The organism is uncultured Victivallis sp., assembly GCA_944389935.1.
Taxonomy (GTDB): domain Bacteria; phylum Verrucomicrobiota; class Lentisphaeria; order Victivallales; family Victivallaceae; genus Victivallis.
The window spans coordinates 1-57,671 of the sequence record CALXOE010000017.1; the positions used below are offsets into that span (position 1 = coordinate 1).

Genomic DNA, 57,671 nt, shown 5'->3' on the forward strand with positions numbered 1-57,671 from the left:
GTTTTCCCGCATCAAATGCCAGGTATCCAGATAAGAGCTGGAGTAATTCCGCGGATGCGGAAAATACGACCATAAAAACGGCACCCAGAGAGCAAAGGTTATCCATGTGTAGATTGCCACAAGACTTCTGTTGTATCTTTTCCCCACAAACGCAGAAACGATATAAAACAGAAACAGAAATAAACAGCCTGCGACAGGAGGGATAACACAACATGCAACAGCCAAACTAAACATGCCTTCCTTATAATCGCGGTAATAATATAATTGCAGCAGGTCATTCCAGTTAGAAGATATAGGTCGCCCCTTCCAATCATAACATGGTCTTAATACCCACCCCTTTCCTTCCCGTGCTCCGGTGAGTTGCGGTCCGAAAAATATCGAGAAAGTCGAATCATCCAGAGAAACCCTCCCGAACCGTTCTCTCTGCTTTGAAACAGAGTTTTGCAGCATCAGGTAAGAAAGTCCATTTCTTGAATCTTTTTCAACCCATGGAATATCTTTCAATGGTTGCTGGGAAAAGGCCTCATAAAAATTTCGGATTCCCCAGTTCCGTTCCACTGCATCTTGAACCTGCTCATTGATACATTTTCCAGAAACATCATAATGTGTAATCCGCTCAACCCAGTTGCATCCATGGTTAAAGACAATCAGATAAAGCCACAATAACAACATGATAACTGCAGGCATATTGTGTCCCGAAGATTTCATTTATCTGTCCTGACCGGAAAATTTATTACTGAAACGACAATATATCAAGTAAAAAAACTTATTGCACTGCGTTCTCTTCCTCTGCCGGAATCAGCTTCAACTTCCGGCGCTTCAGCCACCCGCGGATGTCGGACCACAGGAACCAGATGGAAATTCCGCACATGACGGCCCAGAGAATGGACGAAATCAGATAGGCCAGCAGCAAATAGGATACAGCCTTGATATCATCGGCGTACTGCCCCAGCCAGATGCCGTCCCCGAGAGAGCGGTAAGTCAATTGGGGGTTGATTTCGACAAGATTCTCTTCCGTCAGTCCCGGTGCATAAAAGAGATAGTTGAACAGGTCGACGTTGACCCGGATGTAATCATACGGGAAAAACGGCTTCTTGCTCACAAACCCGATCCCATTGTGGATGTTCCGCTCCTGCGCCTCTCCTGGAAAGAAAGTCTTGGTCAGCAGATCATCTCCGTTTTCCATCGGCAGCGCTTTCAGGAACGGCAGTTCCACAAGTGCAATGTCCGGCTGCTCATTCAAGACACGCCGCAGAACCGGCTCGTTTTCCCGCATCAAATGCCAGGTATCCTGATAAGTGCTGGAGTAATTCCGCGGATGCGGAAAATACGACCATAAGAACGGCACCCAGAGCAGAAACGTTATCAACGTACAACCTGCAACAAGAGTTCTTTTGTATCTTTCTCCCCCAAATACAGAAGCGATATAAGATAGAAACAGAAATAAACAGCCCGCAACAGGAGGGATAACACAATATCTAATTGCAAAACCAAAAAACATGTCTTCTTCATAATCGCGGTAATAATATAATTGCAACAGGTCATTCCAGTCAGAAGATACAGGTCGTCCTTTCCGATCATAAAACGGGCTTAACATCTGTGCCGTCCCTTCCCGTATTCCCGTGAGCTCCGGCCCGAAAAACACTGAAAAAGTTGAATTCTCCAGAGATACCATCCCGAACCGTTCTTTTTGCTTTGAAACGGGGTTTTGTACCATCAGGTAAAAGAGTCCATCTCCTGAATCTCTTTCAACCCACGGAATATCTTTCAATGGTTGCCGGGAAAAGGTCTCATAAAAATTCCGAATTCCCCAGTTTTGTTCCACTGCATCTTGAACCAGCTCATTGATACATTTTCCAGAAACATCATAATCGGTAATCCGATCAACCCAGCTGCATCCATGGATAAAGAAAATCAGATAAATCCACAACGACAACATGATAAGAATAGCAGCAGGCATATTTTGTCCCGAAGATTTCATTTATCAGTCTTGATCGGAAAATTTATTACTGTAACGACAATATATCAAGTAAAAAAACTTATTGCACCGCGTTCTCTTCCTCTACCGGAGTCTGCTTCAACTTCCGGCGCTTCAGCCATCCGCGGATGTCGAACCACAGAAACCAGATGGAAATTCCGCACATGACGGCCCAGAGGATATAGGAAATAAAATATGACAGCTCCAAACGGAATACAGCCTTGATATAATCGGAGTACTGCCCCAGCCAGATGCCGTTCCCGAGAGAGCGGTAAGTCAATTTCGGGTTGATTTCGACAAGATTCTCTTCCGTCAACTCCGGTGCATAAAAGAGATAGTTGAACAGATCGACGTTGACCCGGATGTAATCGTACGGGAAAAACGGCTTCTTGCTCACAAACCCGATCCCATTGTGGATGTTCCGCTCCTGCGCCTCTCCTGGAAAGAAAGTCTTGTTCAGCAGATCGCCTCCGTTTTCCATCGGCAGCGATTTCAAAAACGGCAGTTCCACAAGTGCGATGTCCGGTTGCTCATTCAGGACACGCCGCAGAACCGATTCGTTTTCCCGCATCAAATGCCAGGTATCCAGATAAGAGCTGGAGTAATTCCGCGGATGCGGAAAATGCAACCATAAAAACACCCCCCAGAGCGCGAAGGTAAACAAAGTATAGACTGCCACAACACTATTGCTCTGTGGTCCCTTGCACAAAGGCAGCAGTCCAAACATAAATATAAGAAAATAGAATACAACCGGCCCCAGAATATAAAATATTATCGAGATTCGAAACGTTGCTGCTTTTAGATCAGAAAAATTAAATAGTTTCCATTGAGCTCTGACTGGACGATTCAATCCATCATAGCGTTGTTCTAAAGTATCCGGCGGCGATTCGATCTGAAACGTGACATTATTGATGCGAGATGCGGGAGCCAATAATGCCGCAGAAACCGTCAGACCATGTATCCATACACGGGCAAATGGAATTTTCCGTTTGGATGATGCATCAATAATCGTCAAATCAACGCGGTGGTCTTCTTCACCCAGACAGGATTCATAAAAATTCCGGATTCCCCAGTTTTTTTCCACTGTATCCTGTACAATCTCGTTGATACACCATCCATATACCTTATCCAGATAAGTAACACCGATAAAAGCTCCAAACAAAATACAAAGCCACGGAAGTACCAGCAAAATACAACCGCTCCAGGGAAAAGAATCTTTATTATTCATGATCCAGTTTCACCTCATCTAACAGGAGATCGGACGGGATTGCCGAGACACTGTTTGAGTTCCGCTTCCGGTGCGTTCTCTCCGACTGTCGCTGCAGACGTAATATAGCATCTGGAACAGGAATTGCAAATCCTCCCGCCCCGGCCTGAGATGAAGAGGCAGTACTCCATTGCCGTATCCGGGCTCTTTCCTGCACAAAAACTTTGGAAAAAGACAAATTTGAGCTTGACTTTATCGTATCTCGGAGTATATTAATGAAACGTAATCCAATGGTGGTTGTAGCTCAGTTGGTTAGAGCGCCTGGTTGTGGCCCAGGAGGTCGCCGGTTCGAGTCCGGTCTACCACCCCATTCGTTGCGGGGTAGAGCAGTGGCAGCTCGTCAGGCTCATAACCTGAAGGTCGTTGGTTCGATTCCATCCCCCGCTACCATTTGACTTCTCACCGGTCGTATGACCGGTATTTTTTTGTCTCTTCGATGGCTCTCTCCTGGTTACAGCTCTGGTCCGTCGGCGAAGTTGGGAAAGAGCAACGCTTCCAGGCGGTGTCAGGAACGGGAAAATTCGGGGATGAGGAAGTTTTCCGGGAGTGTCCAGTTCCCGCGCACGAAAAGATGCTCCGATTCCGGCGCTCTCTCCCAGTGGAATTCAATCCCGAGCCGGTCGGGGCAGAACCCGAACTCCACGCGGCCGATTCCGGAGAACGGCAGCAGTCGCGCAAGCGTTTCCCAGCAGACTGGGCGGTCGGCGAAAAGCTCATGAAGTTTCAGCGTCCTCCCGCACGCCTCCGCCGCAACCGCAATCCCCGGCGCAAGAAGATAGAGTTGATCGGCAAAATCCCCGTACAGATGAAAACTGCGGAGTTCGGAATCGTTGTTGACGGCGAAGATCGAGGAGGGCTGCCGCCGGATCGAGGCGAGTTTCCGCAGCTTGTCCGGCCCGGTTTTGACCGGCTGCAATCCGGGATTGTCGACGACGGTTTCCGCCACCGGAAGAGCCATCGAGCGGGGAGTGAAACCGAATTTCAGATAGAAGTCGAGCACTCTTTTGTTCGCAAAGAGGAAAATCGGCGTGCCGGAGTAGCGACGCAGAACCCCGTTGAGCAGTCGACCCGCGTATCCTCTCCCGCGTTCAGATGGCGTGCAGGCCACCCCGTTGAGTTGGGCCGCGCGAATCTCCTTCCCCGCGATACGCAGATTCAGACGGGAGAGCCCCACGTGCGCGACCATGCGGGGGCCGTCGAAAAGCGCATAACTCTCGTATTTTTCATTCCACATCCCGAGCCGATACCAGAATTCGAGATCGAAACCGAACACCTCGCGCAACAGGGCGCTCTGCGCGGCAGCATACTCGGGATCGAAATGGTTCCGCATCCGGATGGAGAGCCGTTTCCGTTCCGCCCGCGCTTCACGGAAAAATTTCGCGAGCAGCGCCGCCGCCTCTCCGGCACAGACTCCGCCGGTCACTTCCGGGTGGAACAGCGCCCCCGGATGCGCAGGAATTCCGAATACGGAACAGCCGCCGAACCGGGGATCTGCAACCCCGTAGACGATCCGGCGAACACGCGCGTTCACGAGCGCCCCCGCGCACATCGGGCACGGCTCCTTGGTCACGTAGACCGTCACGTCTTCCATGCGCCAGTCGCCCCGGCGGTTTTCGAGTTCATGCAGCAGTTCGAGTTCGGCATGGGCTGAAGAGCTCTGTTTTTCCTCGACCCGGTTGCGGGCCGAACCGACAGCTTCGCCGCCGATGACGGCTACCGCGCCGATCGGGGTTTCCCCCGCGGCGGCGGCTTCGTGCGCAAGCGTCAGCGCCATGCGCATGAATTCGGAATCGGAATCGGTCATCGGCTTACTTTTCAATCACATCCGCGCGCAGCACGACGGTCATGTAAAGCGCAAAGACCAGACGGACGTAATGGTCGCCGTATTGATAGTTGAACGTGATGGTGCGATCGGGCCGGTCGGTCGCATCCGGTACCCCGTCACCGTAGTAGAGCAGGTCATTGATGGTTTTCGCCTCGCGCGTAAAAGTGAAGTCGACTTTCCGGATGAGGCTTTTGATCGCATCGTACTTTTCCTTGCTGTTCGGCGAAAGATCCGGGTTCTTGAGGATGGCGATCTCCTCCGGGAAGAGTTTCGGCACTTCAAGATCTTCAGAGGGGAGGCGTTTGGTCGCACATCCGGCGAGAAGCGCACAGGCGGCTCCGGCGAGAAGAAAGCGTGAGAAAATTTTCATACTAGTCCCTTTTTCGATTTGCATTTCCGTAAAAAGCGGTTATATTCTATCACATACTTCGGATTGCGGGTGTAGCAAAACGGTCATGCTCCAGCTTCCCAAGCTGGCGACGCCGGTTCGACTCCGGTCACCCGCTCCATTTTTTTTGTCTTCGTCATGCCTTTAGTATACACGTCTGAACGGCGGATTGCAAGAGAAACTCTCGTTTTTTGGGATTCTTCAGCGTTTCCCGTCACATGTTGCAGATTTTGCGCATTGGAATCCGCGCGTTCGATGAGTTTCTCCCGCTCCGTCGGCTCGCCGTGAACATCCGGCGGCTCTGTATCATGTTCCCCGGAGTCGACTCCATATTACGCTGATCGGTCGATGTCGCGGGGAAAATTGCGCCTTTTTATTGCGGATCATCGAAGAACTCAAAAAAAAACGGTTCGGCACGATTGCATTTTCTTCGGAATGGTGTATTGTAAAAGCACAATATATGGAAAATATTGATTGTTTTAACACAATATATAGTGACGAGAATGAAGATTATCAAAAGAAGCGGTGCGGAGGAGGATTTCTCCGTTGAGAAAATTCTGGTTGCTGTGACGAAAGCCAACCAGACAGTGGAATTCAAGAATGCGTTGACTGCACAGCAGATAGAAGCGATCGGAGAGTATGTCTCCGGCATCTGCAAGGCGCTCGACCGGGCGCTCTCCGTCGAGGAGATTCAGGATATCGTCGAGACCCGGATCATGCAGGCGGGCGCTTTTGAAGTCGCCAAAAAATATATCACCTACCGGTATATGCGCAATCTGGTCCGGCAGGCCAACACCACCGACAACCAGATTCTGAGCCTGCTCGAGTGCAACAACGAGGAGGTCAAGCAGGAGAATTCCAACAAGAATCCTACCATCAACAGCGTTCAGCGCGATTACATGGCCGGTGAAGTGTCCAAGGACATCTCCCGGCGGCTGCTGCTGCCGCCCGAGATCGTCGAAGCGCATGAGCAGGGATTGATCCATTTCCACGACATGGATTATTTTGCGCAGCATATGCACAACTGCGATCTGGTCAACCTGGAGGATATGCTGCAGAATGGTACCGTGATCTCCGGTACGCTGATTGAGAAACCGCACAGTTTTTCCACCGCCTGCAACATCGCAACGCAGATTATCGCGCAGGTCGCCAGCAATCAGTATGGCGGACAGAGCATCACGCTGACCCATCTTGCGCCGTTTGTCCAGGTGTCCCGCAGCCGCATTCGCGCCGAAGTTCTGGAGGAGTTTGAAATCGCCGGAGCGATGATCAGTGCCGAGCAGCTCAATGCGATCGTCGAAAAGCGTGTGCGTGACGAGATCGCCCGCGGGGTGCAGACCATCCAGTATCAGGTCGTCACCCTGATGACGACCAACGGGCAGGCGCCGTTTGTGACCGTTTTCATGTATTTGAACGAGGCGAAGAGCGAGCAGGAGAAGAAAGATCTTGCGATTATTATCGAAGAGGTTCTCAAGCAGCGTTATCAGGGGGTCAAGAACGATGCCGGCATCTACATCACCCCCGCGTTCCCGAAGTTGATCTATGTGCTCGAGGAGGACAACGTCGACGAAAACGGCGAATACTATTACCTGACCCGTCTGGCGGCGAAATGCACTGCGAAACGGCTGGTTCCCGACTACATCAGCGAAAAGAAGATGAAAGAGCTCAAAGAGGGCAACTGCTTCCCGGTGATGGGGTGCCGTTCCGCACTGACTCCGTGGCGCGACGCGAACGGGAACTACAAGTTCTACGGCCGCTTCAATCAGGGGGTGGTCACGCTGAATCTGGTGGACATCGCGCTGTCGAGCGAACGGGACATGGACCGTTTCTGGAAGATCTTCGACGAGCGGCTCGAACTCTGCTACAAGGCTCTGATGTGCCGCCACAACCGGCTCAAAGGGACGCTTTCGGACGCGGCGCCGATTTTGTGGCAGCACGGTGCGATCGCCCGGCTCAAAAAAGGCGAGGTGATCGATCCGTTGCTGTACAACGGGTACTCCACGATCTCGCTGGGATACGCCGGGCTTTGCGAATGCGTCCGCTACCTGACCGGGAAAAGCCACACCGATCCGGAAGCCACTCCGCTGGCGATCCGGATCATGGAATATATGAATGCCGCCTGCAACCGCTGGAAGAAGGAGACCACGATCGGTTTTGGAATTTACGGGACTCCTCTGGAGTCGACGACATACAAATTCGCCCGCTGTCTGCAGAAGCGGTTCGGTATCATTCCCGGCGTCACCGACCGGAACTACATTACGAACAGCTATCACGTTCATGTGTCGGAGAAGATCGATGCGTTTGAGAAACTCGCATTTGAAGCGAAATTCCAGTCGCTTTCCACCGGTGGTGCGATCAGCTACGTCGAGGTGCCGAATATGCAGAACAACATCGAGGCGGTGCTGCAGGTGATCCGCTTCATCTACGACAACATCATGTATGCGGAGCTGAATACCAAGAGCGACTACTGCCAGGAGTGCGGTTTCGACGGCGAAATCGAGATCGTCAAGGATGAATCCGGCAAGCTGATCTGGCGCTGCCCGAAGTGCGGCAACACCGATCAGAGCCGGATGAACGTCGCCCGCCGCACCTGCGGCTACATCGGTACGCAATTCTGGAATCAGGGGCGCACTCAGGAGATTCGCGACCGCGTGCTCCATCTGTGACGCCTGCAGACCGGGCAGCCTGTCACTGATGTGACCAGACTCCCCGGAAAACGGAACGGGAGGAATGACGATGAATTACGGTACGATCAAATCGGTCGATATCGCCAATGGCGACGGCGTGCGGGTTTCGCTGTTCGTGTCAGGCTGTACGCACCACTGCCCCGGCTGTTTCAATCCGGAAACGTGGGACTTCAGTTACGGCGTCCCCTTTGACTGCGAAGCGGAGGCGCGCATTCTGCAGCTGCTGAATCGCTCTTTCATCAACGGTCTGTCGCTGCTGGGCGGCGAACCTTTCGAGCCGGAAAATCAGCGTGCATTGCTGCCGCTGGTCCGTCGTGTCCGTTCCGAGCTGCCGGAAAAGGATATCTGGGCTTATACCGGTTACGTTTACGAGCGCGATCTGCTGCCCGGCGGCCGTGCGCACTGCGAAGTGACGGACGAACTGCTCGATTCCCTGGCGGTGCTGGTCGACGGCCCATTCATTGAGAGCCGCAAGGATATTTCGCTGAAATTCCGCGGTTCCGGCAACCAGCGGCTGATCGACCTGGCAGCGACCCGTTGTTGCGGGGAAGTCACTTTGTTGGAGTGAGTTCCCTGCCGTTGCGCCCCCGCGGTAGCGGCGGGCGCGGCCGGCCTGAGCGTTGCCATTTCCCACGATGCGGGATGCAGAAAGAAGCTGAAAAGACACCGCCCGGATCGCCTTTCGACGACCCGGGCGGGCTTCATAATTACCTCCTCAGGCAACTCCGATATGCTCCTCTTCGACAACTGGTCCTCTCCGTTTGAAGAGGAGGCATACCGGAAAACTCCGGAATGAGAACCTCTTCCCCGGAACGGTCTGCAATTTTCCGATCGATTCCGGAAAAAACCATATTCTTTGGTGAATTGCTCAGAACCGTTGCTTTGATAAAATTATACCTCAGTTTTTGGATAAAGTCAAGTGATTACTGATAATTTTTTTTGTTTTTTTCAAAAACGGGCGGGGGATGAGCCGGGTGATGTGGTGACTCGGCTCCATTTCGGGGGAGGCTTTCGCGGAATGTTCGCGCGATGAAGCTGCCGCAGTGCGGGGATCTGTCCCGATTTCTGATTTCTTTACATGCTTTACGGAAAAACGCCGCGCCGTTCGGAGGAACGGCGCGGCGTCTGAGACGTGGAATGGGTGGAATTTACAGCATTGCGTCCGGAACCCATTGCAGCGTGTCGCCGTAAGCGACGCCGACCACCCAGTTCGGGCGCGTGCCCGGGGCGACGCGCTGAATCGTGGCGCGGAGCGTGTGCTCCCCGGCGGCGAAATCCATCGTCACTTCCTGATTCCAGGGGGCGCGGTGAAAGGACGGCGCCATGTCGCCCGGCGCGCGCCGGAATGCGAGAGCCCCGTCGATCTCGACGATCACCTGCGACTTCGTGTTGAACATCACGACGTAACGGCCCGGCTGATCGATTTTGAATCGGAAATCCAGCACGAGCTCATGCTTTTCCGGCAGCTCTTCCGGCCATTCGGCGAACGTCCCGTCAAACACGACTTCCCGTTCCGGCTCGGCTTTGCTGCGCGGCGGACGCACCACCGCACGGGCGTGCACCCGGCGCGGCTCGAAGCTCGTTGCCAGGCACGGCTCAAGCACAATGTGCTTGCTCATATCGCAGATCAGGTCCGAAAACGCATCGATGGTCGGCGGCGGCGTGATCCCCTTGATCCCCGGGCTCAGAACCATGCTCCGACCGATCGGGGCGAGCCACTTCTCCGGAATCCCGTCCGGATTCATGATTCCGAGGATCGCTCCGACCGTCGCACCCGTGCAGTCGGTGTCCTCGCCGAAGTTCACCGCATCGCAGATCGACTTGCTGAAATCGCCTTTTCCGAGCAGCAGCCCCGCGACCATGATCGGGAAATTCACTTTCACATCCGTGAAATTGTCGCTCTTGTATTTCTCCATGATCATCCGGAAGAGGTAGTCGAATTCCGGTTTTTCGTCGAACCAGCGGATCGCATCTTCAATGCCGATCCGGAGTTTTGATTCCGCCAGAATCTGCGCCTTGCCGATTTCGATGATTTTGCGAACGTCGTTTTCAACGAACGCCGCTGACTCCATCGCCGCCAGAAACACCTCCGCCCACATACCGTCCCCGGCATGGTCGACGCAGGCGTCCTCGTACGCGAATTTCGCCGCGCGTTCCGGATCTCCCGGGGCGAGGCACGCCCAGATCTCGGACCGGATCGCGCACCCCATCCCGTCGACGAACCAGTTGTCGTAGCTGCCCGAAAACGGCGGATAAATCCCGTTCTTCAAGTTGCGGATCGCCACCGCGTACTCATCCCACGGAAAGCCGACGTTCTTCAGCCACGCTTCCGCGAGCACCCGGCTGTTGACCACGGGGCGCGGATTTCCGGCGATCGTCATCGCCCAGACCACCTGCAGGTCGAGATCGTCGTTCGGCACCATCGTCTCCGGAACCGGATCGTAGAACTCCAGATGATGCGGCCCGTCCCAGCCCTCAACCGGCGCTCCGAGCGTGCCGCCGACCGCCTTGCCGAGCCAGCAGCCCAGCACTTTCTTCCTGTAAAGTTGTTCGTCCATCTTCTTCTTCCTGTCATTTGAGTGCGAGAATAACATGTTTACCTTACAACGGAATGGACTTTTTGCAACCCCGTAACGGCAAAAAAACGCAAATTTCCGACGGGGAACGCCCCGGGGTCAGCTCTTCACCTCCCGGATTTTTGCGCCGAGTCCGGAGAGTTTTTCGACGAGATTCTCGTAGCCGCGATAGATCACTTCCGCGGAATTGATCGTGCTTTCGCCGCGCGCACACAACGCGGCGATGACCATCGCCATGCCGGCGCGGATATCGGGGCTCGACATCGTCACGCCGTGCAGCTGCGCGCGCCCCGTGACGACCACGCGGTGCGGGTCGCAGACAATCGCGTTCGCTCCCATGCTGATGAGCCGGTCGGCGAAGTAGATGCGGCTCTCGAACATCTTCTCGAAGAACATTGCGCTGCCGCGGCACTGCGTCGCCGCGACGATCGTGCAGCTCATCATATCGGAGGGGTACTGCGGCCACGGCCCGTCGGAGATCTGCGGGATGTGCCCGCCGAAATCGCATTCGATCTGCGGATCCTGTTCTCCCGGCAGGAAGATGTGGCCGGGGTGAAGTTCCATGCGCAGCCCGAGCCGCTCGAACACGCGCCGCAGCATCCAGTAGTGACGCACCTGAGTCCCCTCGACGGTGATCTCACCGCCGGTCGCCGCGCCGAGCGCGAGGAAACTGCCCGCCTCGATGTGGTCGCCGACGATCGTGTGGGTGCAGCCGTGAAGTTTTTCGACGCCGTCGATCTCGATGGTGTTGCTGCCGGCGCCGTTGATTTTCGCGCCCATCGCGTTGAGCATTTCGGCGAGGTCGCGCACGTGCGGTTCCCCCGCGGCGTTGTAGAGTGTGGTGCGTCCGCGCGCGGTGGCGGCCGCGATGAGGATCTGTTCCGTCGCGGTTACGCTCGCTTCATCGAGGAAGAGTTCGCGTCCGGAGAGTCCCTCCGGCGCGTCGAAACGGTAGGTCAGATCCCCCGTCATCGCCGCACCGAGTTTGCACAGTCCGTAGAAGTGGCCGTCAAGACGGCGGCGGCCGATCACATCCCCGCCCGGCGGGTGGAGCTCCGCCTGGCCGCAGCGGGCGAGCAGCGGTGCCGCAAAGAGGATGCTCGTGCGGTTTCTCGAGCAGAGCTCACGCGAGATTTTCGTCGTGCGGACTTTCGGGCAGCGGAACACGAGCGTGTGATTTTCAAACGTGAATTCCGCACCGAGTTCGCCGGCGATGTCGAGCATCGTGCGCACGTCGAGGATGTCCGGCACATTGTGCAGCGTCGTCTCTTCGTCCGTGAGCAGAAGTGCCGCGATCATCGGCAGTGCCGCATTTTTGTTGCCGCTTATTTTCACCCGCCCGCCAATCGGGGCGGAACCCTCCACGATCAAACTCTGCATAGTTTTTCATTCTCCCTGAAGTTCATGAGGGAAGTATAGCGCCATAAACGGCGATTTCAAGCCGGATTGCACGTTTTTTTGCTCCGGAAACTTGAAAACAATCAGGATGGTTGTATGTTAAGGAGTGCCGAAAATTTTAACCATGGTAATCAAAATGAAAACTGAAGATGCAACCGCGCTCTGGCAGCAGATGTTTTCTGTCTCCGACCGCATGCGCGACATCGGATCGAGCGACTACAAGCAGCTGTTTGTGAACATGACGTTCAACCAGCTTCGGATGATCAAGATCGTCTACGTGCTCAACCGCGAATACCCCGAGGGAGTGACACTCAAAGTTCTGGCCGAATCTCTCTCGATCACGCCGGCGGCAGCCTCCGAAATGGTCGATGCGCTGGTCCGGAAAGGAATGCTTTCGCGCGAACACAACCCGCAGGATCGCCGCGCCGTCGCGATCAGTCTGGCCCCGTTCAGCCGGAAGAAATTTCAGGAGTGCGAACAGACGTTCGACCGGCTGACCACCGGTTTTCTCGAGACCCTCGACGAGGGGGAGCGTTCCGCTTTCATGGTCACGATGGCAAAATTCCACGATTTCATTTTCGGCCTCAACTGCGAACAGGAGTGACGCCCGGGGTTCGCCATGACGCGAAAGGCTCTGCAATTCGGTCGTTACGATTATGCGGCCTTTACCGGTTCCATCTGCTTTGCGCTCTGTTCTCTGTCGATTCCACTCATGATCGTCGAGATCGGCGATGCTCTTGCGTTTCCTCTCGACCGGGGTGGAATGGCTGCGGGCGGGCTTCTGCATCTCTTCCGCAGTGTGGCGATGGTCGCCGCGCTGCTGCTTTGCGGCAACATCGCCGGCAGGATCGGCAAGCGACGTTCGATGGGCGGATCTCTTCTCTGCATGGGCGCGGGGACGCTGCTGTGCGCATTCGCTCCGCAGTACTGGATGCTGATCCCGTGGTTGCTCATCGCCGGATTCGGAGAGGGGATCTGTGAGGGGATCGCCACCCCGTTCGTGCAGGATCTGCATCCGGACGCCCCTGAGCGATATGTGAACATCGCCCACTCATTCTGGTCGATCGGGATCGCCGTTGTGGTGGTCGTCGTCGGCGGACTCTGGACGCTCGGGGCGGGATGGCGCGCGATTCTCGCCGGAATCGGCATTGTGACGCTGCTGGCTTCCGCGCTCTTTCTCTGGCGGGAAAATCCCCGACGGAAGTATCCGGAGGCGGCCGGCGGCGCCGGATTCCGCGAGATTGCGCACCATGCTCTGGAGATTGCGCGGGTTCCGCGCTTCTGGCTCTGCAGTCTGGCGATGTTCTTCGGCGCGGGAGCGGAGTTCGGACTGACGTTCTGGTCGGCGGCTTACGTTCAGCTCAATTTCCAGACCGGCGCGTGGGTCGCGGGACTCGGCACCGGGGCTGTGGCATTCGGGATGTTTCTCGGGCGGAGCGGATTCGGCTTTTTCGCCCGGCCGGATTACATTCGGTATGTCCTGCTCGGCAGCGCCCTCTGCACGATCCCGGTGACGCTGCTGCTGGCGTTGCTGAAGCCGGGAATCCTGCCGCCGGCACTGGGGTTTCCGACTCTTTTTCTGCTGCTGATTCTCGCCGGAACCGGGGTCGCGACATTCTGGCCGTCGGTGCAGGTTTACGGTGTGACGACCATGCCGGAGCTCGATTCGACGATGCTTTACATCTGCTTTTCGGCGCTGGGAATTCCCGGATGCGGGATCTTTACTCTGCTGATGGGGGTGATCGGCGACCGGTACGGTCTGCGTGGCGGAATTCTGGTCATCCCTGTCTGCCTCGCGCTGTTCGCCGCTGTGATTTTTCTCGAATGCTGGGTGTTCGCGAAACGACGAAAAAACTCCGGAACTGCCTGAACAGCACATGTTCCGGAGTTCGGATCACCGCTTGAGTGCGCGGCGCATATCGAGATCGTCCTGCCGTTTGCGCAGCGTTTCGCGCTTGTCGCTGTGGGTCTTCCCCTGGCAGTAGGCGATTTCGATTTTCACGAGTCCCTGCTTCAGGTAGACTTTCAGCGGTATGAGCGTCCCCCCTTTCGTGCCGAGCCACTGAGCGAGTTTGAGGATCTCGTTTTTGTGCAGCAGCAGCCGGCGGGTCTGCTTGGCCACATGGTTGAAGCGGTTGCCGAACCCGTAGGGGGCGATGTGCATATTTTCGAGCCACGCCTGATTGTTCCGGATCGTGACATAGGAGTCGGTCATTGTGATCGACTTCGCCCGGCAGCTCTTGACCTCCGTTCCGACCAGCTGCACACCGGCCTCGAACCGTTCGATGATGTTATAGTCATGAAAGGCTTTTTTGTTGGTCGCAAGGACCGGTTCGTCCTGATTCCGTCTCGGCATGGCTCTTCTCCATTATGCTTCGGTTTCGCGCAGGAAATTCCGCGCGCGCTCTTCAAACGCCTTGCGCCGGGGCAGGTTTTTCGGCGTGAGTGAGGCGTTGAACTTCCGGAGCAGTTCGAGCTGTTCCGGCGTGAGGCCGACGGGACTCTCAACCATCACCCGCACATGCAGATCCCCGCGCGCACCGCCACGGAGCGACGGGACGCCTTTTCCCTTGAGCCGCAGCACGGTTCCGGACTGCGTCCCCGGCGGAACACGCATTTTGGTCTTTCCGGTCAAGCTCGGAACTTCGACCGTCCCGCCGGCGACAGCGGCTTCATAGGAAATCGGAACCTCGCATTTGAGATCATTTTCGTTGCGCTGGAAGACCGCGCTCGGCCGGACGTGAATCACGACATAGAGGTCGCCCGGAGCGCCGCCGCGCAGTCCGTCCTCTCCCTTGCCTGCTACCCGCATCTGCGAACCGGTGTCGACTCCGGGTTGAATGCGCAGCGAGAACGACTTCTCCTGACGGATTCTCCCCTGGCCGTGACATTTGTGGCACGGTTTCTCGATGATCTGACCGGTCCCCTGGCATTTCGGGCACGGTTGCTGAATGCTGAAAAATCCCTGCGAAACATTGAGCCGGCCGCGCCCGCCGCACTGGGGGCACGTCTTGCGGCCGGTCCCGGGTTCGCATCCGCTGCCGGAGCAGTCGGGACACTCGACCAGCCGGGGGACCGTGAGTCGTTTTTCAGCACCGTAAACCGCGTCCTCAAAGTCGATTTCAAGGTCGTAACGCAGGTCGTTGCCGCGCATGGGGCCATTCGGGTCGCGCCGCCGCCGACCGCCGCCACCTCCTCCGAAGAGATCCTCGAACGAGAAACCGCCGCCGCCGCCACCGCCGCCGAAGAACTGGCTGAAGATGTCCTGGGCGTTGAAATCCGGACCGGCGCCGCCGTTCTGGCTGCTGGTGTAGGCATCGTGGCCGAACTGGTCGTACTTGCGCCGTTTTTCAGGATCGCTCAGCGTCTCGTAAGCGAGCGAAACCTCCTTGAATTTCTCTTCGGCCTCCTTGTTGCCCGGATTCTTGTCGGGATGGTATTTGATCGCAAGTTTGCGATACGCCTTTTTAAGGTCGTCGGCCGTGGCGTTGCGGTCGACTCCAAGAGTTTGATAAAAATCTTGAGCCATAATCTCTTATGCCTCCTTTGCGTCGGGTGCTTCCGCCGGCGCTGCCGTCTGCGGTCCGGAAGAGACGACCACTTTCGCCGGACGCAGCAGCCGCTCGCCGAAGCGGTAGCCGCCGCTCCACTCCTTGAGGATGGTCCCCTCCGGGACTTCGTCGGATGCTTCCCGCGCGACCGCTTCGTGGATGGTCGGATCGAACGGCTTGCCTACGGTTTCGATGCGGGTTACGCCGGACTCTTCAAACGCTTTCAGGTACTGATCGATGATCATCGCGAGTCCCTGCCGGATCTGTTCGATCTTGTCGGACTTCTCCGCCGCCTGACGCGCCATCATAAGATAGTCGTAGACCGTGATGAACGGTTCGAGCGCATTGGCTGCGCCGTAGATGCGGGCGTCATTGATGTCCTTGGCGCTCCGTTTACGGAAATTCTGATAATCCGCCTGAAGATAGATCAGTTTTTCCTGTACGGACGCAAGTTCGGTTTTCAGGGCATCGATCTCTTTTTTCACCGGATCCTCCTGCTGCCCGGAGGCAGACTGCGCATTGGTGTTCTGCTGTGTAACGGCTGGTTCCTCCGCGGCTTCGTTCGAGGCGGGGGCTTCCCCTTGATTCTGTTCCTGATGTTTGTGACTCATATCTGTAAAAACTCCTTTAACTGACTGGATGAATTTATAATATAAGGGAAAAGCGTCGGAAATCAATAGGAGTGATTAACAATTTTCACGATTTCACGAACTCTGACGCGGTTTTCGGGAGGAAGTTTTTCCGGTTTTTTTCAAAATGAGGCTTGTTATTTCCGCGAAATCTTTTACTTTAATACAGCCAACGTTGCGCAGTTATAAAAATTGGAGGTGTTGCAGTGGTGATACTTGGAGTGATCATTCTTGCGGTGGTCGTCGTCGCGGTGCTGATTGTGGTCGGCATGTACAATAAGCTGGTTCGCCTGAAGAAACAGGTGAGCAACGCCTGGTCGCAGATCGATGTTCAACTCAAGCGCCGGTGCGACCTGATCCCGAATCTCGTCGAGACGGTCAAGGGATATGCCGGTCACGAGAGTTCCGTCTTTGAGAAGGTCACGCAGGCCCGTTCCAACGCGCTTGCGGCGACCGGAACCGGCGAAAAGATCGCCGCTGAAACCGAGCTGACCGGTGTTCTGCGCGGGTTGATGGTCCAGGTCGAAGCCTATCCGCAACTCAAGGCGAATGAGAATTTCCTGCATCTGCAGGAGGAACTCACTTCGACTGAGAACAAAATCTCGTTTGCGCGTCAGCACTACAACGACACCGCGACGAACTACAATACCGCAATCGCGCTCTTCCCGACGAACATCATCGCCGGGATGTTCCGGTTTTCCGAAGCCGATCTCTGGCAGATCGTCGATTCGGCCGATCGCGAAGTTCCGCAGGTGAAGTTCTGACATGAGCTCCAGAAAGACCTTTCAGCAGCTGATCGCATCGAACAAGCGCAACAGCTGGTTTCTGATTGCGGGGATGTTTCTGCTGCTCGTTACGCTCGGGGTGGTGTTCGGCGGAGCTTACGGAAGCTGGCCGGTCGGGCTTCTGATCGCGGCGGGGACGGCGCTTGTCGTCTTTCTCTTCTCCTGGTTCGCGGGGAGCGGGACGCTGCTCGCGATCAGCGGCGCGCATGAGATCGCGAAAGAGGATGATCCGCAGCTCTTCAACGTGGTCGAGGAGATGTCGATCGCGGCCGGAATCCCGATGCCGCGGGTTTTCGTCATCAACACGAGTGCGATGAACGCTTTCGCCACCGGCGTCGATCCCGCTCATGCGGCGGTCGCGGTGACGGACGGACTGCGGCGCAAACTCAACCGCGACGAGCTGCAGGGGGTCATTGCGCATGAGATCGGCCATATTCGGAACTTCGATATCCGCTATACGATGCTGATGGCGGTGATGGCCGGTGCGATCGTGCTTCTGGCGGATCTCTTTCTGCGTTCGACTTTCTTTGCGGGCGGCCGCCGGCGCGGCAGCCGGAACGACGGCGGAGCCCAGGCGATCCTGCTGCTGATCGGGATCGTTCTCGCGATTCTGACCCCGGTTGTTACGACGCTCATTCAAATGGCGATGAGTCGCCAGCGGGAGTATCTTGCGGATGCCTCTGCCGTGGAGTTCACGCGCAATCCGGACGGGTTGGCCAGTGCGCTTGCGAAACTCGCGGGGGACGATGTCCGGTACGAGGCGAACCGCGCGGTCGCTCCGCTCTACATTGTGAATCCGGAATTGAAACTGCGCGGGGGCGCGGACAACTGGTTCTCAACCCATCCGCCGATCGTCGAGCGGATCAAGCGCCTGCGGGCGCTCGTCGGCTGAAAAGAACCGGATCAATCGCATCAAAAAAGGCTGCCGCATACCCGTGAGGTTTTGCGGCAGCCTGTTTTGTGATTTGTCGTCAGGCGTTTGCAAGTGCCTGGTCGAAGTCGGCCTTGATGTCTTCGATGTTCTCGATTCCGACCGAGAGCCTGATCATGTCCGGTGAGACGCCGGCCGCCTTGAGCTCCTCGTCCGTGAGCTGGCGGTGGGTCATGCTGGCCGGATGCAGCACGCTCGTGCGCACATCCGCGACGTGGACCACAATGGCCGCGAGTTTGAGGGAATTCATCACCCGTTCGCCGGCCTCCTTGCCACCTTTGACGCCGAAGCAGATCACGCCGGAACACCCTTTCGGCAGATACTTCTTCGCAAGCTCATGCTGACTGCTCGAGGGGAGGCCGGGGTAGTTGACCCAGCTGACTTTCGGATGATTTTCAAGGAATTCGGCCATCGCCTGGGCGTTTTCGCAATGGCGCTGCATGCGCACGTGCAGCGTTTCGAGTCCGAGGTTGGCGAGCAGCGCGTTGAACGGCGCCATGGGAACTCCCATGTCGCGGATGAATTGTACGCGCAGTTTCACCGAGTAGGGGGCCTCCTTGAAACTGTCCACATAGACCAGGCCGTGATAGGCCGGATCGGGTTCGGTGAAGTCGGGGAATTTTCCGTTGCTCCAGTTGAAGCCGCCCTTTTCGATGATGATTCCGCCGATCGCCATAGCGTGTCCGTCGGTGTACTTGCTGGTCGAGTGGGTCACGATATCCGCGCCGAACTCGAACGGACGGCAGAGATACGGCGTCGGGAACGTGTTGTCGACAATGAGCGGAATGCCCGCCTCATGCGCGATTGCGGCGAACCGTTCGATGTCGAGCACGATGAGTGCCGGATTGGCGAGCGTCTCTGAGAAAATCGCCTTGGTATTGGGCCGGATCGCCGCGCGGACCGTGTCCGAATCGGCATCGGGCTGCACGAACGTGACGTCGATCCCGAGTTTCTGGAACGTGTTGGTGAACAGCGAAACCGTTCCGCCGTAGAGACTCGCGACTGCGACGAAGTGGTCGCCCGCCTGGGCGAGATTGAGGATCGAGAGCATCGAGGCGGTCTGCCCGGCGCTGACCGCGACGGCGGCGACACCGCCCTCGAGTGCGGCCATTTTGCGTTCAAAGGCGTCGACGGTCGGATTCGCGAGCCGGGTGTAGAAGAATCCCTCGCGTTTGAGGTCGAAGAGATCGGCTACGCTCTGGGCGTCGTCGTACTTGTAAGTGGTGCTCTGATAGAGCGGCAGTACGCGCGGGTCGCCGTTGCCGGGCTGATAACCGGCCTGGACCGCGCGGGTCTCAAGTTTCCAGTTCTGATTCATGATGGAGTATTCCTTGTGTTGACTTTTTCTGTGATCGCCGGTTCGGTTTCCGGTACGGCGCGCATCGTTTGAGGCTTGCGCGATGAATATAATCGTTGAAAACCGAATTTACAAGCGCCAACCGGTTGCTTTTTGGCGGAAAACGGTGTACATTAATCGACCGTGAACGTAATGAGGAACAGAAACGGGCTGATTGCGGAATTTCCCGGGCGGGATGGGTTCTGCGATCCGTTCAGAACACGACAGGGGCTGTTGGCACAGAGATGAGTGCGGAAGAAGTTTTCGAGCGGGAAATCACCGTGGGCAACACCATGGGGCTGCATGCGCGCCCTGCCGCCCAGCTGGTTCGGATCGCTTCGTCGTTCGATGCGTCCATGAGTGTCGAGAAAGTCGGCGACGGGGAGGACGGCGAGGCGGATTGCCGCAGTGTGCTCTCGCTTCTGATGCTTGCGGCCGGGAAAGGCACCCGGCTGATTCTCCGTACATCGGGGCCGCAGGCCGAGGCCGCGTTCAAGGCCGCGGTGAAATTTTTCGAGTCGAATTTCGGCGAAGACGAGTAGGCAGAGGAGCTGGCGGAGAAAGATGGCACTCCCGACACAGACGATTCAGGCGATCGCGGTTTCTCCGGGGATCGCAATCGGACGCACGGCGCGGATCACCGGTCCGACCGGCAGTCTGGAACCGGAACCGCATAAGATCACCGAGGATGAGATCCCCGCGGAACTCTCCCGCTACAACGCCGCACTGGCGCTGACGCGGAAGCAGCTTGTGGAACTCCGGCAGGAGGTCCGCAACAAACTTCGTTCTCAGGATGCCGAGATTTTCGACGCGCACATCATGCTTGTCGATGACCGCACGTTCAGCGCCGAAGTGGAGAAAGGAATCCGCGAAAAACTTTTCGCGGCAGAATACGCGCTCTACCTTGCAAGCGAACATTTTGCAAACGTGTTTGCCGAGATGCCGGATGAATATCTGCGCGAGCGTGCCGCCGATATCCGCGACGTCTCCTCCCGGATTCTCTCCAATCTGACGAACATCCACGTTCACGGGCATGAGATCGACATGGATGACCGGAGGATCATTGTCGCTCATACGCTCTCTCCCTCGGAGACTGCGGGGCTTGAAACGGGAAAGGTGCTCGGTTTCGCGGTCGCGACCGGCAGCGCCACGAGTCATACGGCGATTCTCGCGCGATCGATGGGACTTCCGGCGATCGTCGGGATTCCGCCGGAACTGCCGGAACAGCTTTCCGCGGAAGACAAGCTCATCATCGACGGTTTCAGCGGAAAACTGGTCATCAATCCCGATGCCCGCACCGAAGAGGCCTACCGGCTCAAAAAAGCCGAAGCCGGTCAGATCAGAAGCCGGCTCGAAAGCGAAAACGAACTGCGGCCGGAGACGACCGACGGTTTCATCGTGCAGCTCGCGGCGAACCTCGACTCTCCGGAGAAAGTCGAAGAGGTCAGGCGCTGCGGTGCGAGCGGCATCGGGCTTTTCCGGACGGAATACCTCTTTATGAACCGGCCGGGGCTGCCGGGGGAGGAGGAGCAGTTCGAGGTCTATAAGAAACTTCTTGTCGAGTGCGACAATGCGCCGCTCATTGTGCGGACGCTCGATGTCGGCGGGGACAAGTTCAACACGAACATCTACCGGGCGAGCGAGCAGAATCCGTTTCTCGGTCTGCGCGGAATCCGGCTCTGCCTGCACGAACGGCGGGATATTCTTGAGACACAGCTGCGCGCGCTGCTGCGGGCGGGTGTGTTCGGAAATCTGAAAGTGATGCTGCCGATGGTCAGCAGCGTCCGCGAAGTGATCGAGGTGCGTTCCATCCTGGAGCAGCTGCAGCAGCAGCTCGACGCCGAGGGGAAAGAGCATGTGTCAAATCTTTCGCTCGGAGTCATGATCGAGACGCCGGCCGCGGCGCTGATGGCGGACAGATTCGCTCCGATGGTCGATTTCTTCAGCATCGGCACGAACGATCTTGTGCAGTACACGATGGCGATCGACCGCGGGAACGAGCGGGTGGCTTATCTGTACCGTCCGTCGCACCCGGCGATTCTGGAGCTGATCCGTCTCTGCGTGGAGGCGGCCCAGCGGCACAACATCTGGGTCAGCGTCTGCGGCCAGGTTGCGGCGGATGTGTATATGGTGCCGCTGCTGGTCGGACTCGGGGTGCACGAGCTGAGCATGTCTCCCGCCTCGGTGGCGGTGGTGCGGCGCGTGATTCGCAGCATGTCGATGTATGAGATGGAGCAGGCCGCGCAGGCTGCGCTCAACTGCTCGAATGCGACGGATGCGCTGGCGGTTTCGGAGGCGCTGATCAATCTGCGCGCCCCCGAGGTGGTGAATATCTGAGAAACGATTGGTATGATGGACAATAACGGGAAAGAACTGTTCAAGACGATTTATCTCTCCGGCCCGATCATGGATGAACATGAGGGAGTCGCGCGTGAATGGCGGGAGTCTGCGAAACGGCTTTTCGCAGGAAAGTACCGGCTGCTCGATCCGATGCGTCGGAAATTTGTCGATCGCGAGGTCGACAGCGCGAACGAGATTGTGGAGTTTGACCTGCTGGACGTGCGCAATGCGGACATCATTCTGGTGAATTACAGCCGTCCGAGCATCGGGACGAGCATGGAAGTGTTCTATGCGTCCCATGTGCTGGGGAAATTTGTGGTGGCGTTTTCCCCGTACGAATATCGGGAGTGCAGTCCGTGGATGGTGCGCTACTGTACGAAGATTCTGGGATCGCTCGAGGAAGCGGTGGAGTATATCAGCACCCATTTTTCCCGGGATATGGAATAGAGGAGTCGATTCATGTGTGGAATCATCGGATATACGGGGCATTCCGCTGCCGCCCCGATTTTGCTCGACGGGTTGCGGCGTCTGGAGTACCGCGGCTACGACTCTGCGGGACTGGCACTGGTCGGCGCCGGAACTCTTACTGAGATCAAGGAGGTCGGCAAAGTCGCGCGCCTGGAGGAGGCCTGTGCCGGCTTTCCGGAACTTGAAAACGACGTTTGCTGCGGCATTGCGCATACGAGATGGGCGACACACGGTGTCCCCTCGGCGGTCAATGCTCATCCGCACTGCGATGAGAAGTATGAGTTCGCGATTGTGCACAACGGCATCGTCGAGAACCATCACGAACTGCGGGCGCATCTGGAGAAGAAAGGGTATCATTTCCGTTCCAGCACGGATTCCGAGGTGATCGTGCATCTGATAGCGGAGGCTTATGAGGGGGATCTGTTGTCGGCGACGGCGGCGGCGGTCCGCCAGCTTTCGGGAACTTACGGGATCGCGGTTGTTTCGAGCCGGCATCCCGGGTTGATCGTGGCGGCACGAAAAGGCAGTCCGCTGGTGATCGGTCTGGGCGAGGGGGAGAATCTGATCGCCAGCGATATTTCCGCGCTGCTGCCCCGCACGCGCAAGGTCATTTATCTCAACGACGGCGACATCGCCGCGATCCGGCCGGACGGCATCGATCTGCGGGATGTCTCGAATGTTCCGGTCGAGCGCGAGGTCGCGAAGATCGACTGGGACGCTGCGGCGGCGGAGAAGGGGAATTTCCCGCACTTCATGCTCAAGGAGATCTTCGAGCAGCCGGAGACCGTTGAAAACGCGATCCGCGGGCGGCTCAATCTCGAGATGGGTAACGCGGTTCTGAACGGGCTGGAGCTCTCCCCGCGCGATCTCGCGCAGATTTCGCGGATCGTGATCGCCGGATGCGGCAGCAGCATGCACGCGGGGATGGTGGGGGAGTATTATTTCGAGGACATCGCCGGAATCTCGACCTCGGTTGAGCAGGCGGCGGAGTTCCGCTACCGCAATCCGATCATCGAACCGAATACGCTGGTGATTCCGATCAGCCAGTCCGGCGAGACGGCCGACACGATCGCTGCGGTCCGGGAGGCGGTCGGCAAGGGGGCGCTGGTCACGGCGCTCTGCAACGTGGTCGGTTCGACGATCGCGCGGGAGGCGGGGAGGGGGGTCTACCTCCACGCCGGGCCCGAAATCAGTGTGGCGTCGACGAAAGCGTTTTCGAGTCAGGTGGCGGTGCTGCTGCTGATGGCGCTGCTGCTCGGGCGGAACCGGCGGCTGAGCCGCAGCGAAGGCAGTGAGCTTGCGCGGGAGATCGAACAGGCGCCGGAGCTGATCCGGCAGGTGCTCGCACAGGCGGAGACGATCCGCGCGATTGCGAAGCGGTACGCGGCATTCGACGATTTCTTCTACATCGGGCGCGGCTGCCTCTATCCGACGGCGCTCGAGGGGGCGCTGAAGCTCAAGGAGATCAGTTACGTCCATGCCGAGGGGTATCATGCTGCCGAGCTGAAGCACGGCCCGATCGCGCTGCTCGATGAACGGCATCCGGTGCTGGCTCTGGCGAACGACATCCCGGGGCGGGAGAAGATTCTCGGGAACATCCAGGAGTGCCGGGCGCGGCGCGCGCCGGTTGTGGCGGTTGCGACCGTCGGAGACCGGGAGGTGGAGCAGTTGACCGATGATGTGATTTTCGTTCCGGCGTGTTCGCGCTTCATTGCGCCGCTGCCGACGGCGGTGGCGCTTCAGTTGTTCGCCTACTTTATCGCGGTGGAACGGGGTTGTGAGATCGACCAGCCGCGCAATCTTGCAAAGAGTGTAACGGTGGAATAATCATGTTTCGTTTTTTCTACAATCTGTTCATGCCGATCGGCTTTCTGTTTTACGTGCCGGGATTGTATCTGAAATACCGGAACCGTCCGGGCTGGAAAGACACGTTTTCCGAACGGTTCGGCTGCTTTTCTGCGGAGCGGATCCGGGAGCTGGAGGCGTTTCACGGGGCGGTCTGGATTCACGCGGTGAGCGTCGGCGAGGCGGTTGTGGCATTGTCGCTGCTGCGTTCATGGCGGGCGGCGCATCCGGAGCGGAAGTTCATTTTGTCGACGACGACGACGACGGGTCAGGAACTCGTGCGCAATCAGGCGCCGGAAAATACGGCGGTGATCTTCTGCCCGATCGATTTTCTCTGGATGGTTCGGAAGACGCTGAAGATCCTGCAGCCGTCGATGCTGGTGATCTTCGAGACGGAGATCTGGCCGAACCTTGTGGCCGAGACGCGCCGCCGCGGAATCCCGGTCACGCTGGTGAACGGGCGCATGTCGGATCACTCGGTGCGGGGATACCGCAAAATCCGTTTCTTTTTCGGGCCGCTGCTGCGGATGTTCAATCTGATTTCGGTTCAGACCGACGCGGATGCGGAGCGGTTTCGTTCGGTTTCGCCTGGGGCGAACGTGGTCGTCGCGGGGAATCTGAAATTCGATCAGAAAGCGCCCGCCGACCTGCCGGATGCGGGTTACGAGGCGTGTTTCGGTCCGGGAAAACACCTGATTTTGCTGGCTGCCTCCACGCATCCTGGCGAAGAGGAGCTTGTTGCCGAGACTTTTCTGCGGTTGCGCAAAGAGATTCCGGACCTGAAACTCGTGCTGGTTCCGCGCCATGTCGAACGGGCGGACGATATTGCCGCGATGCTTAAAAAGCTCGGATTGAGTTTTGTTCGCCGCAGTGCGGGGGGCGCCGGCGGAGAAACGGTCGATGTCCTGCTGGCGGATACGACCGGAGAGATGCTGAAGCTCATGAACGGCGCCGATCTCGTGATTATGGGCAAGAGCCTTGCGGGGCACGACGAGGGACACAACCTCATCGAACCGGCATTGCTCGGCAAGCCGATCGTGACGGGGCATGTGCTGCGTAATTTCCGCTTTATTCTGAAAGTGCTGCTGCAGGAGAACGCGGTGGCGACCGTGACCGGAGACGGGGAACTTTACGGGCAGCTGCACCGGCTGCTGACCGACGAGACGCTGCGGCGTGAACTCGGTGAGCGGGCCGGTAAGGCGATTCGGCGCCACGCGGGTGCCGCCGACCGCACGATCGAGGCGCTCGAGAAGCTGCTCGCGGAACACGGTGGAAAGTAATGGAATGAAATAAATGGGCGCGGAACCGGATTCCCCCCGAATTGAGTGGACAGAAAAAGGAGTTGCGATGAATACGATGACTCAGCCGGCACAGGCGAAAGCCGGAATCATCACAGAGGCGATGCGGCGCGTGGCGGAACTGGAACAGCTCCCGGCGGAGAAGATCCGCGAGGGAGTCGCTGCGGGGACGATCGTCATTCCCGCGAACATCAACCATAAGAATCTCAATCCGATCGGAATCGGCCGGATGTTGAAGACGAAGATCAATGCGAACATCGGGAACTCCGCCGTCGCGAGCTGTCCGCGGCAGGAGCTTGAGAAGCTCGAATATTCGGTGAAATTCGGAGCCGACACGGTCATGGACCTGAGCACGGGCGGGAACATCAACGAGATCCGGCGCTCGATCATCGGGCACAGTCCGATTCCGGTCGGGACGGTGCCGCTCTACGAGGTGCTTGCGCGGTGCGAAACGGTCGAGAACATGACCGAGGAGCTGATTCTTCAGGTCATGGAGGAGCAGGCGGAGCAGGGGGTCGACTACATGACGATCCACGCTGGGCTGCTGCGGGCGCAGGTTCCGGCCGCGAAGAAGCGGCTGTTGCGGATCGTGAGCCGCGGCGGTTCGATCCTCGCGGCGTGGATGAGCCGGTTTGAGAAAGAGAATCCGTTCTACACGGCGTTCGATCGAATTCTCGAAATCTGCCGCCGTTACGACGTGACGCTCTCTCTCGGCGACGGCATGCGTCCGGGGTGTCTGGCCGACGCGAGCGACGAGGCGCAGTTTGCGGAGCTCGACGTGCTCGGCGAACTTGTGCGCCGCTGCCGTGCCGCCGACGTGCAGGCGATGGTCGAGGGACCGGGGCACATTCCGTTCAACGAAGTGGCGATGAATATGAAGCGCGAACAGGAGCGGTGCGATGATGCGCCGTTTTACGTGCTCGGACCGGTGGTGATCGACTGCGCGCCGGGATATGATCACATCACGAGCGCGATCGGCGCGACGATGGCGGCCTATTCGGGTGCGGCGATGCTCTGCTACGTGACGCCGAAAGAGCATCTCGGTCTGCCGAACGCGCGTGATGTGCGCGACGGGGTGGTCGCCTATAAGATCGCGGCTCACGCGGCGGACGTGGCGCTCGGCAAACCGGGCGCGCGCGACCGGGACGATGCGATCAGCCGCGCGCGGGCGGAGTTCGACTGGGAGAAGCAGTTTGAGTATGCACTCGATCCGGAGAAAGCGCGCGAACTGCGCGCCGAGGCGCTGGCGGAACGAGATCTGCCGCCGGATCACGGTCACGGAGACGAGCGGTTCTGCACGATGTGCGGACCGAATTTCTGTTCGATCCGGATCAGCAAGGGGTTGTGAGACCGGGCCGGGCGGAGGAGCGTGTTCCTCCCGGTTCAGTCCATGTGGAAAATTTCGGTCAGCGGGGTGAATACCGGGGAGTTGTCCGGATGGACCTCCATCAGGTCGCGGTTGAAAGCCCACCACCGCTTGACGATATCGAGTTCGCCCATCCGGTCGGCGGTGTTGTCCGGGGTGAGGCGGCGGAACGCGAAGAGCGTGAGGGTCTCTTCGTCGAAGAAGATGGTGTAGTCCGATATGCCGCAGTCGGAATGGGCCTTGACGAGTTCCGGCCAGATTTCGTCATGGCGTTTGCGGTATTCGTCGATGCAGCCGGGTTTGAGTTTCATTTTGAATGCGTCGCGGATCATGATGGGCGGCCTCCTTTTTTTGGGTGTTAATGTGGCACGAAAAGCGGGAAATGCAAGCGGAGAATAGCGGTTTTTACGGAGAAACGATGTTAACGTTGGCCCGAAACATTCATGCGCTGCTCGATAAGAGCGCGGAGGAGGAACTGCGGACACTTCTGGCGGGAGCGGAACACTCGTTTCCGTTCGATCCGGTGTCCGTTCATAAACTCGGCCGGAGTGCGGTGCTGATCGCGGGCTCCCCCGGGGACCGGCGGCTGCTCGTGGTGGCGGACTGCGGCAAACGGCTGCCGGACGGATTCGAGGGAGAACGCTTTGCGCTCGATGATGGCGGCGTGTTGTTATGCTGCGGATTTTCCGCGGCGAATGCGGCGGCTCTGCGACGCCATTTCCCGTGGTGCACGCCGAAAGTAGTTCCGAAAACGGGTCGGACGGCAGGATTTGCATTCGGAGCCGGGGCGCGCGGACGGCTGGAAGCCGTGCGGGAAGCGGGTTGTTTCCCGGTGATCTCGGGGTGGCCGGATGAGGTGGTGTTTTTTCTGTTCGCCTCGGATTTCCGGGACGGGTACGCGGTGAACGGCGGTTGTGCCTCAACTCCGGCGGAGGCGGAGCGGCTTTTCCGGTCCGGTGCGACGCTGGCGTTGCTGCGGCCCTGCGGGGGAGGCGGCATGGAGGCGGATTATGCGGGAAAGCGGTTTGTCATCGGATCTGGAGTCGAGGTGTTCGACGGTGACACGGCGGCACGCTGTTGTGTCTCCTGCGGCGGTCTCGCGGATTTTGCCGCAAAACTGGGGGGAGGCGAACGGCGATGCTCTCTCGGAATCGCGCTCGACGGGGAGGAGAAGCCAACCCGTCCGGAGGAACATCTGTTTGTCGTGAGAGAGATGCGGAAGCGGAATGTGGACTTCGCGATTTTGTTTCCGCGCTGGCCGGAGGAGTCGGCGGCGTTCGGGGAGTTGCTGCGCCGTCATGCCGCGATAGCGCGCACATTCGGCGGATATCGGATTTCGATTCCGCTGGACCGGATTGCTGACGGCATGCACGGTGCGCTCCGGCAACTGGAGGATGGAATCGTTCATCTGGAGCTCGGAGAGGCCTCCGGGACGGATTTTACGAACCATTTCCACGGTTCGGGCTTGAAAGAAACGTAAATGGATGTAATATTAGAGGATAAACGCATTTTCAACAACAACCTTGTAAGGAGAAAACATGAGTTTGAATTTCATCATGGCTGACGCCGCCGCCCCGAATACCATCACCATCGGACCCGGAGCCCCGCAGGGAGCCGGCAACGCCGCGCAGCAGTCGACGGCGCAGGTCGGGCAGGCTGTCCAGCAGGTTGCCGAGCCGGTGCAGCAGAAGCCTGCCGAACAGCAGAGCATGCCGTTCTGGTCCAACCCGATCATTCTGATGCTCGTGGTGCTCGGCGTGATGTTCTTCTTCACGTTCCGTTCGCAGAAGAAGCAGCAGCAGAAGCGCCAGCAGATGCTCGACACCATCGCGAAAGGGACGCGCGTCATGCTGAACACCGGCATGTTCGGCACGGTCGTCGAGGTTCGCGAAAAGAGCTATATGGTGGAAATCGCCGACAAGGTCGTTGTGGAAGTGATCAAGAACGGCGTGGCCGAGCCGGTCACTGAAACCGCTGCTCCGGCCGAGAAAAAATAACGACGGAAACAGGACGAACGGGAATGAACAAGAGACCGTTGATTTTGCGGACGCTCATCGTGCTGGTGGTCGTGGGGGTGTTCGCCTCCGCGATTCACCCGCTGTTCGAGCGGGATTATTATGAAACGTTCCTCGGGTTGCTGGTCAAGCCGGCGGATCCGGAAGAGGCGAAGAAAGTTCAGGCGGATGCCGAGAAACTCGTGAAAGAGGCGGAGGCGCTGCGCAAAGCCGATCCGAATCTCTTCCAGTCGCAGGCGCTGCTGAAAGCCGCCGATGATTCCGGCGTGGATCTGACCAAAATGGTCAAGGGCAGTGATCTGGAAGACAACCGCGACGTGATGAGCGTGATCCGCAAGCATGCGTCGAGTTCGATCCGTCTGGGACTCGATCTGAACGGCGGTGTGGAGTTTATCCTCCAGCTTGTGCCGGACGAGGATCTCAGCAAGGAGCTTGGCGGAGAGCAGACTGAGGCGGAGAAGCAGAGTGCGGCGGAACGGCAGACCAACTTCGACCGCTATCGTGACATTGCCATTGAGACGCTTCGCAAGCGTCTTGAGGGGCAGAAGATCTTCGAGGCCGAGATCGCTCCGAGCGGTGACTCGTACGTTTCTCTGCGCGCGCCGGTCGTGGCGAAGGATGAGAAGGTCAAGCTCATGAACCTCATCAAGATGAGTGCGAAACTGAACTTCCGCATGGTGCATGAGAACAACGCACAGCTCGTGAGCGGCATCACGCCGGAGAACGAGAAGAACTTTGTTCCGCCGTTCGGTTACGAACTTATGAAAACCAGTGAGTTCCGTCCCGGACAGGCGCCGCTCGTGACCTATTACGTGGTTGAAAAGATGCCGAAGATGACCGGCAAGGACATCGTCAGCGCCCATGCGAACAAGGATCAGTTCGGGCAGCGGATGATCATGCTGGCGTTCAACTCGCGCGGCGCTGCGCAGTTCGCCGAAGTGACCCGGGAGAACATCGGCCGCTCGATGGCGATCGTGCTCGACGGCCAGCTCTACTGCGCGCCGCGGATCAACGATGCGATCACGGGCGGCAGCGCCCAGATCACCGGCCGCTTCTCGGAGGAGGAGTGCAAGAGCATCGCCGATGCGCTGGTTTCCGGCAGCTTCCCGTTCCAGATCAAGATCGACGCGGTGTTCGACACCGACCCGAAACTCGGGGCCGCGAATGTTGCGAACGGCATCTGGGTGGGCGTGATTTCGCTGCTGGCCGTGGCGGCATTCATGTGCATCTACTATCGGCTTTCCGGATTTATCGCGGTGTGCGCGCTCGCGCTCAACATCGTGCTTGTGCTTGGTGCGCTTGCGGCGTTCAACGCGACGCTGACGCTGCCCGGTATTGCGGGTATTGTGTTGACGATCGGTATGGCGGTCGACGCGAACGTGCTGGTGTTCGAGCGAATCCGCGAGGAGCTTGCCGCCGGCAAAAATCTGCGGACGGCGGTCGATCTCGGCTACAGCCGGGCGTTTTCGGCGGTGTTCGATGCGAACATCACGACGCTGATCACCGCGATCATTCTGATGTACGTCGGCACGGGCGCGGTCAAGGGATTTGCCGTGACGCTGTCGATCGGTATTCTTTCGAGCTTGTTCACGGCGCTCTTCGTGACGCGGCTGATCTTCGACTACCTCTTCGCCTACACAAAACTTCAGAAACTCACGATGATGCAGTTCTTCAAGAATGCGCATTACGACTTCCGGGCGATGCGCGGAAAGGTGTTTGCGCTCTCGGGGATTCTGATCGTCGCTTCGTTTGTGCTCTTTGCGGTGCTCGGGCGCGGGATGCTCGGGATCGACTTCACCGGCGGTACGCAGGTGTCGTTCAACTATGTCGAGCAGATTCCGCAGGAGCAGATCGAAAAGGCGCTCGCCGCCGCGGGATATGAGGGGACAGTCACCTACAAATACAATGCGATCGACGGTGCGCAGGAGATGGAGATTCTCGTGCGCGGCGATCAGACCGGGCGGATCGACTCCACGGCCAGCCCGAAAGATCTTCTGTTGAAGCTGCTGAACGAGAAGTTCCCGCAGGCGCAGTTCTCAGGCGGGCTCGAATCGAGCGTCGGCGGTCTGATCGGCCGGGAGTTCACCAAGGCGGCGTTCATCGCGATCGGGCTCTCGATCATCGGCATCGGGATCTATATTTCGCTGCGGTACGAGTTCACCTATGCGCTGTCGAGTATTCTCGCGCTGGCGCATGACGTGATCATCTCGCTGGGGATCTTCCTTGCGACGGGGCGGACGGTGTCGCTGACGGTGGTGGCCGCGCTGCTGACCGTGATCGGCTATTCGATCAACGATACGGTGGTCATCTTCGACCGCATCCGCGAGAACCGGAATCTCGGGACGTGCAAGACGTTCGACGAGAATGTGAATCTCTCGGTCAACCAGACGTTGAACCGGACGATTCTGACGAGCTTGACCACATTCATCGTGGTGTTCGTGCTGTTCCTCGGAGCGGGTGCGGCGATCAACGACTTCGTGCTCATCATGATGCTCGGCATTGTGATCGGCACCTATTCGTCGATCTGCATCTCGCCGCAGCTGGTTTCGCTGTGGCACGCGAAAGAACCCGCCGCGAACAACAACAATGTGAAAGCGGTGAAAAACTCCGAGCCGAAGAAAGCGGCCGGGGAAAGCAAATAATCCGATTGAAATTCGGATGGAGCAGCCGGCTTGTTTCTGAATCAGGCCGGCTTTTTTGACGAAACGGAAGAAAGAAAAAGGTTGAGACAATATGTTCGGTAATCTGGGCGAACTTGCGAAAATGATGTCCAAGGCGAAAGACATCCAGGCGAATCTGAAGAAATTCAAGGAGGAGATGCCGACGATGGAGTTCTCCGCGTCGAGTCCCGGCTGCCAGGTGCGGGTGACGGTGACGGGGGATTTCCGGGTGAAAGAGGTCAACATTTCCGACGAGGCGCTGAAAGACCGCGCTGCGCTCGAAGAACAGATTCTGGTTGCGACGAATTCAGCGCTCGCCGCTGCGAAAGCGACTGCGCAGGAGAAGATGAACGAAGTGACCGGCGGACTCGGCGTCAATCTGCCGGGGATTTTCTGACGGACGGGGGACGGTGTGATGCACTATCCCGAGGCGATGGAGTCGTTGATCGCGGCGCTGAAACAGCTGCCCGGCATCGGGCGGCGCGGCGCTGAGCGTCTGGCGTTGTCGCTTCTGGAGTGGGAACCGGAAAAACTCGAGTTTCTCGGAACACTGCTCGGGACGCTGCCGCAGACGGTCGGAACGTGTCCGGAATGCGGGGCGTTGGCCGATGCCGGGCAGCTCTGTGCGGTCTGTCGCGAACCGCAGCGCGATCCGGGGATCGTCTGCGTGGTTGAGACGATGGCGCAGATGTTTGCGATCGAGTCGAGCGGAAACTTCCGCGGCCGTTACCATGTGCTCGGCGGGCGGATTTCGCCGATGGAGGCGGAGACCGGTGCCGGACTGAATCTGCCGCGGTTGCTCGAGCGCGCCCGTTCCGGGAGTGTTCGCGAGGTGATTCTCGCATTGAGCAGCGATGTGGAAGGGCGGGCGACGGCGGTTTACATCGCCGGATTGCTGCGCGAACTGCCGGTACGGGTTACGCAGCCCGCGCTCGGGCTGCCGGCCGGAGCGAATCTCTCGTATGCGGATGGTGCGACGATTACGGCCGCGCTTTCCGGTCGGACCGAGGTGAAGTGATGGCGGATACGAAAAAAGTGACCAGTTACGTCTGCACAGTGACGGAGGAGCAGGCCGAGGCGCTGCGGATTCTGCTTGAGGGGCGCGGCTGGAGTTTCTCGGAACAGCCCTACGCCCGCTGGAAAGCCGTGCGGGAGAAGACGAATGTTGTCGCGTACAACTCCGGGAAATTGACCGTGCAGGGCGGCGGGACGGCGGATTTCGTGATGTTTACGCTGGAACCGGAGATTCTGCACACATTCGGTTTCGGATACGGGGAGGAGCCGAAAGTTCCGGAGGTGATCGATCCGCACGGCGGAGTGGATGAGAGCGGCAAGGGAGACTTTTTCGGACCGCTCTGTATCGCGGGAGTCTATGCGGATTCCGTGACCGGACCGAAGCTGCGCGAGATCGGCTGCTGTGACTCGAAGCTGATCAAGAGTTCCAGGAAGATCATGGAACTTGCCGCGAAGATCCGCGAAACCGTCGGCGACGGCTGGACGGTCGTAACGCTCGGACCGCAGGCATACAATCGGCTCTACGCGAAGATCGGAAACTTGAACCGGCTGCTGGCCTGGGGACATGCGCGGGTGATCGAAAATCTTCTGGAAAAAGTTCCGACATGCCCTCGTATGCTCTCGGACAAGTTCGGAGATGAACGGCTGATTCAGCGTGCACTGCTCACACGCGGGCGCGAGATCCGGCTCGATCAGCAGGTTCGGGCCGAGAGTGACGTCGCCGTTGCGGCGGCGAGCATTCTTTCGCGCGAACAGTTTCTGAAAGGAATGGCGAAACTCGGCGCCGAACTCGGAGAAGAGCTGCCGCGCGGCGCCGGGCCGCTGGTTCTGGAGACCGGGAGACGGTTGGTGAAGCGCTACGGCGCGTCGGTATTGGAACGCTGCGCCAAACAGCATTTTAAAACCTGTAACGAATTGACCGGTACTCCGGTCGGGGAGGATGAAACATGGAAGTGAACGATTTTTTCAAAACAGCTGACGGCCGGATTGCGAAACTTTACCGGCTGCGGAATAAATCCGGATTTGAGGTGGATATCACCGATTTCGGCGGGACGCTGGTCAGCATCCGGACGCCGGACCGGAACGGGAAAAGCGTTGACGTGCTGCTCGGGTTTGGCAATCCGGCGGATTATGTGGAGAACGATCCGTTTTTCGGCGCGGTGATCGGGCGCGTTGCGAACCGGATCGGCGGCGGGCGCTTCACGTTCGACGGGAAAGAGTACCGTCTGGCGTTGAACGATAGCAACGGGCTCAATACGCTGCACGGCGGCGACTGCTGGGGACGGAGATTCTGGAAAGCGGAACCGATCGATGACACGACTCTGGCGCTGCGTCTGCACAGCCCCGACGGTGATGCCGGTTTCCCCGGGGCGGTGGAGGCGACACTGGTCTACATGGTGACGGAGGCGAACGAACTGATTCTCGACTACACCGCCACCTCCGACCGTCCGACCGTTGTGAGCATGACGAACCATGCGTATTTCAACCTCGCCGGAGAGTCGGCGGGGAACTGTCTCGATCACCGCATTCAGCTGAAAGCCGACCGTCGCACGGAAATCGGGGCGGATATGGCTCCGACGGGGAACTGCCCGACCGTGGCGGGAACTCCCTACGACCTGAACAGCGGCAAAAGTTTCCGCGAGATTCTCGAGGCGCTTCCGAACGGATTTGACGACAACTTCATCCTTTCGGATGTCGACGGCGTCATGAAACGTGACGTTGTGGTCGCGAGTGCCGACTCGACCGGAATCGAACTGCGGGTCGCCACGAGCGCGCCGGGGATTCAGTTCTATATGGGATATTTTCTCAACGGAAGCGCGATCGGCAAGAACGGGAAAGGCTATCCGCAGTTCAGCGCGTTCTGCCTCGAGGCGCAGCGCTGGCCCGACGCGGTCAACCATCCCGACTTCCCGAGTATGCGGCTCGAACCGGGCCGGCCCTACAAACAGACGACGGTCTACCAGTTCGGAATCGCGAAGTAATGGGTGTGGAAATCGAACGCAAGTTTCTGCTCGCCTCGGACGGATGGCGCTCCGGGGCGGACGGGGGCGTGCGGATGGTTCAGGGATATTTCGAGCGGACGCCAAACGGGCCGACCGTGCGGGTCCGGATCGCCGGGTCGCGGGCTTTTCTGACGGTCAAGGGGGCGGCGAAGAATTTTTCCCGCAGTGAATTCGAGTATGAGATTCCGGTTGCGGACGCCGAGGCGATGCTGCGCGAATTCTGTGCGGACCGGCTCGTTGAAAAGATCCGTTACCACGTCTCCTTTTCCGGGGCGGTCTGGGAGGTGGACGAATATTTCGGCGGAAATGAGGGGCTTTTCACGGCCGAGCTTGAGCTCGAGTCGGAGGATGCCGCACTCGTTTTTCCGCCGTGGCTCGGGCGCGAGGTGACGGGAGACCGTCGCTACACGAACGGCTCGTTGAGCATAAATCCCTACCGGAACTGGGCGGATTCCGTCAAATAATTTCGATTTCGACTCCGAATGTGTCGGCGACCTTGCGAATCGTCCCGGCATGATGGCCGACGCCGAGTGCAAAGTGGTGAGTCGGGCCCGCCGCGGCCCAGCGTTTCAGGAATGTGCGCACGTCCGGCGGGAATTTTCCATGGGTATTGGTGTTGCCCGTAGGCGGAATCGGGCCGTCGATCGATTCCCCCTCGGCTGCGATGAATTTGAATTTTCCCCGCGCATTTACGCTGATGCTGAGCATCGTGATCGGGCCGGTTTGGATGTTGAATTCGACGCCGGCGCCTGACCCGGGTTTGCCGTGATATTTTTTGAGGCTGCGGATGACGGGGCGTCCGTTTGCGATATTCAGATGGTGCGGCCCGTCGTGACCGACGAGGACCGTGTCCCGTGCAAAGTCGATGGGGTGAAACTCCGCGAAAGAGCCGCCGATTTCGAGCCGGTCCATGATCAGCATCGCAATGCAGGTTTTGATGTCGAATTCTCCGCACATCGGAAAACCCGCCGCCGTGAGGAGCGAATTCCCGACGATGAAGTTCGTCACGATCCGACGCAGCAGCGAACCGGGTTCGGCTTCGTAGTAGTAGGCGAGTCCGTCGAGTTTTTTCGCCTCGACGTAGCGTTCGAGGGTGACGGCGACGACCGCTGCGGTTTCCAGATCGGCTTCGGTCAATTTTTCGGTCAGCGGATCCGAAACCGGATCGGGGGTGTCGAAGAAGGAGAGAATGCGCCTCTTCATCTCCGCAACTTCCACTCCCGCCGGATCGATTCCGCGGTAAATCGGCAGAAGTTCATCGGCTTCGCATTGTACGACGTGTGCGCCGAATGCGGCGGTGACGGCGGCGGGATCGGTCTGCATGTCGAGCATTGCCTCGAGCACATGTCCCATGTGTCCGAGCCGCGCGCGGCGCAGATCGTGCAGCACGTGAGCCACGCGGCACCATTCGGCGAGCTCCGCGTCGGCGACGGGGTCGTTTTCAAGCATGCCGAGAATAACCGGAGGTGGCTGTTTGCCCATGCGCACCGCGACTCCGGTGAATTCCGGAATCGAGCAGAGATCGTCGTTGCAGAGCTGCATGCGGGTGTTCGCGTGCTCGTAATCGAGCGCGGAAAGCGGCTGAAGCGCAACGAGGATCACGGGAATCTGCATGCGACGCGCGATCATGCCGTATGTCGCGCTCGTCGCATAGGTCAGCATGTCGACAAAGAGGATATCGAGGTCGGCGGCCTCGATCCGCGGGAGCGCTTCCGCAGCCCGCTCGGCGTTGTCGATCATACCGAAATCGAAGAGTTCAAGATGGTGGGAGGCGAGTTTGCGTTTGAGCGTCTCCTTTTTGGCGAGCAGCTCTTCGAGCAGTCCCGGGAATTGTTTCCAGTAGGTGTCGAGTCCGACGCCGAAGATTCCGGCCCGGGCGGTGAGCGGTTTGCGTCTTTCGATGATCATTCCGTCTCCTTTCCGATGTTGTGCAGGTTTTCTCATACTGTAATTCCGTTTCTCTCTCCGGCAAGGCGGCGTTTTTCCGGGGGGCGGAATTTTTATGAAACGTCAATCCTGTCCAAAGGCATTCGCTCCCGCACCTCGGGATCCTGTTCCGGTGCAGCAATGGCGTTGTAAAATTATTATTTAATTTTACATTCAGATTTGACACGATCTTTTTCATTGAAAGATAACATTTTACCTGAAAATAAAATTTGACATTTCCGTTGCAAGGCACTATATTTATAATAGTTTCAAAAGTGCCACCAGAGGTTCTTTTGGGATTCCTGGTGATTGCTTTGATTGTTGTTTTATGTGAATATACTTGATTGGAAACTACTTAGCGGATAATCAATGTATATGCTCCGAGCCGGGACGCGGAGCAGAGTCGAAAGATTGCCAACCAAAAGCGGAGGTGTATGATGGCAGGAAAGAGCATGACGAAATCGAACCGCCCGGCCAGGCGCCGGGTGACCTTCCTTCTGGAAGACGAGCCGGGAAAGGTTGTCGCCGTGGCAGGCAGCTTCAATGAATGGCTGCCGGACAAGCAGCTTGTCGACAAGAACGGCGACGGGATCTATACCGGGATGATGATGCTTGAGCCGGGAGTTTATGAGTATAAATTCGTTGTGAACGGCGAGTGGCGGCTGGATGACCGGAATCCGAATTTCAAACCGAATGATGTCGGTTCCCTGAACAGCGTGCTGGTCGTCGAAGAGAAGTAACCTCCTGTTTGTTTGACCGGGGATTTTGTCCGGTGCGGCGTTTTGCGCCAGCCGGGAACCGTGGTGGCCGTTTCGGCTTGCGGGATGGCTGTCGGTTTTTTGTTTTTTTGAATTGGAAAGGCTGAACATCATGGACGTACAATTATACAATGTCGGACCGCGCATTCCCGAAGAGCTGAATTTTCTGGAAACGCTTTCCGACAACATCTGGTGGTGCTGGCATCCGATGGCGATCGAGCTGTTCGTGCGCATCAACCCGAATTTGTGGCGCGAACTCGGCGGCAATGCCAAGCTGTTTCTGCGGACCGTGCCGCAGTCGCGGCTCGAGGAGCTTGCGCGCGATCCGGTTTATCGTCGTCATCTGCGTGTCGTTCAGGCGGATTTTGAGCGGCAGGTACAGAAAGACAAGGAGACGAAGAAACGCGATATCGCCTATTTTTCGCTGGAATTCGGCATCCACGAAAGCGTTCCGATTTTTTCCGGCGGTCTCGGCGTTCTCGCCGGAGACCACCTGAAAGCGGCGAGCGACCTTTCTCTGCCTCTGGTTGCGGTAGGTCTGCTCTATCGTCAGGGATACTTTACCCAGGTCCTCGACCGGAACGGCTGGCAGATCGAACATTATCCGGTTTCGGAGATTCACAATCTGCCGCTGGTGCGCGCCCGGGACAAGGAGGGGAACGGGATCACCATCAGCATTCCTCTGATTGACCGGCAGCTCTTCGCGGCGGTCTGGGTGCTCTGGGTCGGCAATGTGCCGCTCGTGCTGCTCGATACGGAAATTCCGGAGAATCCGCCGGATCTGCGCGAGGTTTCGTGGCGGCTTTACGGTGGTGACAAGCGCATGCGGCTGCATCAGGAGCTGCTGCTCGGAATCGGCGGCTTCAAGGCGCTGCTGGCGATGGGGTATGAGCCTTCGGTCTGCCACATGAACGAGGGGCATGCCGGTTTTCTGTCGCTGGCGCGTATTTCGCACCTGGTCAACGACTTCGGCTACGATCCGAATGTCGCGCTCGAAACGGTCTGGCGTTCCAACGTCTTTACGACGCATACGCCGGTTCCGGCCGGCAACGAGGTGTTCGACATCGGGTTGCTGCGTCCGTATCTGAACGTTTTCGCCGCGGAGGCGCATCTCGACGTGAACCGCGTGATCCGCTGGGGTATTCCGATCAACGACCGCAACCACGCCAGCGAGATGTCGATGACGGTGTTCGGGCTGCGGCTCGCGGATTACAGCAACGGCGTGAGCAAGCTGCACGGCGAGGTCGCCCGGGAGATGTGGAAGAATCTCTGGCCGCAGCGTTCGGTTTCCGAGATTCCGATCAAGCACATCACCAATGGCGTGCATATCGCGTCGTGGGTGTCGTCGCGACTCTGGGGACTTTACGAGCGCTATCTCACGCCGAAATGGGCGCACAATCCGCCGCTCGATCAGCTCGTCGAGGGGATCAATACGCTGCCGGATGAGGAGCTCTGGATGGCGCATGAACTCTGCCGTCAGTCTCTCGTCCGCCGGGCCCGCAAGCTCATTCAGAGCAATGTGCGGTATCTCTCCGGACATGGCAAGGAGGCGGATCTTGCGAAGAATGCGCTTTCGCCAGATATTCTGACCATCGGTTTCGCCCGTCGGTTCGCGACTTACAAACGCGGCACGCTGCTGCTGCGCAATCCGGATCGGCTGCTCGCGCTGTTGAAAGATACGGTGCGTCCCGTGCAGTTCATCTTCGCCGGCAAGGCGCATCCCGCCGACGATGCCGGGAAGAAACTCATTCAGGAGCTTGTGCAGTTTGCCGAGTCCCACGGCGTGCAGGATCGCCTTGTGTTTCTGGAAAATTACGACATCGGCATGGCGCGCAGTCTCACGCAGGGCGTGGACGTCTGGCTCAATACGCCGCGCCGCCCGCAGGAAGCGAGCGGAACATCCGGCATGAAAGCCGCCATCAACGGTGTGATCAACTGCAGCATTCTCGACGGCTGGTGGGCCGAGGCCTACAACGGCGAGAACGGCTGGGCGATCGAGGGCAACGACTACTACACCGAGGATGAGGATCGCGATAACTACGAGTCGCAGTTGCTCTTCAATCTGCTTGAAAATGAGATCATTCCGTGCTTCTATGAACGGTCGAACGGGGATCTTCCGGTGCGTTGGATCAAACGGATGAAGGCATCGATTGTGACCGGGCTTGGAAAGTTTTCGAGCGAGCGCATGGTCGAGGAGTACAGACGTTTCTTCTACGAGCCGGCCGAGGCTTCCTACCGCAAGCTCACCGTCGACGATGCCGCCTGCGCGAAAGCACTTGTTGCGGAAAAAGAGCGTCTGGTCGAGGCGTTCGATGGCGGGAAACTCTATATCGAACGTCCGACCGTGGACGGGAACAACCTCACGGATATGCACGTCGGAGACAAATTCAAGGTTTCCACGCAGGTCTATCTCGCGGGGCTGCGCCCGGACGAGGTCGAAGTCGAAGCCTATTACGGTACGGTCAACGTCCACAACGAGATCATCGAGAGTGGAGCTGAGAAGATGGACATGGTCGAGGAGTTGCCGGATAACAATTACCGGTTCTCCTGTGAGATCGTCTGCCAGGCGGCGGGCCGGTTCGGACTGACCGCCCGGATCAAGGCGGCGGGACATGACTGGGACAACAGCGTTCCCGGTTTCATGTGCTGGCCGCGGTAAGTGGGAGTATGCGATCGGGGAGGGCGGAGAAATTCTCCGGCCTCCCCGTGTTGACCTGTTTTTCAGGAGAGGAGACCGATAGATATGAGAAGAGCTTTTCAAGCATCGCCGACCATTCTGGTCGTGACGCCGGAGATCACCTATCTTCCGGAAGGGATGGGCAATATGGCCAATACCCTGCATGCGAAGGCGGGCGGTCTCGCGGATGTTTCGGCGTCTCTGGTTGGCGCATTGTACCGCCAGGGGGCCGACGTTCACGTTGCGCTGCCGCATTACCGGAAGATGTTCCATGTGGATGTGGGCAAACTCATCAGCGATGAGTTGCGCGTCTATATGAGCCATTTGCACAACAGCCGGATTCACCTGGCGGAGGATCGGATTTTCTACTACCGTGATTCGGTGTACAGCAGTTATTCGCAGGACAGCTTTCTGCAGGCGATGGCGTTTCAGCGGGAAGTGATCAACAACATCATTCCGGATGTGAAGCCGGATCTGATCCACTGCAACGACTGGATGACCGGGCTGATCCCGGCGGCGGCCCGCCGCATGGGGATTCCGTGTTTGTTCACGGTGCACAACATCCACACCTACAAGGCGACGCTCGCACAGATCGAGGATCGCGGCATCGACGCGGCTCCTTTCTGGCAGAATCTCTACTACGAAAGGCCTCCGTACAACTATGAAGAGAGCCGTTCCAACAATCCGGTCGATATGCTCGCTTCCGGGATTTTCGCCGCACACTTCATCAATACGGTCAGTCCGACTTTCCTGAAAGAGGTTGTGGAGGGGCGGCATTCGTTCGTTCCTGCGAACATCCGCACCGAGATGGCCAACAAGTATCATGCGGGCTGCGCTTCCGGCATCTTGAATTCGCCGGATGAGAACAGTACGCCGGAGAGCGATCCCTACATCGAAATGAAATACGATGCCGAGACGCATGTGAAAGCCAAACAGGTCAATAAAATCGCGTTTCAGTCGCGCACGGGACTCCGGGTTGATCAGAATGCGCCGCTCTTTTTCTGGCCGTCGCGTCTGGATCCGATGCAGAAAGGGTGTTCGCTGTTGACGGACATTCTCTATCAGGTGGTTCACAAGTACTGGGATCAGGGGTTGCAGATTGCGGTGGTTGCGAACGGCAGTTATCAGCCGATTTTCCGGAACATCGTTGCGCAGCATGACTTCTACGACCGGGTGCTGGTCTGCGATTTCGACGAGGGACTTTCGCACCTGGCGTTCGCGGCGAGTGACTTCATTCTGATGCCGTCGCTCTTCGAGCCGTGCGGACTGCCGCAGATGACCAGTCAGTATTTCGGGAGTCTGCCGGTCGTTCATGATACGGGCGGGCTGCATGACACGGTCGAGCGCATGAACGTCGAACAGCACACCGGAAACGGTTTCCCGTTCGAGACTTATGATGACGGCGGACTCATGTGGGCGATGGACGAGGCGATGCGCTTCTGGGCGTTGCCGGCGGAGGTCAAGGAGCGGGAGATCTCCCGCGTGATGCGCGAGTCGAAACTTCGTTTCAATCACGATGTGACTGCGCAGGAGTATATCCGGATCTACGAGAACATGCTGGCGCGTCCGCTGGTTCAGCATTGAGAACGAAAGGGGTTCGCGCGATGAAGAACGGTTTCGTCCGTTTGAGCAACGCACCCGTTCCATTGGCGGACGATCCGTACCTCGCGCCGTATCGTGGCGTCCTCGAGGAGCGGAACCGGCGTATGGAACGCATGGCGCGGCGTCTGACCGGCGGGGAGGGAAGTCTGGCCGATTTCGCCTCCGGGCACGAGTATTTCGGGCTGCACCGGATCGAATCCGGGTGGGTATTCCGCGAATGGGCGCCGAATGCGGTGCGGATCGCGGTTCGCGGCGACTTCAACAACTGGGAGGATCGTCCCGAATTCGAGATGAAGCCGCTGGAGCATGGATGCTGGGAGTTGAAACTCCCGGCAGGCGCGCTGCATCACGGCGACCACTATCTGCTGAAGATGGAGTGGAACGGCGGTTCGGGTGACCGCGTGCCTGCTTATGCGCGCTGTGTGGTGCAGGATCCGGTGACGAATCTCTTTTCGGCGCAGGTTTACGCGCCGGAGCGTCCCTATGCGTTCCGGAATCCGGTTCCGCCGCCTCCGGCCATGCCGCTCATTTACGAGTCGCACGTCGGCATGGCGCAGGAGGAGCCGAAAGTCGGCAGTTTTGTCGAGTTCCGCACAAAGACGTTGCCGCGCATTGCGGCGGCGGGCTACAACACCGTGCAGCTCATGGCGATCATGGGGCATCCGTATTACGGGAGTTTCGGCTATCACGTTGCGAACTTCTTCGCCGTGGCGAGCCGGTTCGGGACGCCGGACGAGTTCAAGGAGCTGGTCGACGCCGCTCACGGACTTGGATTGCGGGTCATCATCGACCTGGTGCATTCGCATGCGACCCGGAACGAGGTCGAGGGGCTTGGACGCTATGATGGAACCCGAACGGCGTTTTTCCACGAGGGGGCGCGAGGAGAGCATTCGGCGTGGGATTCGCTGCTGTTCGATTACGCGAAGCCGGAAGTGCTGCATTTTCTGCTGTCGAACTGCCGCTATTATCTCGATGAGTTTCATATCGACGGTTTCCGGTTCGACGGAGTGACGAGCATGATGTATCTGCAGCACGGGCTCGGCAAGGCGTTTACGTCGTATGCGGACTACTTCGGTCCTGAGGTCGACGAGGATGCGGTCTGTTACCTCGGGCTCGCGAACCGCGTGATCCACGCGGTGCGTCCGGATGCGATGACCGTCGCGGAGGATGTGAGCGGCATGCCGGGGTTGGCGGCCTCTCAGAATCAGCCAGGCGGAATCGGTTTCGACTATCGCATGGCGATGGGGGTGACGGATATGTGGTTCAAGCTCTTCGACATACCGGACGAGTCGTGGCCGATCGGCTGGATGTACCACGAGCTGTGCAACCGCCGTCGCGACGAAAAATCGGTCAGCTATGCGGAGTGCCACGACCAGGCGATCGTCGGCGGCAAGAGTGCGATCTTCCGCCTCGCGGACGCGGCGATGTACGACGCGATGCACGTCGGTTCTCAGAATCTCGAGATCGACCGCGCGGTCGCGCTGCACAAGATGATGCGTCTCGCGACGCTCGGAACGGCCGGGCACGCTTATTTGAACTTCATGGGCAACGAGTTCGGCCATCCGGAGTGGATCGACTTTCCACGCGAGGGAAACCACTGGTCGATGATGCACGCGCGGCGGCAGTGGTCGCTTGCGGACGATCCGAAGCTGCGGTTTCATTTTCTCGCCGACTTCGACCGGGCGATGTTGAAGCTCGTGACGGAGCGGCCGGATTTTTCCGCGTGCGTGCCGCAGCTGGTCCGGCTCGATGAATCGGCGAAGATCGTGGTGTTTGAGCGCGATGATCTTTACTTCTGCTTCAACTTCCACCCGGACAACTCCTGTTTCGACTACGGATTTGAGGTGCGCGGCGGCGTTTACCGGGCGGTGCTCGACTCCGACGCGGCGGAGTTCGGCGGGTTCGCGCTGCGGACGCCGGGGGAGGAGCATTTCCCGGTCGATTCACAGCTCAGACTCTATCTGCCGTGCCGGACTGCGCTCGTTCTCGCGCGGCGTGACCACTGAGTGCGGAAAGCGGTTTGCATTTTCCGGAAAACGTGATAGATTCCCTCTGTGCATCCATTCGATCACGGAGGGAATTTTATGATGAAATCGACTTTGCTTTTTTCTTCGCTGCTTCTGCCGTTCTGCTTTGCCGGGTGTGCCGGGACGAATACTCTGAATCAGGATATGGCGGTTGCGGAAGCCGCATGTGCCGATGCTGCATTCGGCAGCGGCGCGTTTCCGGCGCTTGCGGCGGACACTGCTGGTTATATGCGGAACGCCATTCCTGTTGCCAAAGCGGCTCGCGGAGCTGCCGCCAACCGCTTCGAGGCTCAGCCGGGGCGGAAGGTGAGTTACACCGTGACGCTCGCGATGAGCGTGGACGACCTCGCCGGAACGTTGCGGAAGATCGAGGCGATGGTCAAGGAGTCCGGCGGTTATGTGCAGGAGTCGAACGACCACGGCGGCGTGCTGCGCATTCCGGTCGCGAAGGCCGAGGAACTGCTTTCAAAGATTGAAGCGTGCGGTTCGGTCAACAGCCGCAGCATTGTCGGCTCCGACGTGACCGCGCAGGTCGTCGATGTGGAGATCCGGCTTGAGAATCTCCGGAAGATGCGCACCCGGCTTCTGGCGCTGCTCGAAAAGGCGGAGAAAGTCGAGGATGCGCTGAAAGTCGAACAGGAGCTGAACCGGGTCGTGACTGACATCGAGCGGTACGAAGCACAGCTCGCCGGCTTGAACAACCGGATCGATTATGTGACGCTGACCTTGCGCCTGAACCAGACGCAGCCGATCGTGTTCGTGCCGCAGCTGCCGGTTCCGTGGATGGGCGAACTCGGGGATGGCGGGAGCGGGCTGCCGCGGCCGAACGGCTGTGCGGAACTGCCGTTTGGACTTGAGATTCCGGACGGTTTTGCCGTACTGTCCTCCACGCGCAAGGACGATTTCCGGCAGCTCTGGGCCGTGAGTGCGGACGACTGCGTGCTGCGGTTGACCCGGCGGCCGGGACTGGAGGGGGCGAACCTCGACTTCTGGCGGGTGCTCGCGCGCCGCTCGCTCGCGGACGTGAACCGTTTTACGGATCTCAAGGAGGAGGCCGTTACGCTTCCTGACGGCACGGAAGCCGTGATGTTCGAGGCGAAACGCAGCTCCGACGGTTACTGGCTCTGCCTCATGTATCCGCAGAACTCCTGCTGTTTCATTCCGGGTGACCGCGAAGTGTGCCTGATCGAATTCTGGGGCCCGGCCAAATCGTTCGGCGAACGGCTCGAGGCGGTGAAAACCGCGACGCAGAGTTTCGATTTCTGACGCGGGGTTACGGTTCCGGCGGCAGGTATTTCGCGACGGTCCGGCGGTCGAGTTTGAGCTGTTCGGCCGCCTTGACACAGCTCCCGGCGCGGCGGTGGACGAGGCCCACATAGGTGCGCAGAAGCTCGTCCGCGCTTAACGTGCAGCGGGAGAGAAGCCGTTCGAGCTCCGGGCTTTCCGCGTTTTCCGCTGATTCCGCGGGGGGCGCGGGGGTGTAGCTGCCGCGGATGACGAGATTGCGGACGCACTGTTCGAGCTCGCGCACGTTGCCCGGCCATGGATACTCCGCGCCGAGGTTGCGGATGATCCACGCCATCGCTTCCGGGAGAAACCGTTTCGCCTCTTCTGCTCCGAGCAGCCGCGCGGCGAGGATGTCCACGAATTTCTCGAGTTCGGCCGGAGAGCCGCCGGTGAGGTCGCGCAGCGGAACGGTTTCGATCGTGTCGCTGCAGAGCCGGTAATAGAGGTCGTTCCGGAACTTTCCCTCACGGCATGCCCGGGCGAGATCGCGGTTCGTGGCGGCGATGATCTTCCCGGAGAACTCGCGTTCGGCGTTGTCGCCGAGCCGCTGGAAACGGCGGGTCTGGAGCACGCGCAGAAGTTTGACCTGCACTTCGGCGTTGATTTCACCGATCTCATCGAGCAGGACCGCGTCGGAGGGGTCGCACGCTTCGAGGTAGCCGACCCGGTCCGAGAGCGCCCCGGTGTAGGCTCCCTTGCGGTGGCCGAAGAGTTCCGATTCGAGCATCGTCTGCGGCAGCGCCGAGAGGTGGACGGGCCGGAAACAGCCAGGATAGGCGGTGCGGAAGCGGCGGCTGCGCGCGTCGAATGGAATGTACTGCGAAAGCGCAATCGCCCGCGCGACGAGCTCCTTGCCGGTTCCCGACTCCCCCGTGATGAGCGTGTTGATCTCCTGCATCCGGTTGTAGAGTGCGCGGTGGTAGCGGTAGATGTCAACCGTGAAGAGCGACTGCCACACTTCCGCACGCAGTTTTCCCGCCGCGAGCGTTCCGCCGATCAGGAAGTCGAAGATGTGGTGGAACGCGCGGTGGATCTGAAAGTAGATCGCAAACGTCCGCTCCGGCTCGTAACTGCACTGAAGCCGCCTCCCGGGGCGGTTCAGGAAGTAGTCGAAGTCCGCCGCAAAGTCGTCATAGCACGCGAAACGGGTTTCGTTCGGGGAGCCGAGCATCTGCGCGGTCATCGGAATTCGATGTTTCTCGAACAGATGATAGATCACGACCGGTTCGGCCACGTCGAGTGCGGCGCTGTCGAGTTTCACGCCGGGCAGTTCCGTGCGGCGACGCAGTTCGTTTGCCCAGTATTTGGCCAGTCCTGCAAGTTCCGTGACGTCCTCGCGGGTGCCGCGGGTGCCGTCGTGCATGTTCCATACGCGCCGCTCGGGGGCGGGGGGGCGGCCGAGAATGATCTCTTCGAGCTCGAGCCGTTCCGGCGTGAAAGGGTTCGTGTAGTTGAGTTTTCCGAGCGCCCGCAGCAGCGGCGCCTCCTGTTCCGTGAATAGTTTCATGTCGCTCTCCCGGTTTCGGAATTACTATAACTGTTGTACATGAAATGTCAATCGCGGTGCATGAAATGTTTGCGATTTCAGATTTGATGATTTGGATTCATTTTTTATGCAATCGATTGATCTGTAATTGGTTGACTTGTCTTGTCATCGTTCGGCATGCCTTTTGCTGATGAGTTTCCGGAACGAGATTTCTTGAGAAAGGAGAACCCTATGAAACGATCATTCGGAAGAAAGCCGGTCGTGACGCCGTTTGCCGCGATGTCTGCCGCACTGTTTTTCATCTTGCCGCCCTATGGGTTTGCCACGCACTGGTACGGGGCGGCGCTGCTCGCGCTGACGATGCTGCCCGCCTGCGGGATGGCGCTGCTGCTGAGCTGTTTCGGACGGCCGGGTCTGACGCCGTTCCGGCGGTATCTGCCGACGGCGGCGGGAGTTGTTGCGCTCTTTTTCGCATACGAAGCCGTTGAGGATGCCGGTACGTTCTGGAGTTCCGCATTTCTTGCGACTGCTCCGTTCGGTGTCGCGCTGACCGTCATGCCGGGAATCTACTATCTGATCTATCGGTTCGACGCACTCGTCGCCGCGCTGAGAATCCGGCGAAAATACGGTTTGACGCATTGAAAAACGAGAGAGGGCGCGCTATATTAGTTTGATAACCTTTCTCATTTTAAAAAAAGGATGTTTCAATCATGGATTTCAATGACGGCGCCTGGCGCACGGAAGTGAACGTCAGGGATTTTATTCAGCTCAACTATACGCCTTACGATGGCGATCGCGAATTTCTTGCGCCGCCGACCGCGCGGACGCTGCGGCTCTGGGAGGAGCTCTCGGAGCGGATGAAGCTGGAGCGTGAACGCAACGGCGTTTATGACATCGACGAAAAGACGATTTCAACGATCACATCGCACGAGGCCGGCTACATCGACCGGGAGCTCGAGACGATCGTCGGACTCCAGACCGACGAGCCGCTCAAGCGCGCGATCATGCCGTTCGGCGGCATCCGGCTCATTCACACCGAGTTGGAAGCCTACGGACGGAAGATGGATCCGACGGTCGAACATGTGTTCCGCTACCGCAAGACTCACAACGACGGCGTCTTCGACGTCTACACCGACGAGATGAAGCGGGTGCGCCACGCGGGTGTGATTACGGGGCTGCCCGACTCCTACGGGCGCGGCCGCATCATCGGAGACTACCGCCGGGTGCCGCTCTACGGAGTGGACTTTCTCATCGAGGAGAAGAAGCGCGCAAAACGCGAGATGGTCTTCGACGTGATGGATTCCGATCTGATCCGCAAGCGCGAGGAAGTCGCCGAGCAGATCAAAGCGCTGGGGGAACTCAAGGAGATGGCGTTGAAGTACGGTTTCGACATCTCCCGCCCCGCTCAGGATACGAAAGAGGCGATTCAGTGGCTCTATTTCGCCTACCTTGCGGCGGTCAAGGAACAGAACGGTGCGGCGATGTCGATCGGGCGGATCTCGACTTTTCTCGACTGCTACGCCGAACGCGACCTTGCGAGCGGAAAATATACGGAGTCAGAGATTCAGGAGTTTGTCGACCACTTCATCATGAAGCTGCGGATCGTGCGGTTTCTGCGCACGCCCGCCTACGACGAGCTCTTCAGCGGCGATCCGACCTGGGTGACCGAGTCGGTCGGCGGGATGTCGCTTGACGGGCGGCACATGGTGACGAAGATGAGTTACCGTTTCCTGCACACGCTCGTGAATCTCGGCCCGGCGCCGGAGCCGAACCTCACGGTGCTCTGGAGTGCGCGTCTGCCGGAGAACTTCAAACGTTTCTGCGCGGATATCTCGATTCAGACCTCGTCGATCCAGTACGAAAACGACGATCTCATGCGGGTCAAGTTCGGCGACGATTACGGCATCGCGTGCTGCGTCTCGGCGATGCGGATCGGCAAGCAGATGCAGTTCTTCGGCGCGCGCTGCAATCTGGCCAAGGCGTTGCTCTACGCGATCAACGGCGGACGCGACGTGAAGTGCAACAACGAACAGATCGGACCGGCGATCCCGTTCCTCGGAAACTGCGAATACCTCGACTACAACGAGGTCATGCGGAACTTCGAGGAGATCACCGACTGGCTCGCGAAACTCTACATCGACACGCTGAATATCATCCACTACATGCACGACAAATACTGCTACGAGCGGATCGAAATGGCGCTGCACGACGAGGAGATCGTCCGCACCATGGCCGGCGGCATTGCGGGGCTCTCGGTGCTGGCCGACAGCTTGTCGGCGATCAAATACGCGAAAGTGAAACCGGTCATGAACGAGGCCGGTCTGGTCAGCGAGTTCATCACCGAGGGGGATTTCCCGAAGTTCGGCAACAACGACGACCGGGTTGATTCGATCGCAGTGGAAATCGTCAAATCGTTCCAGCGGAAGCTCGCGCGCCACAAGACCTACCGGAACTCGAAGCCTACCATGTCGATCCTGACCATCACGAGCAACGTGATGTACGGCAAGAAAACCGCTTCGACCCCGGACGGCCGCAAGTCGGGCGAACCGTTCGCGCCGGGCGCGAATCCGATGCACGGGCGCGATGTGAATGGTGCGGTCGCCTCTTTGAAGTCGGTTGCGAAACTTCCCTACGACTACGCCGAGGACGGAATCAGCAACACGTTTTCGATCGTGCCGGGTTCGCTCGGGAAAACTCCGGAAGAGAAGCGTGAGAATCTGATTACGCTGCTCGACGGTTATTTCGCCGAGCGCGGGCACCATCTGAATGTGAACGTGCTGCATCGCGAGATGCTGCTCGACGCGATGGATCATCCGGAGAAGTATCCGCAGCTCACGATCCGGGTTTCCGGCTACGCCGTGAACTTCATCCGGTTGACCCGCGAGCAGCAGCTCGACGTGGTGAACCGCACGTTCCACAACCGGCTTTGAGGAGCGGGGAGAGACCGTGCAGGAGATTTACGGCAGAATTCATTCGCTCGAGAGCTTCGGTACGCTCGACGGCCCCGGGGTGCGGTTCGTCGTGTTTCTGCAGGGGTGTCCGCTGCGTTGCCGCTACTGTCACAACCCCGATACGCAGCCGTTCGACGGCGGACGGGAGGTCACGGTTTCGGAACTGATGCGGCAGATCGAATCGTGCCGGAACTTCATCCGCTCCGGCGGCGTGACGCTCTCGGGCGGGGAGCCGCTCGCGCAGCCGGAGTTCGCGCGCGAACTCCTGATGCGCTGCCGGGCGGCGGGTTTCCACACCGCGCTCGACACCTCGGGCGCATATGCGCTGCCGCACTCGCGGAGCGTGATCGAGGCGGCCGATCTGCTGCTGCTCGACATCAAGGCGTTTGATTCGGAACTCTGCCGGAAGCTCACCGGCGCGGATAACTCGAACGCACTTGCGACGCTGGACGATTGCGAAGCGAACGGCAAGCCGGTCTGGATTCGGCATGTGCTGGTTCCGGGTTACACGCTCGATCCGGAACAGCTCGAAGCACTTGCCGCATATCTCGCGCCGTTCCGCTGCGTGGAGCGCGTCGAATTGCTGCCGTTTCACCGCCTGGCGGAATTCAAATGGCGGGCGCTCGGAGTCAAGGATCCGCTCGCGGGTGTGCCGGAACCTGTTGAATCCGAAATAAAAACCGCCGCGGAAATCTTCTCCGCGGCCGGTTTGACGGTAGTCGTCTGAAGTGTTCCGGTTACGGAATCCGCATCTCGGCGACGCGGGCTTCCAGCTCGGAACAGTTTTCGAGATAGAACGCCGCGTGTTCGAGGTTGCGGAAATTCTGTTCGGGCGTGATATCCCGGGGGACACCTCCGAGCGGCTTGAGCAGAGCTGTTTCAAAGATCAGCAGCGGCTTTCCCGGCAGTCGACGGATTGCCGCCATGACTTCCGGCCAGTTCAGCAGTCCGAGTCCCGGGAGCCAGTGCGCTTCGTCGACTCCGTCGTAATCGGAGAGGTGGAACGTGCGAATTCTCGCGCTGAGCTGTTCGATGAATTCCGGAACGCGGGCCATTCCTCCATCATAAGTTAAGTGGTTGACGTCGAAGCAGATTCCGACAGATTCCGGCATGCCGTCAGTCAGGGCGAGCATCTCCTCCGGGGTGTTTCCGATGCAGGTACGCGGCAGCAGTTCGACGTTGAGAGAGGCTCCGTTTTCCGCAGCGGCGCGGCCGAGTGCCGCGACGACGGACCGGGTATTCTGCAGCAGTTCGGCGCGTGTCTCCGGGGCGTTTGGTTCGATGCTCGCGTGGAACGTGTAGTTCGGCGACTTAAACGGTGCGGTGAGCCGGATGAATCCGGCCAGATACTCTGCGATTTCTCTGCGCTCTTTTTCGCCAGCGGGAAACGGAAACAGCTCGAACGGGCAGAACGGAACGTGGATCGAGGAGACGGTGATTCCGCGGAGCAGGTCATCGCTCCGGCAGAGTTCGGTGAGATCTTTCGTCTCCTGTGGCGTCAGATACTCTCCGCAGGAGAGCTCGATGCGGCGGAACTTACTTTCGGCCAGAGCCTTGCGCCATTCCCTGGTTAGGATGCGCGCCGCACTGACGGAAACAGCATACTCGTACATGATATCCCTCTGTATAATGGTTGATGCGGATCATCCGCAAAATAGTATATCACCGGTTTCGAGTCGAAACAAGCCTTTTGGGATAAAATTTTTCCGGATCGGCACGTAAGATTTTTCCGTGAGGTCCGCATTGGTTCGCAAAGCTGAAACCCACAACATTTCACCGGAGGCGGAATGGAAAGAGTCATCACTGTCAAGGGTGTCGGAAATGCGTCGATTCAACCGGATACCATCCTGTTGAAAATCGAACTGGAAACCAGCCATTCCGATTATCAGAAGAGTCTCGACATCGTCATGGAAAAACAGCAGCGGGTGATCGACGCCGTCATTCAGGCCGGGTTCCGGGCGGAAGAGCTCAAAACCGCAAGTTTCAACATCGAAACCGAGTATCAGGAGAGACGGCGCAACGGCAACGATCGGAACGTACCGGTCAGCTGGCATTGCGAACAGCAGCTGAAACTCGCTTTCCCCATCGACCGGGAACGGTTCAGCCGCGTGATGCAGTGTCTCGCGGAATCGAATGCGGAGTGCAGTTTGAATATCCAATACACCCTCTCCGACCCGGGGCGCCTGCAGCCCATGCTGATCGAAAGCGCCGCCGCAAACGCCCGGAAAAAAGCCCTCGCATTATGCGCCGCTCAGGGAGTGAAACTCGGAGAACTTCTCCGGATCGACTGCGACTGGCAGGAGATCAGCATCTCGTCCGGCAGCCGCTTTTCGCGCGATGCATTCGCGCCGGTTCTGGCCTGTGCAATAGCGAAATTTTCCCCGGAGGAGATCCACGCCGGCGATACCGCGACATTCATCTGGGCGATTGAGTCCGATCCGGGAAATCCCTGATCCCTGTCCGATACCCATCATGGAAAGAAATAATCATTTTACTGATAGGAGGTTGCAATGAGTTCGGAAAGCAATACGGGAATCATCGTTGTTCTGCTGATCATCATCATTTGTGTGATATGTGGCCTTTGAATGGTCGGCAGACCGCCGTTTTTTTTCTGTCATGGGAGGTTTATTGGCTGGGGAAGCTGTTCCGCTCCAGGATTCCGATTGCGTTTATCCGGGACTCGTTCCCATCGATTCTGTTTCCGATCATCCTCTATTATTCCACGATCGGCGTGATGAAAATCGCCGGTTTTCTGCCGGAAAACCGGTTTTCACTCCGGATCGGCGGGGTTCATGTTCTCGGATCGATTCTGCTGCCGGAGGTGATTTGCCCGTTTCTCTCGGCGCGGTATACGGGGGATCCCGGCGATTGCCTCGGCAGCTGTATCGGCTGGCTGCTGCTGTGGTTCATCGAGTCCCGCCGCCGGAACGACGAATTCCAGGAAAATTGGTGGTCTCCGGGGTGGAAAAAATGACAGGCCGGGTCTATTTTAACGTTCCGGATAACATGCCGCCCGCGGATGGAGTGTGTTCGGGCGGAACAGGAGCTGGAGGTGGATATGTTGAGACGGAAATGGTTGTTTGCCCCGATTATGTTCTGCTGCTGCGCCGGACTCTCCGCCGGTTCGGCGCTGGAACTCGATCCGAACATGAAACTCAAACCCGCGAATGCCGACGGTCTGAAATTCCTGCTCCCTGCGGAGAAGCCGTTGCGGCTGACCGGATTCTGCTGGTACGACCGCGATCATGTCTACCGGCGGCTGCCGCTGCGGCCGGACGGGAAATTCAGCGTGGGGGTTGAGGAGCTCTCCTGGAACACCGCCGGCGGGCAGGTCGCTTTCCGCTCCGACACCGGACGGATCGTCCTCAGGGTGAAGATGCGTTCCAACGATGTGATGTACCACATGGCGCAGACCGGCACCGCGGGATTCGACCTTTACGCCGGTGCCGCTCCCGGGGAGTTGCGTTTTTTCGGTGTGACCGGTTTCTCCCCCGGGGCGCGTGAGTATACCGCTTCGCTGTTTCAGGGATCGCGCCGGATGCGTGACTTCACGATCCATTTTCCGCTTTACGCGGGGGTCGAACAGGTGTTCATCGGCGTCGATGCCGATGCGAAAGTGGAGGCCCCCTCCGCATGGGAGGATGACCGCCCGATCATCGTCTACGGTACGTCGATCACGCAGGGAGGATGTGCCTCGCGTCCCGGCATGGCGTACACGAATCTGCTGAGTCGCCGCCTGAACCGGCCGGTGGTGAACCTCGGATTTTCCGGCAACGGCAAGGGCGAGCCGGAAGTCGCCGCCGAAATTGCGAAAATTCCCGATCCGGCGTTGATCGTGCTCGATTATGAGGCGAATGTTCCGGCGGCGGGTCCGATGCGCGAAACGCTCGCGCCTTTCATCCGGATTCTGCGGGAAAAGCATCCTGCCGTTCCGATCCTGGTCATGACCAAGATCCGTTACGCCGAAGAGGGGCGTGACCGGAAGCGGGGGGACGATCTGCCGCGTCCGGATTTTGCCGTCGCGACCCGGAACGTGCAGCGGGAAACGGTCGAGGAACTTAAGAAAACCGATCCCAATCTTTACTTTCTCGCTGGTGACGATCTGCTCGGGGAGGATTTCGACGAGTGCTGCGTGGACGGCGTTCATCCGACGGATCTCGGTTTCTACCGCATGGCGGAAAAACTTGAGCCCGTCTTTCGCGATATCCTCAGCCGCTGAGCCGGTTTCCGGCTGCGGAGCAGGACCTCTGCGGAAAAAAAAGACCGGGGGGCAGGCACAGAACCTCCTCCCCGGTTTTTTTTCTGGATTTTTCGGAGTGTCCGGATTCACTCCCCCGGATCGGGCGGCCGGTAATCCGCGTCCCCGCCGCAGGCGAGATAGCCGCGGAACACCTGCCACAGCGCGATGACGCTCAATGCCGTAATGACCGTGCCGAAGAGAAAGACGCAGCGGTAATCCCGCCCGAGCCGGTCCAGCAGCCAGCCGAAGAACGGTCCGAGAATCACGTTGGCGATCGCCAGCAGCATGGCGAATGCGGAGTTGAACTGCGCGAAGAGTTCCCGGGGGAACAGCTTCTGCCCGAGCGAGGCCGAGAGTGTGAAGAAACATCCCGAAATCACCCCGTGAATCACCAGCAGCACCCCGAATGAGACATCCCCCGTGACCGTGAACCACCCCGCGATCATCGTCAGCAGATAGAGCACCTGAGCCGCCAGACTCGTGCGCAGTGGATGAAACCGGTCCGCGAGCATCCCGAGAAAGTAGCTCATCACCAGAGAGATCGCATAGGTGAGCGTGATCAGCAGCCCGTACCGGTGCATATCCATGTTCAGGCTTTTCGCGTAGAAGATCGAGAAAATATTGAACGGCGCCGCCGCCAGATAACTGAACACCAGCGCCACGATCACCCACCGGTAATAGGAGATCGAAAAACTCTGCCGGAAGTAGGTGATGACCGGCTGGAACACCGTGTTCTTGACCCCGACGGGGGCGGCGGCCGGCGCGACCGGCGGATAGTCCCCCTCTTTCACTTTCAAGCACAGCGAGAGCAGACCGACGCCGTAGAACAGGCCGACCCCGACGAAGATATAGAGCGGAAACTCCTCCACCAGCCCGAGCAGGAAAGCGTTGAACAGCATCCCCGCAACCAGGCTGACCGCGCGGAAGAGCGCGAAGAATCTCCCCAGCAGCTCCGATGGTACCACATCGTTGACGAGTGCCCCCGACAGCGAACCCGCGAGCGTAGTGCCGAAGTCCAGGAACACCCAGAAGATCCCGAAGAAAATCAGTCCAGACGTGTGCAGACTCAGGTGCTCCGGGCCGATCAGCCGGGAGAGCCACTCACCGAGCAGCGGCGTGAAGCCGAGTCCGATCAGACCGACCACGATGAACGGCGTCGTGAAGAGCAGGAACGGAATGCGCCGTCCCCACCTGCCGCGATGGCGGTCGGAAATGTAGCTGATGATCGGGCACAGAAAGATATTCGTGAAATTCGGAAATGCGACGATAATGAGCGTGTAGACCAGATCCGATACCCCGAACATCCGGATCAGCAGTGTCGCGGACGGGCCGACCGCCCGGTCTTTCATCGCCCAGGTGAAATCGCCCCACAGGAGCCAGAAGAAGAGCCAGGCCAGTCCGGCGGCAGTGTAGACCAGTGTTCCGTTCCGCCAGACTTTGACTCCGTTAATGGTCGTATGAGTCGTCACGCTTCTCCTCCGTCTTTCCGCGGAACGATCCGGTAGGAGCTGCCGGACTCGACCGGCAGTTCAATGACGCCCGATTCCGGAGTTACGGTCACGATGCGGAGAGTCTTGCCGTCGCGCAGAATCGTGTATGGTCCGGGGAGCAGGTCCGTGAGCAGCGCGTGATGTTCTCCCCCGGCGGGGACGGTGAATTCCACCGGTTCGGCGGAGGATGATCCGCTTCTGGAGAAGGTCACGATCCGGCCGGCTGTTTTCACGCCGAGCCAGGCGTCGGATTCAAAGAGTTCCACCGGATACTTCGGCGCGGTCGGTTCTCCGATCTGCATCACATGCAGGAAACGGTCCTCCGCCGCCGGGGTTTTCGGGGAGATCATCGTGCGCCAGCCGCGGCTGAGCATCCGGTTGCGCGGGGGCATCTCCACTTTTTCCCGGAAGAACTCCATGGCTTTGCCGTCTCCGGCGGTGGTGATTTCGACATTGTCCGCTTTCGGCAGCACTCGCGTGACGAAGAGTTCTCCCGGTTTTCCGCCCGGGAGCGCATGTTCCACACGGATGGTGGTTTCCCGGATTTCCGGCTGTGCGATCGTGTTGAGCAGGAAATATTTCCGGAATTCCGGCCGGGTCGAGACCACATGGTCGTAGACGATCAGCATCGCGGGCGTCTCCGGGCGGTCGAGCCGGGTGAAGACGAAACTGCGTTCATACGCCTTGACCTTGTGTGAACTGTAAGCCGTTGCGAGATCGCCTTTGATATGGCTGAAGAGCGGGCGGTCGGCATCCGGACCGACGTAAGTCGCGACATTGCGTCCCGCGTTGTGGATCTCCGGATGGTCGAGAACCTGCTGAATCGTCCACGGCATCGTCTTGATGAACCGCTGGCCGCCGTCGTTGCCGGGCACGCTGAACTTTTCGTCCGGATCGTAAATCAGCATCGCATTGTGCGGAATGGTCCGCTTGGCGAACGTGAAATCGTAGTGCCCGCCCCAGTGACCGTATACGCCGATGTCCACCGCCAGCGGTGCGCGGTAGAAGATCTGGAACGCGCCCGCGTCCATATGCTGGTGATCGTGCCGGTTGTAGTGACCGCTCTTCATCTCGACCACGGCGGTGCGGGAGTCCGGTCCGAACTCCCAGCCCGTCCGCGCGATGAGCGACGCAAGCGGCTCGGTGAACACGCGCGTCAGCGGCAGTTTTTCAAAATCCGCCGAGGCAGCCACTTCCGGACGGTTGAAGAGCAGAAACTGCACCGGCATGGTTCTGGAGCTCCACGCCAGGCCGTTCTGGCGCAGAAATTCGCTTTTCAGGAGCGGATCTCCGGTGTAGGAAAACATGCTCAGCAGAGTTTCCCCGTAGCGGAACGGTTTCCCGTGCTCGAAGAACACGTCCGTGTCGTCGAACATCTCCCAATCCGGCAGCATCATGTAAATCCAGAAATACGGGACTTTCGCAAAGTCCGCGGAGAAGATATCCTTTCCAGTCATGGCCCGGAAGATCAGCGCCAGATTCATGTCCCAGCTGAACCGGTAGGGACCGTAGTTGCTCCCCTGCGTGTGGCGTCCGGACCGGTATTCGTAGTTATGGGCCGGAACCATCTCCTCGAAGATCCGGTAGGCGCACAGCCGGTACGGTTCCGGATCTTCGTCGTACACGGCGATCGCCATCGACAGAAAATCGCGGGAGAGCTGCGCCTCATTGCCGTGACCGTTGATGACCGACTGGCGGAACGGCGGCCAGCCGATCTCGGTATCGCGCCCGAGTTTGAGCATGCCGGTGCGCAACTCCTGCTTTTCCGCGTCGGAGAGCAGCGGATAACACCAGTCATACACTTCGGCCGTGACGAAAATCGTGTGTCCGACCAGCCGCGTCACATCCATCAAATTGTCGAAATCCACCTGCTGCAGATAAGCCTTGACCGCCTCAACCGCTTCGCGGCCGCGACGGGAATCGCCGGAGAGCGCGTACAGGAATGCGCGCGCTTCGATCTGCAGGAGATAGTTCCGGTCGTAGACCGTGACCCCGTCTTTCTGAGGAAGTTGCAGCGGCGCGGAGGCAAGCTCCCGGATTTTCTGTGCTGCGGGAGCATTTTCCGGGTGTTCCATGTTTTCGCGGACTTTCGGAAGATTTTCCGGGGTCAGGAGCACCCGGGGGTGGCTCGCCGGCGGCGTGATTTCCGGCCGGTAGGTGACGGCGGCCGCCGGCACCGGCGGATTTCCCGGCATCGGTTCGAGCACCATGTAGTCGAGCGTGATCGATTCCGGCAGCGTGACTTTCAGCGTATGCGTCCCCTCCGTGAGCGTCAGGCGCATGAGCCGCTCCCAGTCGATGTCGCGCCCGCGGGCGGGAAACACGACCCGGCGGCGCGGCGGTTCCCCGTCCAGGCTGAATTTCGCGTAGATGGCAACGTCCCGGCTCGGGGAGGCGGCATTGCTGCAGAGCTGGTAATCTCCGGCGCGGTCGACGCGGAACGTGAACGCAAGTTCCCCGTTCTCCTCGAGCGGGCGGAGGCCGTGGCCGTCGGAAAAGGCCTTGTTGCGCACCTCCTCGAACTTCTCCGCATCGTATCGGGCGGCGGAAGCCTGAAGCGAAATTCTCTGTGCCGGTTTCGGCGGCAGCGGATCGCCGCTGATCCGGCAGGAGGCGACTTTCATCCGGGCGTTTTCCGTATACGCCTGGACGGTTCCGGTCAGCGTCGTATCGGTTTTTTTGAGTTCAAAGCGCAGTTCCGCAAGCAGTTTTCCCGTGGTGTCGAACACTCTGCCGTCGGCGCCGGCGGCGTCGGCGGCGAGCTGCAGAACATACGGTCTGCCCGTCTCCCAGCGCAGTTCGGAGTTGCTGCGCACGGTCATGTTCGCCAGATCATTCTGGGCGTGGTATTTCCCGTCCTTGATGAG

At 58.7% G+C, this 57,671-nt stretch carries 48 protein-coding genes and 3 tRNA genes (1 of these 51 running past the window's edge); 34 read left to right on the top strand and 17 right to left on the bottom strand.

The features are described from left to right. The 3 genes from Q0J85_RS06940 to Q0J85_RS06950 all read right to left on the bottom strand — a co-directional run. The coding region (locus Q0J85_RS06940) for a hypothetical protein (protein ID WP_294479603.1) at window positions 1-708 on the bottom strand (708 nt) is incomplete at its 3' end. A gap of 58 nt (window positions 709-766) precedes the next feature. Then, the gene (locus Q0J85_RS06945) at window positions 767-1,981 is read right to left on the bottom strand and encodes a hypothetical protein (RefSeq protein ID WP_294479606.1); all 1,215 of its coding nucleotides are present in this window, start codon (window positions 1,979-1,981) and stop codon (window positions 767-769) included. A gap of 58 nt (window positions 1,982-2,039) precedes the next feature. After that, window positions 2,040-3,206 carry a hypothetical protein gene (locus Q0J85_RS06950; RefSeq protein WP_294479609.1) on the bottom strand — a complete coding sequence of 389 codons (1,167 nt, stop codon included), beginning with the start codon at window positions 3,204-3,206 and terminating at the stop codon, window positions 2,040-2,042. Window positions 3,207-3,478: 272 nt separating this feature from the next. Here Q0J85_RS06950 and Q0J85_RS06955 point away from each other — a divergent pair. Together Q0J85_RS06955 and Q0J85_RS06960 are read left to right on the top strand one after the other, a co-directional pair. Next, window positions 3,479-3,555, top strand: a tRNA-His gene (locus Q0J85_RS06955). Window positions 3,556-3,560: 5 nt separating this feature from the next. Continuing rightward, window positions 3,561-3,635 (top strand) — tRNA-Met (locus Q0J85_RS06960). 115 nt (window positions 3,636-3,750) lie between these two features. On the opposite strand, the gene Q0J85_RS06965 is transcribed toward Q0J85_RS06960, so the two are convergent. Further along, window positions 3,751-5,049, bottom strand: coding sequence for a GNAT family N-acetyltransferase (locus Q0J85_RS06965; RefSeq protein ID WP_294479611.1), 1,299 nt, complete (start codon window positions 5,047-5,049; stop codon window positions 3,751-3,753). A gap of 4 nt (window positions 5,050-5,053) precedes the next feature. After that, window positions 5,054-5,440: a hypothetical protein gene (locus tag Q0J85_RS06970; protein WP_294479613.1), complete on the bottom strand. Its 387-nt coding sequence runs from the start codon at window positions 5,438-5,440 to the stop codon at window positions 5,054-5,056. A gap of 65 nt (window positions 5,441-5,505) precedes the next feature. On the opposite strand from Q0J85_RS06970, the gene Q0J85_RS06975 reads away from it, so the two are divergent. The 3 genes from Q0J85_RS06975 to nrdG all read left to right on the top strand — a co-directional run bounded on the left by Q0J85_RS06975 (window position 5,506) and on the right by nrdG (window position 8,713). After that, window positions 5,506-5,579 (top strand) — tRNA-Gly (locus Q0J85_RS06975). Window positions 5,580-5,961: 382 nt separating this feature from the next. Further along, a complete protein-coding gene (nrdD, locus tag Q0J85_RS06980; protein ID WP_294479615.1) occupies window positions 5,962-8,124 on the top strand; it encodes an anaerobic ribonucleoside-triphosphate reductase in 2,163 nt (720 codons plus the stop codon). A 70-nt stretch (window positions 8,125-8,194) separates the two neighbouring features. After that, the gene (gene nrdG / locus Q0J85_RS06985) at window positions 8,195-8,713 is read left to right on the top strand and encodes an anaerobic ribonucleoside-triphosphate reductase activating protein (protein WP_294479617.1); all 519 of its coding nucleotides are present in this window, start codon (window positions 8,195-8,197) and stop codon (window positions 8,711-8,713) included. A gap of 580 nt (window positions 8,714-9,293) precedes the next feature. Here nrdG and Q0J85_RS06990 read toward each other — a convergent pair. Both Q0J85_RS06990 and murA read right to left on the bottom strand, forming a co-directional pair. Beyond that, window positions 9,294-10,703 carry an ADP-ribosylglycohydrolase family protein gene (locus tag Q0J85_RS06990; RefSeq protein WP_294479619.1) on the bottom strand — a complete coding sequence of 470 codons (1,410 nt, stop codon included), beginning with the start codon at window positions 10,701-10,703 and terminating at the stop codon, window positions 9,294-9,296. 117 nt (window positions 10,704-10,820) lie between these two features. Next, the gene (gene murA / locus Q0J85_RS06995) at window positions 10,821-12,101 is read right to left on the bottom strand and encodes a UDP-N-acetylglucosamine 1-carboxyvinyltransferase (RefSeq protein ID WP_294479622.1); all 1,281 of its coding nucleotides are present in this window, start codon (window positions 12,099-12,101) and stop codon (window positions 10,821-10,823) included. Window positions 12,102-12,255: 154 nt separating this feature from the next. Here murA and Q0J85_RS07000 point away from each other — a divergent pair, with 154 nt between their 5' ends. Both Q0J85_RS07000 and Q0J85_RS07005 read left to right on the top strand, forming a co-directional pair. Continuing rightward, the gene (locus Q0J85_RS07000; RefSeq protein WP_294479625.1) at window positions 12,256-12,723 is read left to right on the top strand and encodes a MarR family transcriptional regulator; all 468 of its coding nucleotides are present in this window, start codon (window positions 12,256-12,258) and stop codon (window positions 12,721-12,723) included. 15 nt (window positions 12,724-12,738) lie between these two features. Continuing rightward, window positions 12,739-13,989, top strand: a complete 1,251-nt coding sequence (locus tag Q0J85_RS07005; RefSeq protein WP_294479627.1) for a sugar MFS transporter — start codon at window positions 12,739-12,741, stop codon at window positions 13,987-13,989. A 24-nt stretch (window positions 13,990-14,013) separates the two neighbouring features. Here Q0J85_RS07005 and smpB read toward each other — a convergent pair whose 3' ends face one another. Genes smpB through Q0J85_RS07020 form a run of 3 tightly spaced genes read right to left on the bottom strand, consistent with a single transcriptional unit; the run spans window position 14,014 to window position 16,281 of the window. Beyond that, window positions 14,014-14,475 (bottom strand): SsrA-binding protein SmpB, encoded by a 462-nt coding sequence (gene smpB, locus Q0J85_RS07010; protein WP_294479628.1) that lies wholly within the window; start codon window positions 14,473-14,475, stop codon window positions 14,014-14,016. Between the two features lie 12 nt (window positions 14,476-14,487). Beyond that, window positions 14,488-15,648, bottom strand: a complete 1,161-nt coding sequence (gene dnaJ, locus Q0J85_RS07015) for a molecular chaperone DnaJ (protein ID WP_294479630.1) — start codon at window positions 15,646-15,648, stop codon at window positions 14,488-14,490. A gap of 6 nt (window positions 15,649-15,654) precedes the next feature. Then, window positions 15,655-16,281, bottom strand: coding sequence for a nucleotide exchange factor GrpE (locus tag Q0J85_RS07020; RefSeq protein ID WP_294479632.1), 627 nt, complete (start codon window positions 16,279-16,281; stop codon window positions 15,655-15,657). Between the two features lie 224 nt (window positions 16,282-16,505). Between Q0J85_RS07020 and Q0J85_RS07025 the strand changes: the two genes are divergently transcribed. Next, the gene (locus Q0J85_RS07025; RefSeq protein WP_294479633.1) at window positions 16,506-17,063 is read left to right on the top strand and encodes a LemA family protein; all 558 of its coding nucleotides are present in this window, start codon (window positions 16,506-16,508) and stop codon (window positions 17,061-17,063) included. A gap of 1 nt (window position 17,064) precedes the next feature. Beyond that, entirely contained in the window at window positions 17,065-17,976 is a 912-nt protein-coding gene (locus Q0J85_RS07030) for a M48 family metallopeptidase (RefSeq protein ID WP_294479635.1), read from the top strand. Between the two features lie 79 nt (window positions 17,977-18,055). Here Q0J85_RS07030 and Q0J85_RS07035 read toward each other — a convergent pair whose 3' ends face one another. Continuing rightward, a complete protein-coding gene (locus Q0J85_RS07035; protein WP_294479637.1) occupies window positions 18,056-19,333 on the bottom strand; it encodes an O-acetylhomoserine aminocarboxypropyltransferase/cysteine synthase family protein in 1,278 nt (425 codons plus the stop codon). Window positions 19,334-19,596: 263 nt separating this feature from the next. Here Q0J85_RS07035 and Q0J85_RS07040 point away from each other — a divergent pair, with 263 nt between their 5' ends. The 6 genes from Q0J85_RS07040 to thiC all read left to right on the top strand — a co-directional run bounded on the left by Q0J85_RS07040 (window position 19,597) and on the right by thiC (window position 26,650). Further along, window positions 19,597-19,893: an HPr family phosphocarrier protein gene (locus Q0J85_RS07040; RefSeq protein ID WP_294479638.1), complete on the top strand. Its 297-nt coding sequence runs from the start codon at window positions 19,597-19,599 to the stop codon at window positions 19,891-19,893. A gap of 22 nt (window positions 19,894-19,915) precedes the next feature. After that, window positions 19,916-21,688 (top strand): phosphoenolpyruvate--protein phosphotransferase, encoded by a 1,773-nt coding sequence (gene ptsP / locus Q0J85_RS07045; protein ID WP_294479640.1) that lies wholly within the window; start codon window positions 19,916-19,918, stop codon window positions 21,686-21,688. Window positions 21,689-21,700: 12 nt separating this feature from the next. Further along, window positions 21,701-22,138: a hypothetical protein gene (locus Q0J85_RS07050; protein WP_294479642.1), complete on the top strand. Its 438-nt coding sequence runs from the start codon at window positions 21,701-21,703 to the stop codon at window positions 22,136-22,138. 12 nt (window positions 22,139-22,150) lie between these two features. Beyond that, the gene (gene glmS / locus Q0J85_RS07055) at window positions 22,151-23,986 is read left to right on the top strand and encodes a glutamine--fructose-6-phosphate transaminase (isomerizing) (RefSeq protein ID WP_294479643.1); all 1,836 of its coding nucleotides are present in this window, start codon (window positions 22,151-22,153) and stop codon (window positions 23,984-23,986) included. A 2-nt stretch (window positions 23,987-23,988) separates the two neighbouring features. Next, complete coding sequence (locus tag Q0J85_RS07060; RefSeq protein WP_294479644.1) at window positions 23,989-25,284, top strand: 3-deoxy-D-manno-octulosonic acid transferase; 1,296 nt, start codon at window positions 23,989-23,991, stop codon at window positions 25,282-25,284. 67 nt (window positions 25,285-25,351) lie between these two features. Next, on the top strand, window positions 25,352-26,650 hold the full coding sequence (gene thiC, locus Q0J85_RS07065; protein WP_294479645.1) for a phosphomethylpyrimidine synthase ThiC: 1,299 nt from the start codon (window positions 25,352-25,354) through the stop codon (window positions 26,648-26,650). 35 nt (window positions 26,651-26,685) lie between these two features. Here thiC and rhaM read toward each other — a convergent pair whose 3' ends face one another. Continuing rightward, on the bottom strand, window positions 26,686-27,000 hold the full coding sequence (gene rhaM, locus Q0J85_RS07070) for an L-rhamnose mutarotase (RefSeq protein ID WP_294479646.1): 315 nt from the start codon (window positions 26,998-27,000) through the stop codon (window positions 26,686-26,688). Window positions 27,001-27,086: 86 nt separating this feature from the next. Here rhaM and Q0J85_RS07075 point away from each other — a divergent pair, with 86 nt between their 5' ends. The 8 genes from Q0J85_RS07075 (at window position 27,087) to Q0J85_RS07110 (ending at window position 34,824) form a co-directional block, all read left to right on the top strand. Then, window positions 27,087-28,148, top strand: coding sequence for a tagaturonate epimerase family protein (locus Q0J85_RS07075; protein WP_294479647.1), 1,062 nt, complete (start codon window positions 27,087-27,089; stop codon window positions 28,146-28,148). Between the two features lie 58 nt (window positions 28,149-28,206). After that, window positions 28,207-28,665 carry a preprotein translocase subunit YajC gene (yajC, locus tag Q0J85_RS07080; protein WP_294479649.1) on the top strand — a complete coding sequence of 153 codons (459 nt, stop codon included), beginning with the start codon at window positions 28,207-28,209 and terminating at the stop codon, window positions 28,663-28,665. Window positions 28,666-28,688: 23 nt separating this feature from the next. Continuing rightward, complete coding sequence (gene secD, locus Q0J85_RS07085) at window positions 28,689-31,325, top strand: protein translocase subunit SecD (protein WP_294479651.1); 2,637 nt, start codon at window positions 28,689-28,691, stop codon at window positions 31,323-31,325. A gap of 91 nt (window positions 31,326-31,416) precedes the next feature. Then, window positions 31,417-31,740, top strand: coding sequence for a YbaB/EbfC family nucleoid-associated protein (locus tag Q0J85_RS07090; protein WP_294479653.1), 324 nt, complete (start codon window positions 31,417-31,419; stop codon window positions 31,738-31,740). Window positions 31,741-31,758: 18 nt separating this feature from the next. Then, entirely contained in the window at window positions 31,759-32,361 is a 603-nt protein-coding gene (recR, locus tag Q0J85_RS07095) for a recombination mediator RecR (RefSeq protein WP_294479701.1), read from the top strand. Next, window positions 32,361-33,314, top strand: a complete 954-nt coding sequence (gene rnhC / locus Q0J85_RS07100; RefSeq protein ID WP_294479655.1) for a ribonuclease HIII — start codon at window positions 32,361-32,363, stop codon at window positions 33,312-33,314. Before recR ends, rnhC begins: the two co-directional genes overlap by 1 nt. Further along, window positions 33,305-34,339 carry an aldose epimerase family protein gene (locus Q0J85_RS07105; RefSeq protein WP_294479656.1) on the top strand — a complete coding sequence of 345 codons (1,035 nt, stop codon included), beginning with the start codon at window positions 33,305-33,307 and terminating at the stop codon, window positions 34,337-34,339. Before rnhC ends, Q0J85_RS07105 begins: the two co-directional genes overlap by 10 nt. Beyond that, entirely contained in the window at window positions 34,339-34,824 is a 486-nt protein-coding gene (locus Q0J85_RS07110; protein WP_294479657.1) for a CYTH domain-containing protein, read from the top strand. Before Q0J85_RS07105 ends, Q0J85_RS07110 begins: the two co-directional genes overlap by 1 nt. Here Q0J85_RS07110 and Q0J85_RS07115 read toward each other — a convergent pair. Further along, window positions 34,817-36,268 (bottom strand): L-fucose/L-arabinose isomerase family protein, encoded by a 1,452-nt coding sequence (locus Q0J85_RS07115; protein WP_294479658.1) that lies wholly within the window; start codon window positions 36,266-36,268, stop codon window positions 34,817-34,819. The two genes, Q0J85_RS07110 and Q0J85_RS07115, sit on opposite strands and share 8 nt — an antisense overlap. A 470-nt stretch (window positions 36,269-36,738) precedes the next feature. Here Q0J85_RS07115 and Q0J85_RS07120 point away from each other — a divergent pair, with 470 nt between their 5' ends. From Q0J85_RS07120 to Q0J85_RS07140, 5 genes are all read left to right on the top strand, one after another. Beyond that, the gene (locus Q0J85_RS07120; RefSeq protein WP_294479660.1) at window positions 36,739-37,026 is read left to right on the top strand and encodes a glycogen-binding domain-containing protein; all 288 of its coding nucleotides are present in this window, start codon (window positions 36,739-36,741) and stop codon (window positions 37,024-37,026) included. A 130-nt stretch (window positions 37,027-37,156) separates the two neighbouring features. Next, window positions 37,157-39,703 (top strand): alpha-glucan family phosphorylase, encoded by a 2,547-nt coding sequence (gene glgP / locus Q0J85_RS07125; RefSeq protein WP_294479661.1) that lies wholly within the window; start codon window positions 37,157-37,159, stop codon window positions 39,701-39,703. An 84-nt stretch (window positions 39,704-39,787) separates the two neighbouring features. Continuing rightward, window positions 39,788-41,305: a glycogen synthase gene (locus Q0J85_RS07130; protein WP_294479664.1), complete on the top strand. Its 1,518-nt coding sequence runs from the start codon at window positions 39,788-39,790 to the stop codon at window positions 41,303-41,305. 20 nt (window positions 41,306-41,325) lie between these two features. Next, window positions 41,326-43,329, top strand: coding sequence for an alpha-amylase family glycosyl hydrolase (locus Q0J85_RS07135; protein WP_294479665.1), 2,004 nt, complete (start codon window positions 41,326-41,328; stop codon window positions 43,327-43,329). Window positions 43,330-43,407: 78 nt separating this feature from the next. Next, window positions 43,408-44,616: a DUF4349 domain-containing protein gene (locus Q0J85_RS07140; protein ID WP_294479668.1), complete on the top strand. Its 1,209-nt coding sequence runs from the start codon at window positions 43,408-43,410 to the stop codon at window positions 44,614-44,616. A 7-nt stretch (window positions 44,617-44,623) separates the two neighbouring features. On the opposite strand, the gene Q0J85_RS07145 is transcribed toward Q0J85_RS07140, so the two are convergent. Further along, window positions 44,624-46,144 (bottom strand): sigma 54-interacting transcriptional regulator, encoded by a 1,521-nt coding sequence (locus Q0J85_RS07145; RefSeq protein WP_294479670.1) that lies wholly within the window; start codon window positions 46,142-46,144, stop codon window positions 44,624-44,626. A 210-nt stretch (window positions 46,145-46,354) separates the two neighbouring features. Here Q0J85_RS07145 and Q0J85_RS07150 point away from each other — a divergent pair, with 210 nt between their 5' ends. From Q0J85_RS07150 to pflA, 3 genes are all read left to right on the top strand, one after another. After that, window positions 46,355-46,765, top strand: coding sequence for a hypothetical protein (locus tag Q0J85_RS07150; protein WP_294479673.1), 411 nt, complete (start codon window positions 46,355-46,357; stop codon window positions 46,763-46,765). A 68-nt stretch (window positions 46,766-46,833) separates the two neighbouring features. After that, window positions 46,834-49,053: a formate C-acetyltransferase gene (gene pflB, locus Q0J85_RS07155; RefSeq protein ID WP_294479675.1), complete on the top strand. Its 2,220-nt coding sequence runs from the start codon at window positions 46,834-46,836 to the stop codon at window positions 49,051-49,053. A gap of 16 nt (window positions 49,054-49,069) precedes the next feature. After that, entirely contained in the window at window positions 49,070-49,801 is a 732-nt protein-coding gene (gene pflA / locus Q0J85_RS07160; protein ID WP_294479676.1) for a pyruvate formate-lyase-activating protein, read from the top strand. 10 nt (window positions 49,802-49,811) lie between these two features. On the opposite strand, the gene Q0J85_RS07165 is transcribed toward pflA, so the two are convergent. Beyond that, entirely contained in the window at window positions 49,812-50,687 is an 876-nt protein-coding gene (locus Q0J85_RS07165) for a sugar phosphate isomerase/epimerase (RefSeq protein WP_294479679.1), read from the bottom strand. Window positions 50,688-50,861: 174 nt separating this feature from the next. Between Q0J85_RS07165 and Q0J85_RS07170 the strand changes: the two genes are divergently transcribed. The 3 genes from Q0J85_RS07170 to Q0J85_RS07180 all read left to right on the top strand — a co-directional run bounded on the left by Q0J85_RS07170 (window position 50,862) and on the right by Q0J85_RS07180 (window position 53,293). Then, entirely contained in the window at window positions 50,862-51,527 is a 666-nt protein-coding gene (locus tag Q0J85_RS07170; RefSeq protein ID WP_294479681.1) for an SIMPL domain-containing protein, read from the top strand. A 119-nt stretch (window positions 51,528-51,646) separates the two neighbouring features. Beyond that, complete coding sequence (locus Q0J85_RS07175) at window positions 51,647-52,048, top strand: hypothetical protein (RefSeq protein ID WP_294479684.1); 402 nt, start codon at window positions 51,647-51,649, stop codon at window positions 52,046-52,048. An 84-nt stretch (window positions 52,049-52,132) separates the two neighbouring features. After that, on the top strand, window positions 52,133-53,293 hold the full coding sequence (locus tag Q0J85_RS07180; RefSeq protein ID WP_294479687.1) for an SGNH/GDSL hydrolase family protein: 1,161 nt from the start codon (window positions 52,133-52,135) through the stop codon (window positions 53,291-53,293). A 107-nt stretch (window positions 53,294-53,400) separates the two neighbouring features. Here the strand turns inward: Q0J85_RS07180 and Q0J85_RS07185 are convergent, their stop codons facing one another. Together Q0J85_RS07185 and Q0J85_RS07190 are read right to left on the bottom strand one after the other, a co-directional pair. Further along, window positions 53,401-54,783, bottom strand: coding sequence for an MFS transporter (locus Q0J85_RS07185; protein WP_294479689.1), 1,383 nt, complete (start codon window positions 54,781-54,783; stop codon window positions 53,401-53,403). Continuing rightward, window positions 54,780-57,671 carry the 3' portion of a hypothetical protein gene (locus Q0J85_RS07190; RefSeq protein ID WP_294479691.1) on the bottom strand. It continues 900 nt past the right edge of the window, so only the last 2,892 of its 3,792 coding nucleotides appear in the window; its start codon lies beyond the right edge, outside the window; its stop codon occupies window positions 54,780-54,782. The genes Q0J85_RS07185 and Q0J85_RS07190 overlap by 4 nt, the downstream gene beginning before the upstream one ends.

Excerpts from the sequence above, each read along its gene's own strand:
- Q0J85_RS06970 (WP_294479613.1), bottom strand. The coding sequence starts at position 5,440 with ATGAAAATTTTCTCACGCTTTCTTCTCGCCGGAGCCGCCTGTGCGCTT.
- Q0J85_RS07090 (WP_294479653.1), top strand. The coding sequence starts at position 31,417 with ATGTTCGGTAATCTGGGCGAACTTGCGAAAATGATGTCCAAGGCGAAA.
- Q0J85_RS07130 (WP_294479664.1), top strand. The coding sequence starts at position 39,788 with ATGAGAAGAGCTTTTCAAGCATCGCCGACCATTCTGGTCGTGACGCCG.
- Q0J85_RS07050 (WP_294479642.1), top strand. The coding sequence starts at position 21,701 with ATGATGGACAATAACGGGAAAGAACTGTTCAAGACGATTTATCTCTCC.
- recR (WP_294479701.1), top strand. The coding sequence starts at position 31,759 with ATGCACTATCCCGAGGCGATGGAGTCGTTGATCGCGGCGCTGAAACAG.
- Q0J85_RS06965 (WP_294479611.1), bottom strand. The coding sequence starts at position 5,049 with ATGACCGATTCCGATTCCGAATTCATGCGCATGGCGCTGACGCTTGCG.
- rnhC (WP_294479655.1), top strand. The coding sequence starts at position 32,361 with ATGGCGGATACGAAAAAAGTGACCAGTTACGTCTGCACAGTGACGGAG.
- Q0J85_RS07030 (WP_294479635.1), top strand. The coding sequence starts at position 17,065 with ATGAGCTCCAGAAAGACCTTTCAGCAGCTGATCGCATCGAACAAGCGC.
- Q0J85_RS07175 (WP_294479684.1), top strand. The coding sequence starts at position 51,647 with ATGTGGCCTTTGAATGGTCGGCAGACCGCCGTTTTTTTTCTGTCATGG.
- ptsP (WP_294479640.1), top strand. The coding sequence starts at position 19,916 with ATGGCACTCCCGACACAGACGATTCAGGCGATCGCGGTTTCTCCGGGG.
- thiC (WP_294479645.1), top strand. The coding sequence starts at position 25,352 with ATGAATACGATGACTCAGCCGGCACAGGCGAAAGCCGGAATCATCACA.
- Q0J85_RS07060 (WP_294479644.1), top strand. The coding sequence starts at position 23,989 with ATGTTTCGTTTTTTCTACAATCTGTTCATGCCGATCGGCTTTCTGTTT.
- Q0J85_RS07150 (WP_294479673.1), top strand. The coding sequence starts at position 46,355 with ATGAAACGATCATTCGGAAGAAAGCCGGTCGTGACGCCGTTTGCCGCG.
- Q0J85_RS06945 (WP_294479606.1), bottom strand. The coding sequence starts at position 1,981 with ATGAAATCTTCGGGACAAAATATGCCTGCTGCTATTCTTATCATGTTG.
- Q0J85_RS07105 (WP_294479656.1), top strand. The coding sequence starts at position 33,305 with ATGGAAGTGAACGATTTTTTCAAAACAGCTGACGGCCGGATTGCGAAA.
- Q0J85_RS07170 (WP_294479681.1), top strand. The coding sequence starts at position 50,862 with ATGGAAAGAGTCATCACTGTCAAGGGTGTCGGAAATGCGTCGATTCAA.
- Q0J85_RS07110 (WP_294479657.1), top strand. The coding sequence starts at position 34,339 with ATGGGTGTGGAAATCGAACGCAAGTTTCTGCTCGCCTCGGACGGATGG.
- Q0J85_RS07120 (WP_294479660.1), top strand. The coding sequence starts at position 36,739 with ATGACGAAATCGAACCGCCCGGCCAGGCGCCGGGTGACCTTCCTTCTG.
- Q0J85_RS07000 (WP_294479625.1), top strand. The coding sequence starts at position 12,256 with ATGAAAACTGAAGATGCAACCGCGCTCTGGCAGCAGATGTTTTCTGTC.
- Q0J85_RS07140 (WP_294479668.1), top strand. The coding sequence starts at position 43,408 with ATGATGAAATCGACTTTGCTTTTTTCTTCGCTGCTTCTGCCGTTCTGC.
- pflB (WP_294479675.1), top strand. The coding sequence starts at position 46,834 with ATGGATTTCAATGACGGCGCCTGGCGCACGGAAGTGAACGTCAGGGAT.
- nrdG (WP_294479617.1), top strand. The coding sequence starts at position 8,195 with ATGAATTACGGTACGATCAAATCGGTCGATATCGCCAATGGCGACGGC.
- glmS (WP_294479643.1), top strand. The coding sequence starts at position 22,151 with ATGTGTGGAATCATCGGATATACGGGGCATTCCGCTGCCGCCCCGATT.
- Q0J85_RS07020 (WP_294479632.1), bottom strand. The coding sequence starts at position 16,281 with ATGAGTCACAAACATCAGGAACAGAATCAAGGGGAAGCCCCCGCCTCG.
- murA (WP_294479622.1), bottom strand. The coding sequence starts at position 12,101 with ATGCAGAGTTTGATCGTGGAGGGTTCCGCCCCGATTGGCGGGCGGGTG.
- Q0J85_RS07005 (WP_294479627.1), top strand. The coding sequence starts at position 12,739 with ATGACGCGAAAGGCTCTGCAATTCGGTCGTTACGATTATGCGGCCTTT.
- Q0J85_RS07115 (WP_294479658.1), bottom strand. The coding sequence starts at position 36,268 with ATGATCATCGAAAGACGCAAACCGCTCACCGCCCGGGCCGGAATCTTC.
- Q0J85_RS06990 (WP_294479619.1), bottom strand. The coding sequence starts at position 10,703 with ATGGACGAACAACTTTACAGGAAGAAAGTGCTGGGCTGCTGGCTCGGC.
- smpB (WP_294479628.1), bottom strand. The coding sequence starts at position 14,475 with ATGCCGAGACGGAATCAGGACGAACCGGTCCTTGCGACCAACAAAAAA.
- Q0J85_RS07145 (WP_294479670.1), bottom strand. The coding sequence starts at position 46,144 with ATGAAACTATTCACGGAACAGGAGGCGCCGCTGCTGCGGGCGCTCGGA.
- dnaJ (WP_294479630.1), bottom strand. The coding sequence starts at position 15,648 with ATGGCTCAAGATTTTTATCAAACTCTTGGAGTCGACCGCAACGCCACG.
- yajC (WP_294479649.1), top strand. The coding sequence starts at position 28,207 with ATGAGTTTGAATTTCATCATGGCTGACGCCGCCGCCCCGAATACCATC.
- Q0J85_RS07165 (WP_294479679.1), bottom strand. The coding sequence starts at position 50,687 with ATGTACGAGTATGCTGTTTCCGTCAGTGCGGCGCGCATCCTAACCAGG.
- Q0J85_RS07040 (WP_294479638.1), top strand. The coding sequence starts at position 19,597 with ATGAGTGCGGAAGAAGTTTTCGAGCGGGAAATCACCGTGGGCAACACC.
- Q0J85_RS07135 (WP_294479665.1), top strand. The coding sequence starts at position 41,326 with ATGAAGAACGGTTTCGTCCGTTTGAGCAACGCACCCGTTCCATTGGCG.
- nrdD (WP_294479615.1), top strand. The coding sequence starts at position 5,962 with ATGAAGATTATCAAAAGAAGCGGTGCGGAGGAGGATTTCTCCGTTGAG.
- rhaM (WP_294479646.1), bottom strand. The coding sequence starts at position 27,000 with ATGATCCGCGACGCATTCAAAATGAAACTCAAACCCGGCTGCATCGAC.
- secD (WP_294479651.1), top strand. The coding sequence starts at position 28,689 with ATGAACAAGAGACCGTTGATTTTGCGGACGCTCATCGTGCTGGTGGTC.
- Q0J85_RS07035 (WP_294479637.1), bottom strand. The coding sequence starts at position 19,333 with ATGAATCAGAACTGGAAACTTGAGACCCGCGCGGTCCAGGCCGGTTAT.
- Q0J85_RS07075 (WP_294479647.1), top strand. The coding sequence starts at position 27,087 with ATGTTAACGTTGGCCCGAAACATTCATGCGCTGCTCGATAAGAGCGCG.
- glgP (WP_294479661.1), top strand. The coding sequence starts at position 37,157 with ATGGACGTACAATTATACAATGTCGGACCGCGCATTCCCGAAGAGCTG.
- Q0J85_RS07180 (WP_294479687.1), top strand. The coding sequence starts at position 52,133 with ATGTTGAGACGGAAATGGTTGTTTGCCCCGATTATGTTCTGCTGCTGC.
- Q0J85_RS06950 (WP_294479609.1), bottom strand. The coding sequence starts at position 3,206 with ATGAATAATAAAGATTCTTTTCCCTGGAGCGGTTGTATTTTGCTGGTA.